Origin of the sequence: Achromobacter mucicolens (genome assembly GCF_029866465.1) — a bacterium.
In the GTDB taxonomy this organism is placed as follows: domain Bacteria; phylum Pseudomonadota; class Gammaproteobacteria; order Burkholderiales; family Burkholderiaceae_B; genus Achromobacter; species Achromobacter mucicolens.
This window is the reverse complement of record NZ_CP123364.1, coordinates 5,604,704-5,662,374: the sequence shown is the minus strand read 5'-3', so window position 1 is coordinate 5,662,374 and position 57,671 is coordinate 5,604,704. Positions and strand designations below refer to the sequence as shown.

The following is a 57,671-nucleotide window of genomic DNA, read 5'->3' as shown; positions in this document are numbered from 1 at the left end:
ACTACACATGAGCATCAGCAAGACCCTGACCCAGGCCCGGCGCCAGGCGGCGCCCAATCCCACCGGCACGTGCAGCGCGTGTGAACGTACCGGCTTACCGATCCTGCCGCTACGGCTTGCAGTCATGCCGCTCACAGACGGACTCAAGCAACATGGCGCACTGAGTCACGAATCCATTCAGACCGCATTGCGTGTATTGCGGCAGGGGTATGTCTATGTGCTGCTGGACAAAGAAATCTGGCATGCCTATCAGGTCACCCCGGAAGGCTATCTGCGCCAGTTCAATCCATTCTCCATGCCACGGGCGGCGCCCGAGCCCCTAGCCAAAGCTTGCCTGGACGCCGGACACGATCTGCGCTCGGCATTCATCAACATCGACACCGCAGCGCACAAGCAGGCCTGGATCGCGTTTTCACAGGACCCTTGGCCGAAGGCGATACTCGATGCCTACCGCACCGGCAAGCACGCTGATGGAAAGGCACTGCCCGCTGATTATCGGCAGCGGTTCAGGGTGATCAATCTGATCACGCTCAAGCAGGATCCGACTGGTGGCGACCAGGCGCTTGCCCTTGAGCACGGTGATGATCTTGCCCAGCATGTCGCCGAGTACGCCATTGGCACGCGCGACTTCGGTAGCGTTCATGACTGGCATCCCCGTCATGCCCGCCTAGAAGCCATGCATGCGCAACTGCGCATGCTCGAAAAGCAGCATGGGCTTGCGAAGGGGGTTGCAGGACTCATCCTGCCCGATCCGGTGGGCATGGCTGCAGAGCTCAACAGCCTGCGTCTTTCTGTCAACACGATGCGCCAGCGGTGGCGTGAAGAGCCAACACGGCGGTATGCCTACCTCACCTCGCAGTGCCTGCTCGGAATCAAAGCTTACATCGCCCAGCAAGTAGAGGCTGCACACCCGCCGCCGCCGCCACCTAGCGACTACTGGACGTCCAGCGAATCCGGCGTCCCGCCCGTATTCCACGACCCCGCACAACAACGTGCTGGCGTGGTCAATCGCGAGACCGGGCGTCGCATGGCCCGGCTAGAAGATCGTTACTGGGAAACCGGCCCTGCAGGGCGAAAGACTTTTCAGGATGCGTACGACAAGGAAGACGGCCGCTTTCAAAAGCAGATCGACGCTTATGCAACCGACTGGGCCGATCTGGTGGCTGGCGCCAGTTGGCGCCGGATCATGGCTTTGGACTATGCGGACGCCGATGCGCGTTCGCAGCAATGCCGCCTGAGCACCACCGCGGCTTGTCTCGCGGGCGGCATCACGGATGCCCCGCCACAGCAGACAACACCGGCGGACGAGAGCCAACCAGGCGAAAAGCCCACGCCGCAAGCGTTGGGCCCTAGCAGCAGGGCATGGAAAGACCTGCTGTCCGACGCAGGTAGTCCGGCCTACATCGCGCTCAATGGGCAATACACCGACTTGCAGCAGGCGTTCGAACCCTTGTTCTCCAACGCGATGCCCTCGGAGGCAGGCAAGAAATACTATGACGCGATAAAAATGGTCGCCACCAGCAAGGAGGGAAGCGATTGGCGCCGGACGCTCGTTGTTGAATCTGCCGATCAGTTGTTGGCGGCCATTCACGATGCGAGCAATCGCCTCGAAAACGCCCTGAGCATCGGCGCCAAGGCGGCTTTAGACGACCTCCAGTCCGGCGCCGCCTGGCTGTACGGTAAGGCCAAGTTCACCCAGGTCACCATCCAGCTCACCGTGGGGGAGTGCTTCGAGCTGCTGTCGAGCGAGATTCGCGAGCACGCCAACTCCGCCCAAAAGGCCGCCGGCAAACGGGCACGTGCGATGTTGCTGGGCAGTCTGATCACCATCCCGAATGCCAATGTCCGCAATGTGCTCATCGACGTCACGCTATGGGCGCATGGAACGGCAGAAGAGGTCAAGAAGCGCATCCTGGATTTCGGCCGCGAAGCCAAGGAGGGCGCGCAAGACATCAGGCAGGCTGCTGGCGCGCTTGGGCAAGAGATCAACAGAGAAGCCAAATCTGCGCTACGCCAGGTCAACGCCGGCCTGAAGAATCTGGAACCCGCTGCCGCCGCGGTGCTCGAGGGCCTGCAAGTTGGCGCGGCGGGGGCCCGTCGCGTCGTCAGCAGCACCTTTGCAAGCCTGAAGAGCTTGGCCGTGGGTAGCGTGGATGGTGGCTTGTCTTTCATCGGCCTGTATTTTCTGCAGGACAGCTTGAAAAGCACGTTAGCTGACCTGGATGCGAAAGTCGGAGCCCGGCATCCGGAGGCTGTGGCGGCGTTTTATAGCGTGGCGCTGGGCTTCATGGGAGCGAGTGTTGAAGCCGCCGGTCTGGCGATCAAGGTACCGGCGGACGCTGCCCGAGGGTTCGTGCTGCGCTGGGGTGTGGAGAAAACTCCCGTGCTCACGCGCGTCGTCGGGTTGGGTTCGAAGATGGTGATGGTGGGGGGAGCGATTTCGGCTTTGGCGGGGATTGCGGATGCCGGTGTTAGTTTTCGTGCGGCTGTACGCGTGTCAAAGGCTGGTGATGCATTCGTCGCAAAAACCTACATTTTCTCCGGTATTTTGTCGATTTTCGGGACAGGCTTGACTCTTTGGGGCGTTGCGGGGTCGCTCGCGCTGTTCGGAGCGTTGGGTGCAGGTATCGCCGTCGGACTAGTCGCTTTCGCGATACTGAAATTAGCGAAAAGCCTTGAGTCCGACGCATTAGAAAAATGGGCTCGGCTTTGCTACTTCGGCCGTGCTGATAGCAGTGAACGCTGGCGAGATCCGGAAGACATGGACGTCGCCACCGCTGCACTCAATGCCGCAGTCCTCGGGATGGATGTCGACCTCCAGTTCACTGTTGAAACCCGGGTTAGGCCTTTAGACGAGCTCTACATTGAAGACATAGAGATCCTAAAAAACGGAGGCTCTGTAGAGAAAAAAAGAGCGCTTTTTTACAGCGCAATTTTGCCTGGATTTGATGCCGAACAATCCCGATACCACTTCTCGCTTACAACCGAGCGTTTTGGTCTAGCACAAGGCGCCAAACGTGCCCCCCAACTGTCTTCCCATGTCATGGCGTCAGGGCAGATCAACGATACAGCCCCAGTCATGCCTGTCTTCATCTTGAATAAGCCGGATTACACACTGGACAGTGAAACTAAACCAACCACCTCTCGGCCAATCCTTAGCGGTCGGTACTGGCTGGATTCCCTCAACAATATCAAATCGGCAACTTTGGTTGTGGCGTACTGGCCAGATAAAAACGATATTTCAAGCTTCGCCGCCATCGAGATCACGGAGCAACTCTGATGGCAAAACCTCAACTGAATCCCCCCTGCGTCGGCTGGCAACGGGATCTTCCCGGCCCCAACGACCCGCTCGACGAGCCCCCAATGCTGCTATGGCAGGCACCGACGCATATGGATGGAACGTATGTCCAGTTCGCCCGGAACACGTCGAGCCTTCGCGGTGGGATCTTTTACTTCTCACTGGTTATGGCATGGGTGGGTCTCAAGCATGTAATTTTTTCCGCAGCGCATTCTTATGCGACTGCTGCGGCTTTCAGCTCCCTGGGTGAGATTGTTGGAATTGTCTTTCTAGACGTAATGACACTTGCCCTGTGCGCTTACGCAGCATGCATTTTCTATCGTGCCGACGTTTCCCCACCCCGCGATCTTCCGCTCCGCTTCAATCGCCTACGTCGCAAGGTCTACGTCTATGACTTCCAATCAGTTTGGTGGAATCCCTTCGATCGCGGATGCGTCACCACGGCGAGTTACGAGTGGGACGACTTGCGAGCAGAGAAGTGGAAAGTCCGCGGCGCGACTCCGGGCGGTGGGCTCATCATCAAGGAAGGCGTCTCCATCGCGGTGGTGGAACCAGGCACCAACAACGTCGTGACGCGCTTTCACTTAAACACCGAAGCTGCGAACACCTCCAACTTCTGGGCGTATGTGTGCGCCTATATGCAGAACGGCATCAACGGCCTCGACCCCGATCATGCCGAACCTCGTGATGCCAACGACGTCGCTCCCTACAACATCGCTTTGCGCCTAGCCCCTAGGGTCCAATGGCCAGCCGATATGGATCTTGAATCACGCACCGCACCATGAAGGCTGTCGAGGCCGAAGACTGGATTCACCTTCCAGAAGCGGCCGTTCGAAACCCCGCCGCAGCTCCACAGCCTCGGTACATTCGATTGGCGAACTCCCGTTTCGCCGCCATCGATATTTCTAAGAAACTCTGATGGCAAAACCTCAACTGAATCCCCCCTGCGTCGGCTGGCAGCGCGATCTGCCGGGTCCCAATTCCCCCCAAATCGAGCAGCCCTTGTTGCTGTGGCAAGCGCCCACGCATATGGATGAAACGTATGTCGAGTTCGCTCGGAACACGTCGAGCATTCGCGGAGTCTGCTTTTACTTTTTGCTGCTCATCGCTTGGACAATTCTTTATCACGTAGGCTTTGCCGCCAAAGACATTTATGCGACGAGTGCGAGGGCCACGAGTGTCACTCTTGAGGTTGCAGGCATCTTGCTACTGGTCGTCGGGACAATTCTGATCGGCGGCTGGACAGCGTTTGTAGTCTACCGTGCCGAGGTCTCCCCACCCCGCGATCTCCCGCTTCGCTTCAATCGCCTACGTCGCAAGGTATACGTCTATGACTTCCATTCAGTCTGGTGGAACCCCTTCGAGCGCGGGTACGTGACGACGGCGAGTTATGACTGGGACGATCTGCGCGCAGAGAAGTGGAAAGTCCGTGGCGCGACGCCTGGCGGCGGGCTCATCATCAAAGAAGGCGTCTCCATCGCGGTGGTGGAACCGGGCACCAACAACGTCGTGACGCGCTTTCACTTAAACACCGACGCTGCCAACACCTCCAACTTCTGGGCGTATGTGTGCGCCTATATGCAGAACGGCATCAACGGCCTCGACCCCGATCGTGCCGAACCTCGTGATGCCAACGACGTCGCTCCCTACAACATCGCCTTGCGTCTAGCCCCTAAGGTGCAGTGGCCCGCGGAGATGGATCTTGAATCACGAACCGCACCATGAATACTGTCGAGGCCGAAGTTTGATTCGCTGTCTGGAAGGAACCTTTCGCCTGCCAGCTGCCTCAGCTTCTCAGCCGCGATGCGTCCGGTCAATGCACTCAGGCTTCGCCGCCGCGCATATTACGAAGAAGCGCTGATGGCCAGACCTCAACTGAATCCCCCCTGCGTCGGCTGGCAACGCGATCTCCCCAGCCCTAGTGCCCCTATCGAAGAGCCCCCCACGCTGCTATGGCAGGCGCCAACGAATATGGATGAGACATATGTCGAGTTCGCTCGAAATACGTCGAGTATCCGCGGTGTCTGCTTCTTCCTTTCACTACTGCTCGGATTGATGTGCATCCTGCTTATACTTTTCGCGGTATGGGACATTTTTTCAGCAAGTTCGGCGGCAGGGAGGGGCATGCTTGAAGTTGCGGGTATTTTTCTGCTGCACGTGAGCACACTTACCGTCAACGCCTGGGTGGCTTGTGTTATCTACCGTTCCGAGGTGTCCCCACCCCGCGATCTCCCGCTTCGCTTCAACCGTCTACGCCGCAAGGTATACGTCTATGACTTCCATTCAGTCTGGTGGAACCCCTTCGAGCGCGGGTACGTGACGACAGCGAGTTATGACTGGGACGATCTGCGCGCAGAGAAATGGAAAGTCCGTGGCGCGACGCCAGGCGGAGGGCTCATCATCAAGGAAGGCGTCTCCATCGCGGTGGTGGAACCGGGCACCAACAACGTCGTGACGCGCTTTCACTTAAACACCGACGCTGCCAACACCTCCAACTTCTGGGCGTATGTGTGCGCCTATATGCAGAACGGCATCAACGGCCTCGACCCCGATCACGCCGAACCGCGTGACGCCAACGACGTCGCTCCCTACAACATCGCCTTGCGCCTGGCTCCCAGAGTCCAGTGGCCAGCGGATATGGATCTTGAATCACGAACGGCGCCGGACGTGGACTCCGTGCTAGATTCGACCGGTCAGACTGCATCTATCGCTTTTGCATCGGAAAAATGACCGGAGGCGCGTCGTAATGAATACGAATCCCACCCCTTTTCGTATCCGCGCCGCGACGCCGGCCGATGTCGCCCGCATCGAGCACATCGTCCGCGAGGCTTACTCCCCCTACATCGCACGCAACGGCGCCACGCCCGGCCCCATGCTGGACGACTATCCGGCGCGCGTCGCGCAAGGCGTGGTTCATGTGCTGGAATCGGACGCTGGCATCGAAGGCCTCATCGTGCTGATTCCAGAACCCGTCGACGGCTGCATGCTGCTGGACAACATCGCCGTGTCGCCAACCGCGCAAGGAAAAGGGCACGGCCGGACACTGCTGCAATGGGCCGAAGACGCCGCGCGCCGCGCAGGTTTTTCACGTATCCGGCTTTACACGCAGGAAGCGATGACTGAGAACATCGCCATCTACACGCGGCGCGGCTATGCGGAAACGCACCGCGCCACGGAGATCGGACTGAACCGCGTTTTCATGCAAAATCCCCTTATATAAGGGGATTTTGCAGCGCTACCCGCCGCACAAGAACGGACAAACCGAATATATGAGCTTTTACTCGTAATTTATCGGTCTACCCTTTTTTGCCATCAGGTGAGCGGAAATCCGGTTGTTCGCCAGCGATTTCGCATAGACGGACGCCGGCCGGATGCGCTGTGCAATCACGTATCCCGTCATGCATGCCAGCATCAGCGGCAACATAACCTCATAGCTCAGCGTCATCTCGAAGATCATCAAGATCGACATCAGCGGCGCATGCGTGGTGGCCGCCAACAGCGCCCCCATTCCCACGACCGCATAACTGGACACGGCCGACAGGCTGCCGGCCGGAAACAGGCCCTGCAGCGCAGTCCCGTACAACGCGCCCAGCGCCGCCCCCACGAACAAGGTCGGCGTGAAGACGCCGCCCAGGGCGCCGGACCCGACGCTGGCCGCCGTGGCCAATGTCTTGAGCAGCAGCAGGGCTGCCACCGCCTGCCATGCCCAATCCGTATGCAGCATGCTGTTCACCACGCTGTAGCCGTTGCCCCACACCGCGGGATCGATCACGGACAGCGCGCCGACAACCAGCCCGCCTGCCGCCATCCTGGCCCAGATCGGAAACGGCAACCGGCGAAACGCCGCGCGGGACAAGTCCAGGAACCGCAGGAATTGGGGTGCGGCCAGGCCGGCGATGAGGCCAAGTCCCAAGTAATTGATCACTTCCCAGCCGGACACAAACTCGAAATGCGGCATCTGAAAGACCGCGTCGTAGTGCAGCACCTGCCGCGTCACGATGTTGGCGACAACAGAAGCGACGGCCAGCGGCACCAGCGTCGCCGTTGAAATCACGCCGTACACGATTTCGGAAATGAACACCGCGCCCGCGATCGGCGCGTTGTACGCCGCGGTGATGCCTGCGGTGGCGCCGCAGGCCACCAGCAGCCTGAGATGGCGGGGCGGCAGCACCAGATAGCGGCCCGTCAACGAGGCGCACATTGCTGCCAGTTGCACCATCGGCCCCTCGCGGCCAATGGATGCGCCGGAACCGATCGAAAAAATGGAGGACAGGCTGCGCGCGACCGTCTGGCGAAAGCCGATGACGCCACGTCCGATGGAAATGGCTTCCATATAGTCGGCGGCCCCGCGCCGGGGCAGCCATCGGGTGGCGCCTGCAGGATCAGGCCGGCGATCGCGCCCCCGGCCGCTGGCATCAGAAACCGCTGCCAGGGATCCAGTCCCCGCGCCAGCGACACCATGCCGTTGGGAACCTCGCCGCCTCCCACCAACAATTGCATCCAGCCCAGCAGTTCGCGAAACACCACCGTTGACAGCGCACCCAGCGCGCCAACCAACGCGGCCGCACACAACGTCAAGGCCAGATTTTCTGCCAAAAGTCCGCGTCTCAACCGTCTGGCCCAGGCCGGTCGACGCAGTTTCAAGTCGCTATCCATGGCCGGATTCTACGGCGGATTCTGCTCACTTTTTGTTCAGTTCACCGTCAGCGGTCCGTACGCGTCTCCCCTCGAATCCCCGATTCCGAACGTCGCTTAGCGGCCCGTTTTGAGGCGCTGCAAGGGCAAAAATCAGGGTAGGCGAAGGGCGGTTTTCCGGGGTAAAAGGGCCCTTTTCAAGGCTCGGTTGCCAGAAGAGGCCTGTGGATAACTCCTAAGTAGCGCTGTTGTGCACATGTTGTGGAGGCAAGTTGAACAAGCAGGGGTTTCGGACGAGGTCCAAAATCTTGTCCAACTTCAGCTTTTTTCCCACACAGAGTTCTTGCACAGGCAAAAACGGACGCAAGGCAATGAAAGCAAAGAGGTTTTCAAGGTTAAGGTAGTTATCCACAGCCCTTATTAATCATTAGTCTTTATATAAAGAAAAAAAAAGGAAAAGCCAAACATGCTTTCCCATTCCGCCCATCCACCGCCCCCCGGACTGCGTCCATGCGTATCCTCTTGATCGAAGATGAAGCTGAACTTGCCCGCTGGCTGTCCAGAAGCCTGGCCAGACATGCCGGCTTCGTCGTGGAGTGGGCTGATGACGGACTGGTCGCCGAAAGAAGGCTGGCCATGGAAGATTTCGATGCGGTGATCCTGGATCTGGGACTTCCCGGCATGGATGGCCATGCTTTGCTGGCGAAGATTCGCGCGCGGGACGACCGTACGCCGGTGCTGGTCTTGACCGCGCGCGATTCCTTGGCCGAGCGGATCGGAACACTTCACGAAGGCGCGGACGATTTCCTGCCGAAACCCTTTGTTGTGGAAGAGTTGGAGGCGCGCCTGATTGCCCTGATTCGCCGCAGCCGCGGCCGCGAACATCCCCGCCTGACGCTGGGAAACCTGGTTTTTGAAACTTCCGCGCAAAAATTCACCGTCAGCGGACAGCCTTTGCAGTTATCCCCACGTGAACACGCGGTACTGCGGGTGTTGATCCAGAAAAGCGGTGAACCCATCAACAAACAGCAGATCCTTGACCGCATCCTCACCGACGATGCGGACGTCAACCTGGAAGCCATCGAGGTTCTGGTTCACCGGTTGCGCAAGAAATTGGCGGATACCGGTGTGCAAATCGTGACCATGCGCGGCATGGGGTATTGCCTGGAGAGCCTTGTTGACAACTAGAAGTCCGCAAAACGGCGTTGATTTTTCAGCAAAAAAACGCGCCCGGACCCTCAAGACGCAACTGCTCTGGTGGCTGATTCCGACCCTGGTGTTCGTGATGATGGGCGCGCTCTGGCTGTCCAACCACCAGTTGCGCAACCAGGTCGACATTGCCTATGACCGGTCTCTCGCCGGCGCGCTGCGCGCGATCGACCACAACATATCCACAGCCAGCGGTGGATTAGCCATGGAGCAGCCCTACCTGATGCTTGAATTTTTCGAGCTGACGGCCAATGGCAGCGTGTTCTACCGGGTGGCGACCGAAGACGGGCTGGCCGAAATCGGCCATCCCGGGCTACCCCTGCCGGACCAGCCCCTCGTGTCGGGCGAGCCGCGGTTTTTTTATGCAACCTACCAGGGGCAGCCCGTCCGGGTGGCGGCGCTGGCGCGGCCCATGGATCCGCCGCTGTACGCCAACCAGGGCGGGCGGGTCATCGTGCAGGTCGCAGAGGGCCTGGAAAGCCGCCAGGCGTTCCTTCACAAGGTTTTGGTGCGCTCGGTGGAGCGGGACCTTGCCGTGGTTCTCATCAGCGTCCTGGTGATCGTTTTAGGCGTTTTCATGGCCTTGCGTCCCCTGGAGCGTCTGCGCCAGGAAGTCAAAGGCCGGTCTGCAGACGATTTAAGCCCCGTCAGCGCGTCCGAGATGCCAGGTGAGGTCCTACCCCTGGTGGCGGCCATAAATCTCCACATGGCCCGTTTTGCGGCCTTGGGGAGGGTGCAGGCGCAGTTCCTGGACGACGCATCGCATCAGTTGCGCACGCCTTTGTCGGTTTTGCGGACCCAGATGGCCTATGCCCTGCGCGAAACAGACCCCCAGGAGGTCCGTACAGCCCTTCTGGCGATGCAAGAGGGGTTGGACAGGGCCGTACGCACCACCAACCAGATGCTCGCCCTGGCGCGCGCTAAAGACGCCTCGCTGGCCGAAGGCGGTTCGGCACCCGAACAGGTGGACCTGGTTGAGCTGGCGGACGCGGTGATCCGTACCCAATTACCCAATGCCCGCGCCCGGCAACTGGACATTGGGCTGGAAGCCGACCGCAGGCCTGTCGTGGTCAGCGGGGCCGAGTGGCTGTTGCGCGAGGCGGTCAGCAACCTGGTGGACAACGCCATCCGGTATGCGGCCGCGGGCGGCGTGGTCACTGTCCGGATCGACGCGGACGCCAGACAGGCCCGCCTTGCCGTGGAAGACGACGGTCCCGGCATGTCGGACGAGGACATTGCCCGGGCCTGCGTGCGGTTCCGGCGGGGCGCGGCGGGCAAGAACACCTCCGGCGCTGGCCTGGGCCTGGCGATCGTGGGCACGATTGCCGAAATCCTGGGGGCGCGTCTCGTGCTGGAGAACCGGAATGGGCAGCCGGGATTGCGGGCGGCGTTGGTGTTTTCCCTGGAAACGGGCCCGGATGCTGCGCCGCGTCACGAAATCGGCCGGAATTGAAAGGTTATGGAAAGGTTCGATTTTGTACGGTGGCGTCCACTGGAGCCGTGGGATGCGATCAACCGCCGCCGCGCCGCTGCCAGCGATACCTAGACCTATAAATCCTGGAGACGCAAGAATGCAGACGAGTCTGAAGCTGCGCATCGCAGCCCTGGCGGCGCTCGGCGCCATTACCCTGTCCCTCGGCGCGGCGCATGCCGCCGACGAGCCCCGCCGTCCGGAATGCATCGCCCCGGCACAGCCCGGCGGCGGCTTCGACCTGACGTGCCGCCTGGCCACCGAAGGCCTGAAGCAGAGCGGCGCGCTCAAGAGCGCGATGCGCATCGTCTACATGCCCGGCGGCATCGGCGCCGTGGCGTACAACAACATCGTCGCCCAGCATCCGAACGAGCCGGGCACCATCGTCGCGTTCTCCGGCGGCTCGCTGCTCAACCTGGCGCAGGGCAAGTTCGGCAAGTACAACGTCAACGACGTGCGCTGGCTGGCCGCGATCGGCACCGACTACGGCGTGGCCGTGGTCCGCAACGACTCGCCGTACACCGACCTGAAGGGCCTGATGGAAGCCTTCAAGCAGGATCCGACCAAGATCGTGCTGGGCGCGGGCGGCACCGTGGGCAGCCAGGACTGGATGAAGGCGGCGCTGACTGCCAAGGCGGCGGGCGTGGACTTCAAGAAGATGCGTTTTGTCGCGTTCGAAGGCGGCGGCGAAGCCGTGACGGCGCTGCGTGGCGGTCATATCCAGGCCTACATGGGCGACGCCGCCGAAGCCTTCACCATGCTTGAGGGGGGCGCCCCCATCCGCGTGCTGGCCGTCTTCAACGACCAGCGCCTGCCGGGCAAGCTGGGCTCGGTGCCCACCGCCAAGGAACAGGGCTACGACATCGTCTGGCCCATCATCCGCGGTTTCTACGTCGGTCCCAAGGTGTCGGACAGCGACTACCAGTTCTGGGTCGACGCATTCAACAAGACCACGGCCGCGCCCGAGTTCGACAAGCTGCGCCAGCAGCAGGGTCTGTTCCCCTTCAACAAGACCGGCCCCGAACTGGACGCCTACGTGAAGAACCAGGTCAAGCAGTACGGCGAACTCGCCGACACCTTTGGCCTGATCAAAAAGTAAGCCAGCCCCCAGGCTGATTCCCGACCGCGCCCGCAAGGGGCACACCTGCCGCCCGCCTTGGGCGGCGGCAGGGCCCGCTGCGCCGCGCAATCCGATTTGAACGGAAACCTGGACCATGAATGATCGAATCCTGGGCATTGCCGCCCTGGCGCTGGCCGTCTTCATGACGGCTGCCGGCTGGAGCATCGAGGCGCCCTTCGCCTACGAACCCGTCGGCCCGCGCGCCTTTCCCCTGCTTGTGGCGCTGATCATCGGCCTGTGCGGGTTGCGCCTCGTCTACAAGGGCGGCCATGCGGTCGAGCACAATTCCGCCGGCGCCAATGGACGCATCGCGCTGATGGTTGTGTTCGCGACCGCCTATGCCTTTCTCTTCCAGTGGCTGGGCTTCGTGATCGCAACGTCGCTCATGACGATCTTCGTGGGACGCCTCTTTGGCGGCAGCTGGATCAAGTGCGCGATCGGCGGTGTGGTGATGAGTCTTTTCTTTTTCGTGCTGTTCGACAAGGTGCTGGACGTCGTCCTGCCCGGCGGACTGCTGGAGAACCTGATATGAGCGGCATTCTCGATCATCTGTCGATAGGCTTTGGCGTCGCCTTTTCCCTGACGAACCTGCTGGTCGCCGCCATCGGCTCCTTCATCGGAACCATGGTGGGCGTGCTGCCAGGGCTGGGGCCGGTCAACGGCGTGGCCATGCTGATCCCCATCGCCTTCGCCATGAATCTGCCGCCGGAAACGGCGCTGATCCTGCTTGCCGCGGTGTATGTGGGCGCCGAGTATGGCGGCCGTATCACGGCGATCCTGCTGAACGTGCCGGGCGAAGCCAGCGCCATCATGACGACGCTGGACGGCTACCCGCTGGCGCGGCAGGGTTTGGCCAACGTGGCGTTGACGCTTTCCGCGTGGTCGGCTTTCTTTGGGGCGATCGTGTCGGTGGTGGGCATCATCCTGCTTGCGCCGATGCTGGCGAAATGGGCGCTCGCGTTTGGCCCCGCCGAATACTTCGTGCTGATGATTTTCGCGTTCTGCTGCCTGACCAGTCTGCTCGGCAAGCAACCGGTCAAGGGCGTGCTGGCCGCGATGATCGGCCTGTCCATTTCAGTGGTGGGCGTGGACGCGAACTCGGGCGTGTATCGCTATACCTTCGAGTCCGTCCACTTGGCCGACGGCATCGATTTCGTCGTGGTGGTGATTGCGCTGTTCGCGGTCAGCGAGATGCTGGAAATGCTTGAAAAGGTAGTGGCCGGCCACAGCGTCGAGGTCAAGCCCAGCGGGCGCAAGCTGTTCAACCTGAAAGAGATGGCATTCACGTGGTGGAGCGTCGTGCGCAGCGCGCTGGTCGGCTTCGGCGTGGGCGTGCTGCCTGGCGCTGGCGCCAGCGTGGCCGCGGCCGTCGCCTATTCGCAGGAAAAGCGCATCATCGAGGCCAAGGATCCCGATGCCAAATTTGGCAAGGGCGACATGCGCGGCCTGGTCGCGCCGGAAGCGGCCGCGACGTCCTCGGCCATCGGCTCGTTCGTGCCGATGCTGACGCTGGGCGTGCCCGGCTCTGGCACCACTGCCGTGATGATGGGGGCGCTGACGCTCTACAACATCACGCCGGGTCCGGTGCTGTTCGACACCAAGCCTGAATTGGTGTGGGGCCTGATCGCCTCGCTGTTCGTGGCGAACGTATTGCTTTTCGTGATGAATGTGCCGCTGGTCCGCTTGTTCTCCAAAGTGCTGTCGGTGCCGGGTTGGCTGATGGTGCCGGGCATTCTGTGCATCAGCTACATCGGCGTGTATGCAATCAACGCCGGCACGTTTGATCTGCTGCTGGTGGCGGGCATTGGCACGCTTGGGTACTTCCTGCGTAAGTTCGGCGTGCCGATGGCGCCGCTGGTGCTGGGCGTCGTGCTGGGCAACATGATGGAGCAGAACCTGCGCCGCGCCTTGTCGATGACGGATGGCGACGTGGGTGTGCTGTTCGCCAGCCCGGTCTCGATTGCGCTGTGGACGGGCGCGGCGGCGGTCGTGATCGTGCCGCAGGTCCTGCGTCGTGTGCGGGCCGCAAGAAAGGTTGCCGCTGGGCCGGTCTGATGGCGCGGTGATGCGCCCCTGACGGTGCGCACACCGGCTCAAATCCAGGCCGGCAAACGTTGAGGGGCGCCTTTCGGCGCCCCTTTTTTTTTTAGGCGTGCCGCACAAGGTGGTACGCCCGTTCATATATGAGCTTTTGCTCATATATTGAATGTCAGACCTGCTTCAAGCGCTCCAGGGCCGCATCCAGCGTCGTGTCCTTCTTGGCAAAGCAGAAGCGCACGATCCGATGATTGGATTCGGGCGCATCGGGGTGGCGGTAGAACGCCGACACGGGAATCACGGTCACGCCATGATTGACGGTCAGGTCGCGCGCGAAGTCGGCTTCGTTCTGCTTCGAGATTTGGCTGTAGTCAGCCAGCAGGAAGAACGTGCCGGGGCTGGGCAGCGGCCGGAAGCGCGTCTTGGCCAGGCCTTGCGAAAGACGGTCGCGCTTGGCTTGGTAGAACGCCGGCAGATCGAGGTAGGGCTTGGGATCGCGCATGAACTCGGCCAGCGCAAACTGCATGGGCGAGGGCACGGTGAACACCATGAACTGATGCACCTTGCGCAGTTCGGCGCTCAGGTGCCGCGGCGCGCAGCAATAACCGATCTTCCATCCGGTGGTGTGATACGTCTTGCCAAACGAAGAGATCACGAACGCATGTTCGGCAAGCAGCGGGCGCCGCGCCACGCTGGCATGCGGCTTGCCGTCGAACACAATGTGTTCGTAAACCTCGTCCGACACCAGCAGCACACCCGTGTCGCGGACGATGCCTTCCAGCGAATCCAGGTCGCTGTCGTCCAGCACCGCACCTGTGGGATTGTGCGGAAAGTTCAGCATCAACAGACGGGTCTTGGACGTGATGGCGTCGCGCACGCGCTGCCAGTCGATGCGGTAGTACGGATCGGCTTCGGTGGGCGCGCGCAACGGCACGGGAACCGCGGTGCCGCCAGCCAGGCGAATCGCCGGCAGGTACGAGTCATAACAAGGTTCGATCACCACGACTTCGTCGCCGCTGCCCACCGCCGCCAGCACCGTGGCCATCAGCGCTTCGGTTGCACCGCTGGTCACGGTGATCTCGGTTTCGGGATCGTAGGCATGGCCGTACAGATCCCGCGTCTTGGCGGCGATGGCCTCGCGCAGCGGCGCGACGCCAGGCATGTACGGGTACTGGTTGTGCCCGTCGGCCATTGCCTTGGTGACAAGCGCGCAGAGCGCGGGATCCGGATCGAAGTCAGGAAAGCCCTGGCCCAGGTTGATGGCCTTGTGCTCGATGGCCAGGCGGCTCATCACGGTGAAGATGGTGGTGCCGACGTCGGGGAGTTTGGAGCGGATCATGTTGGACGCGAAGTGAACACGGGTAGCCGAGGAAATTTCTCGTAAGTATCCCACTAACTCATAATTCCATTTTCAAGAGTTCCAATGCGGACGGGATTGTGGTTCAGAACAGGATGGCCCGAGTGCTGGCCGGATTTTGTATTGCGCTGATCGGCGCGTTGTTGGCGGTGTGGGCGCACATGCCGCTTCCGTGGATGTTGGGCGCGCTGCTATTGACCGCGGCTACCCGGATCGCCGGATTGCGAACGGCGTGCCCGAGGCCAGCTCGCAATGCGGGCCAGTGGGTCATCGGCGCCTCGCTGGGGCTGTACTTCACGCCGCAGGTTATCGGGCATATCGGCAGCAACGCCGGCCCCATCATTGCCGGCATGTTGTTTGCGCTGGCGCTCGCATTTCTGGGCACCGCGATTCTGCGTCGTTATACCGATGTGGACTTCAAGACCGCGTGGTTTTCATCGGCCATCGGCGGTGCAAGCGAAATGGCCAACCTGGCCGAGCGTCACGGCGCGAGGATCGATCGCGTGGCCACCGCGCACAGCGTGCGCGTCTTGCTGGTGGTGGTCACCGTGCCTTTCATCTTTCAGTGGTGGGGCGTGGCGGGGCTGGATCCGACCGTGCCGGGGCCGCGCGATGTGCATGCGCTGGGGCTTGCGGCACTGGTGGCCCTGACCATCGTGGGTGGCGCTGCCTTCACGAAATTTCGGCTGCCCAATCCCTGGGTGCTGGGGCCCATGCTTGTCGCCATGATTCTCACCGCGTCGAGCATAGAGCTATCCGCGTTGCCGGACTTTGTGCCCAAGGCGGGGCAACTCCTTATCGGCTGGTCGCTGGGCGATCGTTATCGCCCCGACTTCTTTCGTGCCGCACCGCGATTCATGGCGGCGGTGGCGGGCTTCACGATCCTTGCGCTGGCGCTTGCATTTGGCGTGGGCGCCTTGCTTTCGCTATGGTCCGCCGCACCAATTCCCACGCTGATTCTGGGCACGACACCCGGCGGCATTGCAGAGATGGCCATCACCGCCAAAGTGCTGCAATTGGGCGTTCCGGTGGTGACCGCTTTTCACGTCACGCGCATGGTTTTCGTGGTGATCGTGACCGGTCCCATTTACGCGATTCTGGCGCGTCGGCAAGGCTAATTCCGCCAGGCGGTATTGCCGTTCCAGTGAAAAAAAAGCGACATTGGGGTAAACAACTATATGACTCGGTAATGCCGGATGAGTATGCTGATTCCGCAGTTGATTCAAGCAGCGCGCGGACTCGGTCTGCCGCTCTGGCGACAAGCGGGAACACTGGTTTTGCACCGATCGTTCAGTTCGCACGGCGTCCTTGATTCATTGCATTTCGATTTAATTACAGGACGCTAGAGAAAATGGCTCAGAAGGGCAAAGTCAAGTGGTTCAACGCTGACAAGGGTTTCGGTTTCATCACGCCGGACGTGGGCGGCACCGATGTGTTCGCACACTTTTCCGCCATCCAGGGTCGCGGCTATCGCAGCCTGAACGAAGGCCAGGAAGTCGAATACGAAGTTAAGGATGGTCCGAAAGGACCTCAAGCGGCCGACATTCGCCCGCTCTAAATCGGGAAATCCCAATTTCCCGTCCGCCAGGCCCGGCCTGGCTACAACGCCCCAAGACCTCCCGGTCTGGGGCGTTGTTTCATTTGGCCTTCCGTTTTGCGGCGCCTTGCAGTCCGGTCCTGCCCACTAAAAACACGCGGTGTTAGTGTTTACTAACATATTCTCGACCACTGGATAACTCTGTGGATAATTATTTCCGGGGCCGTTGATTTTGATGCTCAGTAATGAAGCATTCGGGTCATGGTCAATCCGGTTTTGCACAGATATCTGCATCAATCACGGCGACCCGATTGGGTTTCCCGTGAATAATCATTTTGCCTGCGTCCGAGCGCTGCAGAGAGGGTTTAATCCGCGTTCTCATAGGGAAACTCGGGGATTTGCGCATTATTTTCCGCTGGCCTGCCGGCGCTTTCTTGCGCTGACAGGCGCGATTTTCGGGTTGTAATTGGCGCGTCCGGGCCTGAATCCTGTCTGTTGTTCACAAAGATATCCCCATCCCGGTTATGCACAGAATTACGCCTTCTGGAGTCCAAATTGGCCGTCTGCGCCTGTGGATAGAAGTGGGGATATCGCCGAAAGGGTTAGGGTCCGGGAACGGAAATTGCGGAATCATCCCGACGCCTGGCGTAAGCACGACGAGCTTCATCAAGCGGTTGGCGCGCCACGTTGCATCGCTGATTCCAGAGGGTCAGACAAGAGCCGGGCACTGGATTATCCCAACGATGCCTGCGCGCACTAGTCGCGCGGAGAATTGCTCATAGAACTTCTTCCGCCGACTTTTCCACAGCGTTTCACATGAAGTGTTGTCGTCTCGGCCATATGGATGATGGCGCCGGTGGCAGAGACCGAGCAAGATGATTGTCGGGTCAATGAAGATCGATGCCCTGGGCATGTGCGTTTCAGTGGATTTCTGGGGTGGGGATAATTTTGTGAATAACGTGCCCCCCAGTAATCTGCGCGGCGAGTTTGCTCAAGGCGGCCGGCAGCAACATGCCGATGTACGCCGCCGATTTTGATCAGCGTAGCCGCAGTCCGCGCTGGCATGAGCATGCCCATCAACGTTCTGTGGGTATGAGGCCGACGTCAGTAGAACGTGCTGCTGGTGCTGTGGATAAGACAGCCGTGTCTGCTGGGGTTTCGGGAACCCGCTGGAGTTTGGCCTTCGGTGGCTTTTGCTGTTGTCGATGGTACGCACGGGTCTTCAATGCAATGGCGTGTACTGGCTTGCACCCTTGACGGCCTGTTGATAAGAATGTGCGTAACCCGAGTCTGGCGTTGAGCAATTCGAACCTTTTCATAGTGCGCTGCGGTTAACCGTTGTCTGTGGATAAGCCCTGGGTTTTACGCGGGGATCGCATGCTTCATGGTTCCCGCTTGCCGTTCGCTTTGCATCTACCCGTGTTTGCGCTTCATGCTGCCGGCCGTCGGAACGGAACGTGAGAACCGTTTCGCTTGCCGCAATTAGCTGCCTGGTTGGCTACCCCGGGGAACTTTAATGCGGCTTTCGAATCAACCGCTGAGGTTTTGTCCAACCGCTGTGGTCCGAAAAATTCGTTTTTTTGGGCTAGGGGTAGGGTAGGGTGTCATAAATCGATTTTTTTCCGCTTTCTTACTTTTCCTAGGTCACACGCTGCTGGTCGATGCGCTGCGTATTGTTGTGGCCCTCCCGCGGAAAGTGAGATGTTGCGGCGGGATAGACGCCGGCTGCTTTGGGTATTTCACGTGGAACATAGCTGCCGGCCAGCTGCAGAATCTATGTCTGGGATGTTCCACGTGAAACATCGGCCGTCTTTGCGGGGCACGAGTGGCGATAGATTCGGCAGGCTTTCGAGACCACGACTTCAGGTTGTGGGGCGCCGGGCGGTTTGTGCCCTAAAGAATGCCACGCGTCCACGCTAGCTCAGCCGTGCTGTTATTGGGAGCGAGCATCGTCGAATACCGCAGCCATATCAATCACCGACAGAACACCGAATGTTGGTTGGGTCGACCGAAGGCTAGTTCAAACAATCGACGGCGGGTGGCATCGTGTACATCGACGTTAACCACGACGGTCTTGGTGACCAGTGTTCCACGTGAAACATTGGATCGAGTTGAACAACAGTGGTGAGCATCGGACTTTAGCTGGTGAAGGCGTTTATGGACTTCCGTACTGAAGGTATATCTCGGTACCCATCTCACCTAACCATTTCGCATCGATTGGCCCGTATGGCTTCCTCATAGCGATGTACCCCATCGGCAACCGCCTGGAGCTAAGCGCTTGTTTCACGTGAAACACCCGTTAGTCCCCAGCCCGGATAGGCGCACGGTGAAGCGAGGATTTATTGCCTCAATTCCGAACGCACGGGCGGTTGGTGGACTTACCTGAGCTCTACATAGCTGACGGTAGTCTCTGCTGTCTAAAGCGTGACGTCATCGTGTGGTGCAAAGAATGAAGCCCCGCGCGCCTTGGGCGGTCTCAAGTCTGGCTACTCGTCCTATGCGCGACGATGCTGGCCGTGGGCGAGGGGAGAGAAGTATGGAGCCAGCCGTAGGGTCCAACGGTGGACGAATCGTGGCTCGCTGGCGAGTCGATGATGCCCCGCGTAATGTTCCACGTGAAACACTCCGGTGCCCATTGCCCAGTTCTTCCAAGACTCGCCTGCTGGCCTCGACCAACAGGTCCTCGGCCTTCACCTGGGGGATGTGGCTGGGCAGGCGCTATAGGTGCGGACTTCAGTTTTCGCGCGGATGCATCTGGCCACCTACACGAACCACCAAGTCCTTAATAAATGAATGTTCCACGTGAAACAACACAAGAGCCTTGCTGCGGCATACTCGGTCGACAAGCGACGGGAATGTTTCACGTGGAACATCAGCCCATAACACCGGCAGATGCCGATACTTTCAGAACTGTGGGTCCGTCACCCACGAGCTGTCGCGCTACCTGATAAAGGCCCTTTGGCGCAAAACACACTCCCCAAAATGTTTCACGTGAAACATGCAACCCCTGCCTCTATAATGAGCGCCGAACGCTCTCTTCTTTACCTTCCCCCCATCATGGACTATCCCCGCGAATTCGATGTCATCGTCGTCGGTGGCGGCCACGCCGGCACCGAAGCGGCCCTGGCTGCAGCCCGTACTGGTGCGCAGACGCTGCTGCTCACGCACAACATCGAGACCCTTGGCCAAATGTCTTGCAATCCGTCCATCGGCGGAATCGGCAAGGGCCACCTCGTCAAAGAGGTGGACGCCCTCGGCGGGGCCATGGCACTGGCCACGGATGAGTCCGGCATCCAGTTCCGAATCCTGAACGGCTCGAAGGGGCCGGCTGTCCGTGCCACGCGCGCGCAGGCAGATCGCGTGCTGTATCGCAAGGCCATCCGCGGTCGCCTCGAGAACCAGCCGAACTTGTGGCTGTTTCAACAGGCGGTTGAGGACCTGATGGTGGAGGGCGATCGCGTGGTCGGCGCCGTGACGCAGGTTGGCCTGAAGTTCCGGGCCAAGACGGTGGTGCTGACCGCCGGCACATTCCTGAACGGCCTGATCCACGTTGGCCTGCAGAACTATTCGGGCGGACGCGCCGGCGACCCGCCGGCTATTTCGCTGGGTCAGCGCCTGAAGGAACTGAAGCTTCCCCAAGGCCGCCTCAAGACCGGTACGCCGCCGCGCATTGACGGGCGCACCATTAACTACACCATCCTGGAAGAGCAGCCCGGCGACCTGGACCCGATTCCCGTGTTTTCGTACATGGGCAACGTGGCCATGCATCCGCGCCAGCTGCCGTGCTGGATCACCCACACCAACGCGCGCACGCACGACATCATTCGCGCCGGTCTGGATCGCTCGCCGATGTACAGCGGCGTCATCGAAGGGGTGGGTCCGCGGTATTGCCCGTCCATCGAAGACAAGATCCACCGGTTCGCCGACAAGCAGTCCCACCAGGTGTTTCTTGAACCGGAAGGGCTGGACACGCACGAGGTGTATCCCAACGGCGTCTCCACCAGCTTGCCGTTCGACGTGCAGCTTGATCTGATCCACTCGCTGCCCGGGCTGGAGAATGCGCACATCATGCGGCCCGGCTACGCCATCGAGTACGACTACTTCGATCCACGTGGACTCAAGAGCACGCTCGAGACCAAGGCCATCGAAGGTCTGTACTTCGCCGGCCAGATCAACGGCACCACCGGCTACGAAGAAGCCGCCGCGCAGGGATTGCTGGCTGGCGTGAATGCGGCCCTTAAGGCGCAGGAACGCGAGCAGTGGATCCCGCGCCGCGATGAGGCTTACCTCGGCGTGCTGGTCGATGACCTGGTCACCCGCGGCGTAACCGAACCCTATCGCATGTTCACTTCGCGCGCCGAATATCGTCTTAGCCTGCGCGAAGACAATGCCGATCTACGCCTGACCGAAATCGGCCGGCAGCTCGGAATTGTCGACAATGCGCGTTGGGATGCCTTCAACCGTAAGCGCGACGCGGTGGCGGCCGAAGTCGAGCGCTTGAAGTCGTCATGGGTGAATCCGCGCCTGCTGCCGGCCGAGGTCGCCGAACCGCTGCTTGGCAAGGCAATTGAACGTGAGTACTCACTCGCTGACCTGCTGAAACGGCCTAACGTTTCCTACGAAGCCTTGATGGGCGCCCAAAACGCCGATGGCACGTTGCTCGCTGGCCCGGGGGTCGTTGAAAACGACGTGCTGTCGGAACAGGTCGAGATCCAGGTCAAGTACGCCGGCTACATCGCGCGCCAGCAGGACGAAGTGCAAAAGCACATCGCCCATGAACAACAGCCGATCCCGGCGGACGTGGATTACGACGCTGTGACCAGCCTGTCCTTTGAAGTGCGCCAGAAGCTCAAGACGCATCGTCCGGAAACGATCGGCCAGGCCGCGCGCATTTCCGGCGTCACGCCGGCCGCCATCTCGCTCCTGCTCATTCATCTGAAGCGCCTGCATTACGGCTCGCGCAAGCAAGCGGCATGAGCGCGCCCGCCAATCAGGCCGGCATCGACATGGCCGGCCGACTCACTCGTGCATGCGAGCAGCTTGGCCTGCGCCCCGATGATGACGCCATCGCCAAACTGCTCAATTACCTGGCGCAGATGCAGCGCTGGAATCGCACCTACAACCTGACCGCGATTCGCGATCCGCAGCAGATGCTCGTGCAGCATCTGTTCGACAGTCTCGCGGCCGTAAAGCCCTTCAGCGAGGCGCTGGCCGCGCCCGACGCGCCAGCCAAGGTGTTCGACGTCGGATCGGGCGGCGGCCTGCCTGGCGTCGTCCTGGCGATCATGCAGCCCCATTGGTCCGTGACGTGCGTCGACGCCGTCGAAAAGAAGACCGCGTTCGTGCGCCAGATGAGCGGCGCGCTCGGTTTACCCAACCTGCAATCGCGGCACGCGCGCATTGAAACGCTGGATCCCGCCGAGTGCGACATCGTCACCTCGCGAGCGTTTGCATCATTGGATGATTTTGCGCAACTCGCGGGTCGCCATGTAGCCAAGAATGGTACCCTCGTCGCCATGAAGGGCAAGGTCCCCGAAGAAGAAATCCAGGCGCTGCACGCGCGCGGGGAATGGCAAGTCGACCATATTCAGCCGCTCCAGGTGCCGGAGCTGCAAGCAGAACGCTGCCTGATCTGGATGCGCCGCAGTCAAGGAACCCTATGAAGAACATACCCCCCAGCACATCCGCCCGCGTTTTCTGCATTGCCAATCAGAAGGGCGGCGTGGGCAAGACGACGACCGCCATCAACCTGGCGGCGGGTCTTGCCACGCACAATCAGCGCGTGCTGCTGGTGGATCTGGACCCGCAGGGCAATGCCACGATGGGCAGCGGCATCGACAAGAACTCGCTGGAGTCCAATCTGTACCAGGTGCTGATCGGCGAGACCTCCATCGAGCAGGCGCGCGTGAAGTCCGAGTCCGGCGGTTACGACGTGCTGCCGGCCAACCGCGAACTGTCCGGCGCCGAAATCGATCTGGTGCAAATGGAACAGCGTGAGCGCCAACTGAAGGCCGCCATCGACACCGTCGCGACCCAGTACGACTTCGTGCTCATCGACTGCCCGCCCACGCTGTCCCTGCTTACCTTGAACGGCCTGGCAGCCGCGCATGGCGTCATCATTCCCATGCAGTGCGAATATTTCGCGCTCGAAGGCCTGTCGGACCTCGTCAACACCATCAAGCGCGTGCATCGCAACATCAACGACGACCTGCGCGTCATCGGTTTGCTGCGCGTCATGTTCGATCCGCGCATGACGCTGCAACAGCAGGTGTCCGCGCAGCTGGAATCGCACTTCGGCGACAAGGTCTTCAAGACCGTCGTGCCGCGCAACGTGCGCCTGGCCGAAGCACCCAGTTACGGGATGCCGGGTGTTGTGTATGACCGCGCGTCACGCGGCGCGCAGGCGTATATCTCGTTCGGCGCCGAAATGATCGAACGCGTCAGGAAAGACCTGAACTAGCCGTCCCCGATGCCCGACGCCGCGCTCTTTTTTCCGCCACAGCCAACCCTCTCCACGCCGCCCGCCGACGTGCGCGATGCGCTGCGCGTGCGGCTGGAAGACGCGGCGCTGAACGCCACTGCCGTGGGCGCGCAGGTGATCTATGATGGCTGGCTCGTGCGTTTTGCCCAATCGCCGACCAAGCGGGTCCGAAGCGTCAATGTGCTGGGGTTATCCACACGTCCTTTGGATGAGCGGCTGGCGTATTGTTCATCGTTGTATGCGCGCCAGGGTTTGCCCATGGTGCTGCGCATCACCTCCATCGGCCCCGATTTTTCGCTCGACGCCGAGCTGGAGGCCCGCGGTTATCTCTACACCGGTGAGACTCGCGTCATGAGCACGCCGCTCGCTCCCCGCGCAAGCGTCAGGAGCGATCTGCATTTCAGCATGGTCGATGCCGATCCCTTTGCGGCGGCGGTCGGGGCGCTGCGCGGCTCATCGGCCGCGCACATCGCCGAACACCACGCGCGTCTTGCCGGTCTGGCTGTGGATAAGCAGCCGGTGCTCGCCACCGACGCGGCAGGGCAGTTGGTCGCTGCGGGAATGGCCGTGCGTGAAGGCGACCTGCTTGGCCTGTTCGACATCGTTACCCACCCGGGACATCGGCGCAAAGGTTACGCCGCTGTCCTGGTGGAGCATTTGCTGGCCGAAGGGGCTGCCGGCGGCGCCAGGACGGCCTATCTGCAGGTCGAGCCGGAAAACGTCGCGGCGCGGACCCTGTATGACCGCTACGGATTCAAAGACTGTTACGCGTATTGGTACCGCCTGCCCGCCGAGCAGGCGGACGCCTGAGCCCGGCGCTCAGGATACAAAGACAGAAGGAAAGAGGATTTAATTATGGCCACCAAGAAACCCAAGGGATTGGGTCGCGGACTGGACGCCTTGCTGGGCGCCGATGCGCCCGCAATCGACAACATCGGCAAGGCTGTCGCCAAGCCCGAGGGTCCGCCGTCCACCCTGCCCATCTCGAAGATGCGCGCCGGCAAGTACCAGCCGCGCACGCGCATGGACGAGGGGGCCCTGGGCGAGCTGGCCGAATCGATTCGCATGCAAGGGATCATGCAGCCGATTCTCGTGCGTGCGTTGGGCGATGCGCCCGGCCACTACGAAATCATTGCTGGCGAACGCCGCTTTCGCGCCGCGCAGCTTGCTGGCCTGAAAGAAGTGCCGGTCCTGGTGCGCGAGGTCGCCGATGAAAACGCCGCCGTCATGGCGCTCATCGAAAACATCCAGCGCGAAGACCTGAATCCGCTCGAAGAAGCGCACGGCGTGCGCCGCCTGCTCGATGAGTTCGGCCTGACGCACGAACAGGCTGCGCAGGCTATCGGCCGTTCACGGTCCGCCACCAGCAACTTGCTGCGCCTCTTGAACCTGGCCGCGCCCGTGCAGACCATGCTGCTGGCCGGCGACGTCGACATGGGCCACGCCCGCGCGCTGCTCGCCGTCGATGCGGCCACGCAGATCCAGCTTGCCAATCTCATCATCGCGCGCCGTCTGTCGGTGCGCGAGGCCGAAAAGCTCGTTGCCAAGACGGCCAAGGAAGCCGAAGCCTCGGCGTCGCCCAAGAAAAAGACCAACGGCGTGTCGCGCGACCTGACGCGTCTGGAAGAAGCGCTGTCCGATCATCTGGGCACGCGCGTGGCGCTGAAAGTGGGCGCCAAGGAAAAGGGTCAGATCGTCATCGACTTCCACGGCTGGGAGCACCTGAATTCGCTCCTCGAGCGCCAGGGCCTTTCCGGAGCGGTGGATGCCTGAAAACGCATTGCCCGTCATCGCGGTGCTGGCGACGGGGGGCACGATTGCGGGGGCCCAGGCTGACGCCACGTCCGCCGGCTACAAGTCGGGCACCTTTTCCGTGAATGACCTGCTCGCGGCGGTGCCGCAGCTGGCCGGCATCGCAGAGATCCGCGCCGAGCAGGTAGCCAACGTCGGCAGCCAGAACATGACGCACGACGTCTGGCGCGCGCTGGCGCAGCGCGTGGACACGCTTTGCCAGGACGCCTCGGTGGCAGGCATCGTGATTACCCACGGGACGGACACGCTCGAGGAAACCGCGTATTTCCTCAGCCTGGTGAACCGTCATGACAAGGCCGTCGTGCTGGTTGGCGCCATGCGCCCGGCCACGGCGCTGGGCGCGGAAGGTCCGGCCAATCTGTACAACGCGGTGGCGCTGGCGCGCCATCCCGATGCGCGGGGCCGCGGCCCGCTCGTCGTCATGAACGAAGACATCCATTACGCCCGCGAGATCCAGAAGATCGCCAGCGCCGGCCTGTGCGCGTTTGCATCGCCCAATCGCGGCCGCGCCGGCGTCATGCACGGCGGCGTGCCTTGCTTTTACTCGCGCAATGCCACCACCTGTGGCGCACAAAGCGAGTTTTCACTCGCATTGTTGGAAAAGGCTGGCTGGCCGCGTGTGGACATCGTCTATGCGTATGCCAACCTGCAGGCCGACGTGATCGATTTCCTGGCCAGCGCCGCCGACGGCATCGTGCTGGCGGGCGTGGGCGACGGCAACGCCACCGACCTGGCCATCGAAGGCCTGCGGCGTGCAGCCGACGACGGCGTGGCCGTTGTTCGGTCCAGCCGCACGGGCAGCGGTTTCGTGGCGCGCGATGTCGAAGTCGACGATGCCAGCTTGGGCTTTGTCGCCGCGCGGGACCTGAATCCGCAGAAGGCGCGCATCCTTTTGATGCTCGCGCTGACGATCACTCGCGATCCGGATGCGTTGCAGCAGGTGTTCGACCGTTATTGAACCGTGGGCGGCGGCTCCGTCGCCGCGCCTTGCTGCGCAAGACCCAGGTTGGTCCGCAGCATGTCGTACACCTGCCGCGTCAGCGGATTGATGAGATCACGCCTTATCCACAGGAAGTAGGTCACGTCCGGCAGGGGCGGCAGCCCTTCCTTTTCTCCCAGCACCCGCATCTCCGGCCCCAGCAGTTCCACGCTGCGCGCCGTCACGCCCAGGCCCGCGCGCAGCGCGGCCTTGATCCCCACCAGATTTGGCGCCACGTAGTTCGTGTGCCAGCGCACCTGCGCCTGCTCCAGCGCATTGAGCGCCAGGCGGCGAAAGATGCTGGGTTCGTCCGCCAGCACAAGCGGCACGGGCGCATGGGAATCGTGCATGTAATCGGCGGATGCCAGCCAGACCGTCGGCGACGTGCGCAACGCCACGCCCTCGAAGTCCTGGTCAAAGCGCGTGGAGATCGTCAGGTCGATCTCGCCCGCGCGCAGGGCATCCATCAGGAAAGGACTGCGATCGACCCGGATCTCCAGCTTCACGCGGGGCGCCACGCGTGCGATGTGCGTGAGCAGGGTGGGCAGGATCGTGTCCGCCACGTCCAGGGGCGCACCCAGCCGCAGATCGCCTTCCAGCGGCCCGTCCTGCAACGCCCGCAGCGCTTCATCGTTGATGGCCAGCATGTGCCGGGCGTATTCGACCAGCCGCCGGCCATGCGAGGACAGCACCTTGTTGCGGCCCTGCTTTTCAAACAGCGGCAAACCGATCATCGCCTCGAGCCGCTGCATCTGCTGCGTGATGGCGGACTGCGTCTTGTGCAGCCGGTTGGCGGCCTCGGAAAACGTTTCATGCTGCGCGATGGCCGTCAGCGTGCGAAGCAGGTCCAGGTCTAGATTGCGCATTCGTTCAGCGGGAAATGGTTTCAGGGATAACCCGACACATTAGCAGTCCTAATGGAATGTTCAAGCAATTTAAATTGTTGGCATTCACACCCGGCGATACAGTAAGTGCAATAACTCATGAAACAAGAGGGAACAACGACGTGAGCACCGCACATCCCCAACAGGCCGGCATCGACAGCGCGGTCGAAAATATTAAAAAAACTGTAGGAAATAAGGGCCTGAACCGCGACAGCCTTCAGATCGTCCTGGATGAGCTGGTGGCGTTGGCCGGCAATACCGCCTGGTGGGGCGCCGACCGCTACCCGCCGCCCGAGGGCGACGAACGCCAGGCCCGCTATCTGATCGCCGAAGACGCCGACAAGAGCTATGCGCTGTACCTGAACGTCATGCGCCCGGGCAAGAAGATCGTGCCGCACAACCACACCACCTGGGCGTGTATCGCGGCGGTCGAGGGCGTCGAATACAACTATGTGTACGACCGCCTGGACGACGGTTCGCAGCCGGGCGTTGGCAAGCTGGCGCAGATCGATACCGTGGTGGTGGGCCCCGGCACCGGCATCGCGCTGATGCCCGACGATATCCACGCGGTGGAAATCCAGGGCGACAGCGTCATCCGCCATCTGCACATGTACGGACGCGCGCTGGAAACGCTGGACCAACGCCTGGGCTTCGACCTGGAGACCGGCACCTGCAAGATCATGCCGATCGGCGTGCAGACGCGGCGCTGATCATGAGCAAGCCCTTCCGGTCCGCAACGCGCCTGCTGCGCGCAGGACGTCCTCATCAAGGCTGGGTCAACACGCCGGTCACGCGCGCCAGCACGTATGTCTTTGAGAGCGTAGAAGCGTGGCGCGACACGCGGGCGCGCCGCGAACAGGAGCGTCTGCCCTCCTATGGCGCGCGGGGCACCGACAGCACGCACGCCCTGGAAGACGCGCTCGTCGAACTGGAAGCGGGCTATCGCGCCAAGCTTTATCCCACGGGCCAGGCCGCAATCGCCACCGTGCTGCTTGCCTATCTGCGCGCCGGCGATCATGTGCTAGTGACAGACGCCGTGTATGAGCCGGTGCGCCGGTTCTGCGCCGAACACCTGACGCGCCTGGGGATCGAATTCACGTACTACCGGCCGGATGCCGCTGGCATCGAGGCGCTGATCCGGCCCAATACCCGCATGATCTACGCGGAGTCGCCGGGGTCGCTGACCTACGAAATGCCGGGCCTCACCGAGTTATCCACAACCGCGAGAAAACACGATTGCTGGCTGGCTGTGGACAACACGTGGGCGTCCGGTCTGGTGCAAAAACCGCTCGCATTGGGCGCCGACATGTCCATTCTGGCCGCGACGAAGTATCTGGGCGGCCATGCCGACGTGATGATGGGCGCCGTCGTCACGAACGAGCGCGCATGGCGGGCGCTGGAACGCGCAACCATCGATTTCGGCCAGACGGTCGGCGCCGACGACGCCTTCCTGGTGTTGCGCGGCATGCGCACGCTGCCCCTGCGCATGGCGCAGCACGCCCGCAGCGCGCTCCGGATCTCCCAGTGGCTCAAGGCGCGTCCGGAAGTCGCGCGCGTTTTGAATCCTGCTCTGCCTGGCGATCCCTCCCATGCAATCTGGCGGCGCGATTGCACCGGCGCCAACGGCCTGCTGACGCTGGAACTGTCTGACACCTATACCGAGGCCGACGCCGAGCGCTTCATCGACAGCCTGCAGCTATTCGGCATCGGCGCCTCGTGGGGCGGCTTTGAAAGCCTGGTGATTCCGGTGAACTTGCGGGCTGCGCGCTCGCTGCCGGGCCTTGAGGCGCGCGGTCCCATGCTGCGCCTGCACATCGGCCTGGAAGATCCTGACGACCTGATCGCCGACCTTGACCGCGGCCTGGCCGCACTGACTCAACCCATCCGTTCCCTCCGAATCTCATGATGCAGCCGTATAACGACCCCACCTTCGCCGACGTCGATTCGCACACGCTCAAGCAGTGGTTGCACGACGGCCGCGAGATCGCGCTTCTGGACGTGCGCGAGCATGGCCAGTATGGCGAGTCGCATCTGTTCTACGCCGCGCCGGTCCCGTACAGCCGCCTTGAAGTCGACATCGTCCGCCTCGCGCCTCGCCGCAGCGTGCGCGTCGTGGTCTACGACGAGGGGGGCGAGGACGACACCGCGGCCCGCGCCGCGCGCGCCCTTGGCGTGCTGGGCTACACGGATGTGCACCGCCTGGCCGGCGGCATCGCGCAATGGCAGCGCGACGGTTATGCCGCATTCGCAGGCGTGAACGTTCCCAGCAAAACGTTTGGCGAACTCGCCGAAGAGGTTTTCCACACCCCGCGCATCGGCGCCCGCGAACTGGCCGAACGCCAGCGCCGGGGCGACGACCTTATCGTGCTGGACGGCCGGCCCTTCGCCGAATACCAGAAGATGAGCATTCCCGGCGGCATCTGCTGCCCCAACGGCGAACTGGCGCTGCGCGCCCACACGCTGGCTGCGCGGCCGGACACCACCATCGTGGTGAACTGCGCGGGCCGCACGCGCAGCATCATCGGCGCGCAGACGCTCATCAACCTGGGTGTGCCCAATCCGGTCTACGCCCTGGAGAACGGCACGCAGGGCTGGTATCTGGAAGACCTGCAGCTCGAGCACGGCGCGCGCCGCCGGTATCCGGATGACGTCACGCCTGAAGACGTGCCGGCGCTGGCGCAGCGTTCCGCGCAGCTCGCCCAGCGTCACGGCGTGCCGTCGGCCAACGCCGCGCAGGTGCAGGACTGGCTGCGCGACCCGCAGCGCACCACGTTCCTGTGCGATGTGCGCAGCGCCGAAGAGTTCGCGAAGGGATCGTTGCCCGGCGCGCAGCATGCGCCTGGCGGGCAACTCATTCAGGCGACGGACCAGTACATCGCCGTGCGCGGCGCCCGCATCGTCATGTTCGATGGCGAAGGCGTGCGCGCGCCGGTCGTCGCCAGCTGGCTCCGGCAGATGGGATGGGACGCCTGCACGCTCGAAGAAGGCACCGGCGCCGTCCTGGCCCACGCGCCGGCCCAGCCCGAGGCGCCCGCGCTTGCACTGCTGTCCGATGTGGCCTTGGCCGAAGTCCTGAAGCAGGGTGCCCAGATTGTCGACATTCGGCCCAGCATGCGGTATCGCGCGAGCCACGTGGCCGGCGCCCGCTGGTCCATCCGTCCGCGGCTGCATCGTCTGGCGCTCGATCCCGCGCGTCCTGTCGTGCTGCTGGCCGAAGATGTCGCCTTGGCGGCCTGGGCGGCACGCGATCTGGCGGCCTTGGGCATCGATGACGTCAAGGCCAATACGGGCACGCCGAACAGCTGGTCCGCTCAAGGCATTTCGCTGGAGACGACGCCCGCCGATCCGCCCGACAGCGATTGCATCGACTACCTGTTTTTTGTGCACGACCGCCACGACGGGAACAAGGCCGCCGCGCGGCAGTACCTCGCCTGGGAAACCAATCTCGTCAAGCAGATCGACGACCGGGAACGCGCCGCGTACCGGTTCCCGGCCAGCTGACACCGCCGCCGCGCGTTTGCGCGGCGCCACCCGCTTCAACCTGATCAGGACGCCCCGGCGGCAATCGCCGCCGGGGTGCGGACGGTTCGTGGAGAACCGGAATGCAAAGGACGGCCGAGTATCCGGCCGCCATCTCAAGGGGAAATCCAGATGAAGCATCACGCATTGCAAGCTTGCAAGACGGCCGCGGTGGCAGCGGCAGCCCTCGCGTGGGGGTTCGCCGCCCATGCCCAGACGCCGGCGCCGCTGGCGGACTATCCGAAGCAGGCCATCACCGTTGTCTCGCCGTTCCCGCCGGGCGGCGGCAACGACGGCGTCGCACGCTTGATCGCGCAGGAGCTGGGCGCCATCACGGGTCAAAGCGTGGTTGTCGAAAACCGCTCGGGGGCGGGCGGCAACGTCGGCACGGCGCAGGTGTCCCGCGCCAAGCCTGACGGCTACACCCTCGTGATGTCGCAGACCAGCGTCATGGCCGTCAATCCGCGCCTGTACAAGAACGTGGGCTTCGATCCGCTGAAGGACTTCGTGCCCATTTCGCAGATCACCTCGGCGCCGCTGGTGCTCGTCTCGCGCGCGGACGGCCCGTACAAGACGCTGGACGATTATCTTGCGGCCGCACGCAAGCAGCCTGGGGTCATCACCTACGCGACGCCGGGCAACGGCACGATGAGCCATCTGATGGGCGCGCTGGTTTCCCAGAAGGCCAACGTCAAGCTGGTGCATGTGCCGTATCGCGGCGCGGCGCCGGCGGTCACGGACCTGCTGGGCGGCACCGTCGACATGCTGATCACCTCGCCAGCATCGGCCGAACCCATGGTGGCGGCCGGAAAACTGCAGATTCTCGCGATGAGTCACGGCGATGGCGTGGGCATCTTCAAGCGCGCGCCCACGTTGAAGCAGGCCGGTCTGGAAGGCATCACCGCGGATGACTGGTACGGCTTGTTCGCGCCCGCGGGAACGCCGCCCGAGCGCATCGCTTATCTGGCTCAGGCCGTGGAGCAGGCCATGAAGTCGCCCGCCGTGATCGCCAAGATCAACAGCGGCGGCAGCCAACCCGTGGGCAGCGCGCCCGCGGCCTTCAAGAGCCGGCTGCAGCAGGACACCACGTATTGGGCCGACATGGTGAAGACGGCGGGCGTGTCGCTCGATTGAACGGCATGTTTGCCAACGCGGAGCAAGGTGTCTAGACTGGAAACGCCTGCGTGCAGGCGTTCCGTCGGCGCACTGATCCTCCGCGCGCCCCTCCTGGAGGGCATCGATGCAGACTTCCTCGGCCTTGTCGGCGCCGCAGCTCGCGGCGTATGCCGCGTTCGCGCAGTCGCTGGCGGATCGCGCCCGGCCCCTGTCGCGCAAGTGGTTCCGGCATCCGCTTGATGTCGACACCAAGGCCGATGACAGTCCCGTCACGCAGGCGGACAGGCAGGTCGAGGCGGCGCTGCGCGAAGCCATCGCCGCGCATCATCCCGGACACGGCATATTCGGTGAAGAATTCGGCGCCTCTCATGCCGATGCCGAATTCGTATGGTCGCTCGACCCCATCGACGGCACCCGCGCCTTCATCTCGGGCAATCCGCTGTGGGGCACGCTGCTTGCGCTGCTGCACCGCGGCAGGCCGGTGTTGGGGCTGATCGACATTCCCATGCTCGACGAACGCTGGATCGGCGTGGCGCACGCGCCATCGCAATTGAACGGCGAGCCGTGCGCGACGCGCGCATGCACCGACCTCGACAGCGCCATCCTGTATGCCACCGCGCCCGACATCTTCACGGGCGCCGAGCTGGCCGCTTTCGACCACTTGGCAGCCAAGACACGCATGCGCCGCTATGGCGGCGACTGCTATAGCTATGGGCTTCTCGCCAGCGGTCACGTCGACCTCGTCGTGGAGGCGGGGCTGCAACCCTACGATTACCTTGCCCTTGCGCCCGTGATCGAAGGCGCTGGCGGCGTCATGACGGATTGGGCAGGGCAGCCGCTCGGTTTCGCTTCAAAGGGCCGCGTGATCGCGGCCGCCACGCCTGCGCTGCATCGCCAGGCGATGCAGGTGCTGGGGGCGGCCATGGCCTGACCGGCGCGCCGCCCGCCCGCAGTTCCACGCAACGCTTCAGCCATAAGGTGAACGAGCATGCATGCACTAGGGGTAGCAACGGTGGAAGACGCAGAGCGGCTGGTGCAGGCCAGCCCGCTCTCGCATATCAAGATCGGCCTGTCCGATGTGGACGGCGTCATGCTGGGCAAGTACCTGAGGCGCGACAAATTCCTGGGCGCGCTGCGTTCCGGGCTCGCGTTCTGCGACGTGGTGCTGGGGTGGGACCTGGACGATCAGCTCTACGACAACACCCGGTACACCGGCTGGCACACCGCATACCCCGACGCAAAAATGCGCATCGTGCCGCAAAGCGCGCGCCGTCTTACGCTGGAACAAGGCCCCGGCGGCGAAGACATGCTGCTATTCCTGGCGGAATTCGAGGGCGATGCCGCCGCCATCTGTCCGCGCCGCCTGCTGCACCGCGTGATCGATCGCGCGGCGGACATGGGATTCGATGCCTATGCCGCGCTGGAGTACGAATTCTTCATGTTCCGCGAGACGCCGCACTCCGTGCGCGCCAAGCACTACCGCAACATGGAGAACTGGACGCCGGGCAATTTCGGGTATTCGGTTCTGCGCAGCACGGTCGAGGGCGACTTCTATCGCAAGCTGCTCGACATGTGCGAGCGCATGGACATGCCCATCGAAGGCCTGCACACCGAGACCGGGCCGGGCGTGCTGGAGGCCGCGCTTGCCGTGGACCATGCGGCCGCGGCCGGCGACAAGGCGTTTCTGTTCAAGACGTTCGCCAAGGCGCTTGCGCAACAGAACGGCCTGATGGCCACCTTCATGGCGAAATGGTCGCACGACCACCCGGGTCAAAGCGGCCATATTCACCTGTCTCTGCGCGACCGCAAGACGGGGCGTTCGGCCTTCTACGACGAGTCGCAGCCACATGGCGTCGGCAACCTGCAGGCCGCCTTCATGGCGGGCGTGCAGCGGTACCTTCCCGAATTCATGGCCTTGTACGCGCAAACCATCAACAGCTATTCGCGCCTGGTGCCCGGCTATTGGGCGCCGCTGGACGCCACGTGGGGGATGGAAAACAGGACGACGGCACTGCGCCTCATCCCGGGCAGCGACAAATCGCAGCGTGTCGAAGTGCGCATCGGATCGGCCGACGCCAATCCCTATCTGGCGCTGGCCGCGGCGCTCGCCTCCGGGTTGTACGGCATCGAGCAAGGGCTGTCGCCCGAGCCCATGGTGCAGGGCAATGCCTATACGCAGGAGTTTCCCGCGCATCTGCATCTGCCCACGACCTTGTGGGAAGCCGCGCAGCGTCTTCGCGGCTCCGACGCCGCGCGGCTGCTGTTCGGCGACGCCTTCGTCGAGCACTACGCCGCGACGCGCGAATGGGAAGAGCGGCAGTTCCGGCGTCATGTGACCGACTGGGAGCTTGCGCGCTACTTCGAAATCATCTGAACCCGTCCATTGCCATCAGGGTAGCCATGACCCACGAACTCATCACCATCAGCCCCGTCGACGGACGTCCGGTCGTGCGCCGCGCGTACGCCAGCGAAGCGCAGATCTCGCAGGCGCTGGCCAACGCGCAGGGCGCGCAGCCGGCGTGGCATGCGCTCGGCATCCAGGCGCGGGGGCGCATCGTGGCGGCTGCGGTGGACCATGTCGTGGCGGCCAAGGATGAAATTGCGCGTGCGATCACCATTCAGATGGGCCGTCCGCTGCGCGACGCACCCGGCGAAGTCGACGGCTTCGCCGCCCGCGCGCGCCACATGATCGCCATCGCCGACGATGCCCTCGCGCCCATTGCCGCGCCCGCGCAGCCAGGCTTTACGCGCTTCATCAGCCGCGAGCCCATCGGCGTGGTGCTCACCATCGCACCGTGGAACTATCCGCTGCTGACCGCGGTGAACAGCATCGTGCCCGCACTGATGGCGGGCAACACCGTCATTCTCAAGCATTCAGACCAGACGCCGCTGTGCGCCGAGCTCATCGATCGCGCATTCCGAGACGCGGGGGCGCCAAGAGGCGTTTTTCAATACCTGCACGCCAGCCACGACATCACGCAACGGCTGATCCGCGCGCCGGAGATCGGCTATGTGTCCTTCACGGGCTCGGTCCGGGGAGGGCGCATCGTCGAGGAAAGCGCGGTGGGCCGCTTTATCGGCGTCGGACTGGAACTGGGCGGCAACGACCCAGCCTACGTGCGCGAGGACGCCAATTTGGACGCCGCGGCAGAGACGCTCGTCGATGGCGCGTTCTTCAACGCGGGCCAGTCGTGTTGCGGCATTCAGCGCATCTACGTGGCGCGTGGCGTGCACGACGCCTTCGTCGAGCGCGCCGCTGCGTTAACGCAGCGCTACGTGCTGGGCAATCCGTTGCAGCTGGACACGACGCTTGGCCCTGTCGTGCGCGCCCGCGCTGCGGCCGAGATCCGGGAAGTGATCGCGCAAGCCGTCGGCGCCGGCGCTGTAAACGTGATCGATAACTCGCATTTCAAAAAAGCGAGTGAAAGCTCACCTAATGCGAGTGAAAGCTCTTGTTATGTCGCGCCCGCGTTGCTGACGCAGGTCGACCACCGCATGCGCATCATGAGCGAGGAGTGTTTCGGTCCGGTTGCCGGCATCATGCCGGTCGACAGCGACGAACAGGCCATCGCGCTGATGAACGACAGTCCGTACGGATTGACGGCTGCCGTCTTCACGCAGGACGAAGCGGCCGCATTGCGTATCGGCGGGCAGGTGCGCGCGGGCACGTTCTTCATGAACCGATGCGACTACCTCGACCCGGCACTCGCGTGGACGGGCGTCAAGGAGTCGGGCCGCGGCGTGTCCTTGTCCAAGCTCGGCTACGAACCGCTCACCCAGGCCAAATCCTTCCATTTGCGCAACCTCTAAAGGCGGCGCCACCAGGAACCGAATCATGACCGTCCCCCACGTCAACTGGAACTATCCCACCGCCATCAAGGTGGGTCCCGGACGCATCAAGGAACTGCCCGCGTGCTGCCGTGAGCTGGGCATGTCCCGGCCCTTGCTCGTGACCGATCCCGGACTGGCCGCGTTGCCCATGGGCCGCGATGCGGTGGGCATGTGCCACGATGATGGCGTCGATTGCGCGGTCTTTCACGACATCAAGGGCAATCCAACCGGGCGCAACGTCGACGACGGTGTCGCGGCGTTCAAGCGCGGCCGCCATGACGGTGTCATTGCGTTCGGCGGCGGTTCGGCGCTCGATGCGGCGAAGGCCATCGCATTGATGGCGGGGCAGAGCCGGCCGCTGTGGGACTTCGAAGACATCGGCGACAACTACCTGCGCGTCAATGCCGCCGGCATGGCTCCCGTCGTGGCCGTACCCACGACCGCAGGCACCGGCTCCGAAGTCGGGCGCGCATCCGTCATCACCGACGAGGCCGCGCAGGTAAAACGCATCATCTTTCATGCCCGCATGCTGCCGTCCATCGTGATCCTGGACGCCGAGCTCACCGTGGGTCTGCCGCCCAAGATTACCGCCGCCACGGGCATGGACGCGCTGTCGCACAACCTGGAAGCCTACTGTTCGCCGTTCTTTCATCCCATGGCGGCTGGCATTGCGCTGGAGGGCATGCGCCTTATCAAGACGTATCTGCCGCAGGCGGTTGCCGATGGCGCCGATCTGCAGGCGCGCCAGCAGATGCTGACGGCATCGTGCATGGGCGCCACCGCCTTCCAGCGCGGCCTGGGCGCCATGCACGCGCTGGCGCATCCGCTCGGCGCGCTCTATGACGCGCATCACGGTCTGCTCAACGCGATCTTGATGCCATACGTGCTCAAGGCCAACGAAGAAGCGGTGGCGCCCCGGCTTGAAGCGCTTGCGCGTTATCTCGGGTTGCCGCGGCAAAGCCCGGGCGCGGTGCTCGACTGGGTGCTGGCGCTGCGCGAGGCCGTGGGCATCCCGCATACGCTCGCCGAGATCGGCCTGGATGACGGCCAGGCCGAGCGGGTGGGGCGCATGGCCAGCCAGGATCCTTCCGCCGGCACGAACCCCGTCAATTTCTCCGCCGAAAAATATTCTCAGCTTTTTCGTGCAGCAATTCGCGGAAACCTGTAAGCTTCGCCCCCTCTGCGCGGAAACGCGGCGGAGGTGGAACTGAAATTGTGAATTTTTCATCCGAATGGTTTGACAGCGGATTTGAAAGTGTTCATAATCTCAAGTTCTCCGCTGGAGGGGTGCCCGAGTGGTTAAAGGGGGCAGACTGTAAATCTGTTGGCCTTGCGCCTACGTTGGTTCGAATCCAACCTCCTCCACCAGAGACCCATACCTAAATCCAGGCGCGGTTGGCCTGGATTTGCAATGTAAGGCCCGGTGGCCTTGCGCAGCCTTCGCAAAGAAGGTGGCAAGAATCCTCCGGCCTTCATTTCGAAGGGTTGGGATGAGAGAAGGTGAAAGGGTTTGCCGCGGGTGTAGCTCAATGGTAGAGCAGAAGCCTTCCAAGCTTACGACGAGGGTTCGATTCCCTTCACCCGCTCCAAGATTTTTAAATGCCCATGTGGCTCAGTGGTAGAGCACTCCCTTGGTAAGGGAGAGGTCGCGCGTTCGATCCGCGCCATGGGCACCACAAATTCCAAATTCTTTTCTTCAGTCAGAAGCGCAATCCAGGTCAGGAGTCAGCCATGGCAAAAGGCAAGTTTGAACGTACCAAGCCGCACGTGAACGTGGGTACGATTGGTCACGTTGACCACGGCAAAACGACGTTGACGGCGGCGATCACGACCGTTCTGTCGACCAAGTTCGGCGGCGAAGCCAAGGGCTACGACCAGATCGATGCAGCTCCTGAAGAAAAGGCACGCGGCATTACCATCAACACGGCTCACGTCGAGTACGAAACGGAAACGCGTCACTACGCGCACGTTGACTGCCCGGGCCACGCCGACTACGTCAAGAACATGATCACGGGCGCTGCCCAGATGGACGGCGCGATCCTGGTCGTGTCGGCCGCTGACGGCCCCATGCCGCAAACGCGCGAGCACATCCTGCTGAGCCGCCAGGTTGGCGTGCCGTACATCATCGTCTTCCTGAACAAGGCTGACATGGTTGACGACGCCGAGCTGCTCGAGCTGGTGGAAATGGAAGTTCGCGAACTGCTGTCCAAGTACGACTTCCCGGGCGACGACACCCCGATCGTCAAGGGTTCGGCCAAGCTGGCGCTGGAAGGCGACAAGGGCGAACTGGGCGAACAGGCCATCCTGGCCCTGGCTGCCGCGCTGGATTCGTACATCCCGACGCCTGAGCGTGCCATCGACGGCGCGTTCCTGATGCCGGTTGAAGACGTGTTCTCGATCTCGGGTCGCGGCACCGTGGTGACCGGCCGTATCGAACGCGGCATCATCAAGGTCGGCGAAGAAATCGAAATCGTCGGTATCGTTCCGACGGTCAAGACGACCTGCACGGGCGTGGAAATGTTCCGCAAGCTGCTGGACCAAGGTCAAGCTGGCGACAACGTGGGCATCCTGCTGCGCGGCACCAAGCGTGAAGACGTCCAGCGCGGCCAAGTTCTGGCCAAGCCGGGCTCGATCACCCCGCACACGGACTTCACGTCCGAGGTGTACATCCTGTCCAAGGAAGAAGGCGGCCGCCACACCCCGTTCTTCAACGGCTATCGTCCCCAGTTCTACTTCCGCACGACGGACGTGACGGGCACGATCGACCTGCCGGCCGACAAGGAAATGGTTCTGCCGGGCGACAACGTGACGATGACCGTCAAGCTGCTGGCCCCGATCGCCATGGAAGAAGGTCTGCGTTTCGCCATCCGTGAAGGCGGTCGTACCGTCGGCGCCGGCGTCGTCGCCAAGATCCTGAAGTAAGCAATACCCGGATGGGTAGGGTGGGCATTCATGCCCCTCTATCCATCTTTGCTGTAAAAGTAGTACTATGTATGGTTCCGCGAGCCGATGCAGGGCGGAACAAGATTTTGATGTGTTTAGGGGCATAGCTCAATTGGCAGAGCGTCGGTCTCCAAAACCGAAGGTTGTAGGTTCGATTCCTACTGCCCCTGCCACCGCCAGGATAAACCCGCGGGAGATCATCGCGAGTTACGCATTCACGGCGGCTCGCGTCGCAATATGTCTAATACCAGCGTAGAAACCGTTACCAGTACCGCCGACCGGGTCAAGCTCGGGCTGGCGGTTCTCGTCGTTATTGCTGGCATCGTCGGGTTCTCCGTGCTTAGCGCGCAGCCGATGCCCGCTCGGATCGGTGTGTTCGTCGGCGGCCTCTTGATCGCAGCCGCGATCGCCTGGTTCAGCGAACCCGGTCGCCGTACCCTGAGCTTTGCCAGCGAGTCCTACAACGAAGTCAAGCGTGTCGCATGGCCCACCCGCAAGGAAACGACCCAGATGACGGGTATCGTTTTTGCCTTCGTGGCGGTCATGGGCATTTTCATGTGGGTGCTCGACAAGGGCATCGAATGGATTCTCTACGGCCTGCTGCTGGGCTGGAAATAAGGACGGCAAATGAGTAAGCGTTGGTATGTCGTCCATGTGTACTCCGGCATGGAAAAAAGCGTACACAAGGCCCTGAATGAGCGCATCGAGCGCGCGGGCCTGCAAACGTCTTTTGGCCGCATCCTTGTGCCCTCCGAAGAAGTCGTCGAGGTCAAGGGTGGTCAGAAGTCGATCACCGAGCGCCGCATTTTCCCCGGTTATGTCCTGGTTGAAATGGACCTGACCGACGAAACGTGGCACCTGGTCAAGAACACCAACCGAGTCACCGGCTTTTTGGGCGGCTCGGGCAATCGTCCGACCCCGATTTCCGAAAAGGAAGTCGAAAAGATCCTCTCCCAGATGGAAGAGGGCGTCGAGAAACCCCGCCCCAAGATCCTGTTCGAAGTGGGCGAGATGGTTCGGGTCAAGGAAGGTCCGTTTGCGGACTTCAACGGCAACGTCGAAGAAGTCAACTACGAAAAGAGCAAGGTGCGTGTGTCCGTCACCATTTTTGGTCGCGCCACGCCCGTCGAGCTCGATTTCAGCCAGGTCGAAAAGACCTGAATCTAACCCCCGGGGAGCCCTGTCCTTATCGGCCAGGGCGATATCACCCGCAAGGAGCAAAGCATGGCGAAGAAGATCGTCGGCTTTATCAAGCTGCAAGTACCGGCTGGTAAGGCTAACCCCTCCCCCCCGATTGGCCCGGCCCTGGGTCAGCGTGGCCTGAACATCATGGAATTCTGCAAGGCGTTCAACGCCAAGACCCAAGGCATGGAGCCTGGTCTGCCGATTCCGGTGGTGATCACCGCTTTCGCCGACAAGAGCTTCACCTTCATCATGAAGACCCCGCCCGCGACGGTCCTCATCAAGAAGGCCGCCGGCGTGCAAAAGGGTTCGGCCAAGCCGCATACCGACAAGGTCGGCACGCTGACCCGCGCGCAAGCTGAAGAAATCGCCAAGGCCAAGGGTCCCGACCTGACCGCCGCCGATCTGGAAGCCGCAGTGCGCACGATCGCTGGCAGCGCCCGCAGCATGGGCATCACGGTTGAGGGGATCTAATCATGGCTAAGTTGTCCAAGCGCGCCGCCGCTATTGCACAAAAGATCGACCGCACCAAGCTGTACCCGGTCGCTGAAGCCCTGACCCTGGTCAAGGAAACCGCCGTCGCCAAGTTCAATGAATCCATTGACGTGGCCGTGCAACTCGGCATCGACCCGAAGAAGTCGGACCAACTGGTCCGCGGTTCGGTCGTGCTGCCCGCCGGCACCGGCAAGTCGGTCCGCGTCGCCGTGTTCGCCCAAGGCGACAAGGCTGAAGCCGCCAAGGCCGCCGGCGCCGACATCGTTGGTCTGGACGACCTGGCCGACAGCATCAAGGCCGGTCAAATGGACTTTGACGTTGTCATCGCCTCGCCCGACACGATGCGTGTCGTCGGCGCCCTGGGTCAGATCCTGGGCCCGCGCGGCCTGATGCCGAACCCGAAGGTCGGCACCGTGACCCCCGACGTCGCAACCGCTGTGAAGAACGCCAAGGCCGGTCAGGTTCAGTACCGTACCGACAAGGCCGGCATCATCCACGCAACGATCGGCCGCGCGTCGTTCGGCGTGGAACAGCTGCAAACCAACCTGGCCGCTCTGGTCGACGCCCTGCAAAAGGCTCGTCCCGCAGCTGCCAAGGGCATTTACCTGCGCAAGCTCGCCGTTTCGTCCACGATGGGCGGCGGAGCGCGTGTGGAAATTGCCTCGCTGTCGGCTTCCAACTAAGCCAACAGCAGTAAACGTACTTTGGGCTGCATCCGGACCCCTCCGGATGTTGCTGTCAAAGACCGCTGGAGCAGGGCAGTGGAAGGAATCTACCTTCCGCAAGGAAAGCAGCATCGCCGCTGCCCCGCTTAATCCCGGAGCTCACCTAGTCCGGATCCAGCGTAGACGGCGTCCCCAGGAAGAATTCTTTACCCGAAGAACTCGTCCAGGCGCCGCATTCGGTTGACGCGCAAGGCTCCGGCCCCAGGCGTCTTTTGATGGAGTGTTCAAACCGTGAGTCTCAATCGTCAAGAGAAAGCGGTGGTAATCGAGGAAGTCTCGGCGGAAGTCGCCAAGGCCCAATCGATTGTTATCGCTGAGTACCGTGGTCTGGACGTCGCCTCTGTCACCGTACTGCGCAAAACTGCGCGTGAATCGGGCGTGTATCTGCGTGTTCTGAAGAACTCGCTGGCCCGTCGTGCTGTTGCTGGCACGGCTTTCGAGCCGTTGGCTGAGCAACTGACCGGTCCGCTGATCTATGGCATCAGCACTGATCCGGTAGCGGCGGCCAAGGTCATTGCTGGTTTCGCGAAGAGCAACGATAAGCTGGTCATCAAGGCGGGCGCTCTGCCCAACAACTTGCTGAACCAAGAAGGCGTGAAGGCCCTGGCCACCATGCCCTCGCGCGAAGAGTTGCTGTCGAAACTGCTTGGCACCATGCAAGCCCCCATCGCGCAATTCGTGCGTACGCTCAACGAAGTTCCGACCAAGTTCGCCCGTGGCCTCGCTGCCGTGCGCGACCAGAAGGCAGCGGCCTAATCGCCCTGTTGTCCGGAATTCGCTGAACGACGAAGCGACACCCAAACCCTGGCATTACCAAAATATTTGGAGTTCTGAAAAATGGCACTTAACAAAGCTGAAATCCTTGACGCCATCGCTGGCATGACCGTGCTCGAGCTGTCCGAGCTGATCAAGGAAATGGAAGAGAAGTTCGGCGTGTCGGCTGCTGCCGCTGCCGTCGCTGTCGCTGCTCCCGCCGCTGGTGGCGCTGCTGCCGCTGCTGAAGAGCAAACCGAGTTCACCGTCGTCCTGCAAGAAGCCGGCGCGAACAAGGTCAGCGTCATCAAGGCCGTGCGCGAGCTGACCGGTCTGGGTCTGAAGGAAGCCAAGGACCTGGTCGACGGCGCTCCGAAGCCCGTCAAGGAAGCTGTGGCCAAGGCTGACGCCGAAGCCGCCAAGAAGAAGCTGGAAGAAGCTGGCGCCAAGGTCGAAGTCAAGTAAGACCTGCGTCAACTGCCCGGGGACAGCACAGTTTGCAGTCCCCGGGCTTTTGCGTTTCCAGGAAACCCCTACTGGGGGTATGCCCATTCAGTGGGGTTTCCTGGAGTCGTATCACCTGGGGCCGTGGTTGACGGCCCATGCAACCTCGAGTCGGAGTGCTCATGCCTTACTCGTACACCGAAAAAAAGCGCATCCGCAAAAGCTTCGCCAAGCGTGAAGACGTTCAAAACGTTCCTTTCCTTTTGGCGACACAGCTTCAATCCTACCTAACTTTCCTGCAGGCGGATACCGCCCCGTCCGAACGCGTAGCCGACGGTTTGCAGGCGGCGTTTTCGTCGATTTTCCCGATCGTTAGTCACAACGGTATGGCGCGCTTGGAGTTCGTGAGCTATGTGCTCGGCGAACCGGTGTTCGATGTCAAGGAATGTCAGCAACGTGGCCTGACCTATGCCTCGCCCCTGCGAGCCAAGGTCCGCCTGGTGCTGCTTGACCGCGAAGTCAGCAAGCCCACCGTGAAGGAAGTGAAGGAACAGGAAGTCTACATGGGCGAAATTCCGCTCATGACGGGCACGGGCTCCTTCGTCATCAACGGCACGGAGCGTGTCATCGTTTCGCAGCTGCACCGCTCGCCTGGCGTGTTCTTCGAACACGACCGCGGCAAGACGCACAGCTCCGGCAAGCTCCTGTTCTCGGCCCGCGTGATTCCTTACCGCGGCTCGTGGCTGGACTTTGAATTCGACCCGAAGGACGTCCTGTTCTTCCGCGTCGACCGCCGCCGCAAGATGCCTGTCACGATCCTGTGCAAGGCCATCGGCATGACGCCGGAAACCATCTTGGCCAACTTCTTCGACTTCGACAACTTCGAACTGAAGAGCGAAGGCGCGATGATGGAATTCGTGCCTGAGCGTTGGAAGGGCGAAATGGCCCGTTTCGACATCGCCGACCGTTCGGGCAAGGTGATCGTCGAGAAGGACAAGCGCATCAACGCCAAGCACCTGCGCGACCTGGCTGCCGGCGGCATCCAGCGCATCTCCGTGCCGGAAGATTTCCTGTACGGCCGTGTGCTGGCCAAGAACATCGTTGACGAAGATACCGGCGAAGTCATCGCCAACGCCAACGACGAGATCACGGAAAGCGTGCTCGGCGCCCTGCGCGCCGCCAACGTGCACGAGTTCCAGGCGCTCTACACGAACGACCTGGACCGCGGTCCGTACATCTCGCAAACGCTGCGCACCGATGAAACCGCCGACCAGATGGCCGCGCGCGTTGCCATCTACCGCATGATGCGTCCTGGCGAGCCGCCCACCGAAGAAGCGGTGGAAGCGCTGTTCCAGCGTCTGTTCTACAGCGAAGAGACGTACGACCTGTCGCGCGTCGGCCGCATGAAGGTCAACAGCCGTCTGGGCCGTGGTGAGGACATCACCGGCCCGATGACGCTGACCAACGAAGACATCCTTGAAACCATCAAGGTGCTGGTTGAGCTGCGTAACGGCCGTGGCCAGATCGACGACATCGATCACTTGGGCAACCGCCGCGTGCGTTGCGTGGGCGAACTGGCCGAAAACCAGTTCCGCGCCGGCCTCGTGCGCGTCGAGCGCGCCGTCAAGGAACGTCTGGGCCAGGCCGAGACCGAAAACCTGATGCCGCACGACCTGATCAACTCCAAGCCGATCTCGGCTGCCATCAAGGAGTTCTTCGGTTCGAGCCAGCTCTCGCAGTTCATGGACCAGACCAACCCGCTGTCGGAAATCACGCACAAGCGTCGTGTTTCCGCACTGGGCCCGGGCGGTCTGACCCGCGAGCGCGCCGGCTTTGAAGTCCGCGACGTGCACCCGACCCACTACGGCCGTGTCTGCCCGATCGAAACGCCGGAAGGCCCGAACATCGGTCTGATCAACTCCATGGCGCTGTACGCTCGCTTGAACGAGTACGGTTTCCTGGAAACGCCTTACCGCAAGATCATCGACGGCCGCGTCAGCGAGCAGATCGATTACCTGTCGGCCATCGAAGAAAGCCACTACGTCATCGCGCAGGCCAACGCCGCGCTCGACGAAGAAGGCCGTTTCGTGGACGACCTGGTCGCTTGCCGTGAAGCTGGCGAAACGATGCTGACCGCCCCGGCCAACGTGCACTACATGGACGTTGCCCCGTCGCAGATCGTGTCGGTTGCTGCCTCGCTGATTCCGTTCCTGGAACACGACGACGCGAACCGCGCACTGATGGGCGCCAACATGCAACGTCAGGCCGTGCCTTGCCTGCGTCCGGAAAAGCCGGTCGTGGGTACGGGTATCGAGCGCACCGTGGCCGTTGACTCGGGTACCACCGTGCAGGCGCTGCGTGGCGGTCTGGTCGACCACGTCGACGCCGAGCGCGTCGTGATTCGCGTGAACGACGAAGAAAACGTCGCCGGCGAAGTGGGCGTCGACATCTACAACCTGATCAAGTACACGCGTTCCAACCAGAACACGAACATCAACCAGCGTCCGATCGTCAAGCGTGGCGACCGCGTTGCCAAGGGCGACGTGCTGGCTGACGGCGCATCGACCGACCTGGGCGAACTCGCCCTGGGTCAGAACATGCTGATCGCGTTCATGCCCTGGAACGGCTACAACTTCGAAGACTCGATCCTGATCTCCGAAAAGGTCGTGGCGGATGACCGCTACACCTCGGTGCACATCGAGGAACTGACCGTTGTCGCCCGCGATACGAAGCTCGGACCGGAAGAAATCACCCGCGACATCAGCAACCTGGCTGAAACGCAGTTGAACCGTCTGGACGATTCCGGCATCACCTACATCGGCGCCGAAGTCAGCGCCGACGACGTGCTGGTCGGCAAGGTCACGCCCAAGGGCGAAACCCAGCTGACGCCGGAAGAAAAGCTGCTGCGCGCCATCTTCGGTGAAAAGGCGTCCGACGTTAAGGACACCTCGCTGCGCGTGCCCTCGGGCATGACCGGCACCGTGATCGACGTGCAGGTGTTCACGCGTGAAGGCATCGTGCGCGACAAGCGCGCCCAGTCCATCATCGACGATGAACTGCGCCGCTATCGCCAGGACCTGAACGACCAGCTGCGCATCGTTGAAAACGACCAGTTCGATCGTATCGAGAAGATGCTGATCAACAAGACCGTCAACGGCGGCCCGCGCAAGCTGGCCAAGGGCGCGACGATCACCAAGGCCTACCTGGCCGATCTGGATCGCTGGCAGTGGTTCGACATCCGTCTGGCTGACGAGCCGCACGCCGTCGTGCTGGAACAGGCCAAGGAATCGCTCGAGCAGAAGCGTCACCAGTTCGATCTGGCCTTCGAAGAGAAGCGCAAGAAGCTGACGCAGGGCGACGAGCTGCCCCCGGGCGTGCTGAAGATGATCAAGGTCTACCTGGCCGTGAAGCGTCGTCTGCAGCCTGGCGACAAGATGGCAGGCCGTCACGGCAACAAGGGCGTCGTGTCGCGCATCACCCCGGTGGAAGACATGCCCCACATGGCTGACGGCACGCCGGCCGACATCGTTCTGAACCCGCTGGGCGTGCCCTCGCGGATGAACGTCGGCCAGGTGCTGGAAGTTCACTTGGGCTGGGCTGCCAAGGGTGTTGGCCATCGCATCGCCGACATGCTGCGTGACGAGCGCACGGCGCAGGTCAAGAACGTCCGCGCCTACCTGGACAAGGTCTACAACACGACCGGCACCGGCGCGCGCATCGACGAGCTGACCGATGACGAAGTCATGGAAATGGCCCAGAACCTCAAGAACGGCGTGCCGTTCGCGACGCCCGTGTTCGACGGCGCGACCGAAGAGGAAATCACCAAGATGCTGGAACTGGCCTATCCGGACGACGTCGCCGAACGCATGGCGCTGACGCCTTCGCGTACGCAGGCATGGCTGTTCGACGGCCGCACGGGCGAGCAGTTCGAACGCCCGGTGACGGTCGGCTACATGCACTACCTGAAGCTGCACCACTTGGTCGACGACAAGATGCACGCCCGTTCCACCGGCCCGTACTCGCTGGTCACGCAGCAGCCGCTGGGCGGCAAGGCGCAGTTCGGCGGCCAGCGTTTCGGGGAAATGGAAGTGTGGGCGCTGGAAGCATACGGCGCCGCCTACACCCTGCAGGAAATGCTGACGGTGAAGTCGGACGACATCAACGGTCGTACCAAGGTTTACGAGAACATCGTCAAGGGCGACCACGTGATCGATGCCGGCATGCCGGAATCGTTCAACGTTCTGGTCAAGGAAATCCGCTCGTTGGCCCTGGACATGGATTTGGAGCGTAACTAATGAAAGCGCTACTCGACCTCTTTAAGCAAGTCTCGCAAGACGAGCAGTTCGATGCCATCAAGATCGGCATCGCCTCGCCCGAGAAGATCCGTTCGTGGTCCTACGGCGAAGTTCGCAAGCCCGAGACCATCAACTACCGCACGTTCAAGCCTGAGCGTGACGGTCTGTTCTGCTCCAAGATCTTTGGCCCGATCAAGGACTACGAGTGCCTGTGCGGCAAGTACAAGCGCCTGAAGCACCGTGGCGTGATCTGCGAAAAGTGCGGCGTTGAAGTCACCGTCGCCAAGGTTCGCCGTGAACGCATGGGCCACATCGAGCTGGCCAGCCCCGTCGCGCACATCTGGTTCCTGAAGAGCCTGCCGTCGCGTCTGGGCATGGTGCTCGACATGACCCTGCGCGACATCGAACGCGTGCTGTACTTCGAAGCCTGGTGCGTGATCGAACCCGGCATGACGCCGCTCAAGCGCGGCCAGATCATGTCGGACGACGATTTCCTGGCCAAGACCGAGGAATACGGCGACGACTTCCGTGCCCTGATGGGCGCTGAAGCCGTGCGTGAACTGCTGCGCACCATCGACATCGATCGCGAAGTGGAAACGCTGCGCGGCGAACTGAAGGCCACCAGCTCGGAAGCCAAGATCAAGAAGATCTCCAAGCGCCTGAAGGTGCTGGAAGGCTTCCAGAAGTCCGGCATCAAGGCCGAGTGGATGGTCATGGAAGTGCTGCCCGTGCTGCCGCCGGACCTGCGTCCGCTGGTGCCGCTGGACGGCGGCCGCTTCGCGACCTCCGACCTGAACGACCTGTACCGCCGCGTCATCAACCGCAACAACCGCCTGAAGCGTCTCTTGGAGCTCAAGGCGCCTGAGATCATCCTGCGCAACGAAAAGCGCATGCTGCAGGAAGCTGTCGACTCGCTGCTGGACAACGGCCGCCGTGGCAAGGCCATGACGGGCGCCAACAAGCGCCAGTTGAAGTCGCTGGCCGACATGATCAAGGGCAAGAGCGGTCGTTTCCGTCAGAACCTTCTGGGCAAGCGCGTCGACTACTCGGGCCGTTCGGTCATCGTGGTGGGTCCGCAGCTCAAGCTGCATCAGTGCGGCCTGCCCAAGCTGATGGCCCTGGAACTGTTCAAGCCGTTCATCTTCAATCGTCTGGAGATGATGGGCCTGGCCACGACCATCAAGGCTGCCAAGAAACTGGTCGAAAGCCAGGAACCGGTGGTCTGGGACATCCTGGAAGAAGTCATCCGCGAACACCCGGTCATGCTGAACCGTGCGCCGACGCTGCACCGTCTGGGCATCCAGGCGTTCGAGCCGGTGCTGATCGAAGGCAAGGCGATCCAGCTGCACCCGCTGGTTTGCGCGGCGTTCAACGCCGACTTCGACGGTGACCAGATGGCTGTTCACGTGCCGCTGTCGCTGGAAGCCCAGCTGGAAGCGCGTACGCTGATGCTGGCCTCGAACAACGTGCTGTTCCCCGCCAACGGCGAACCATCGATCGTGCCGTCGCAGGACATCGTGCTGGGTCTGTACTACACGACTCGCGAGCGCATCAACGGCCGTGGCGAAGGCATCTTCTTCATGGACGTCGCTGAAGTCCAGCGCGCCTACGACAACAACGAAGTCGAGCTGCAAAGCCGTATCACCGTGCGCCTGAAGGAACACGAGCGCGACGAGAACGGCGAATGGCAACCGGTCATCCGCCGTCACGAGACGACGGTCGGCCGCGCGCTGCTGTCCGAGATCCTGCCCAAGGGCCTGCCCTTCACCGTCCTGAACAAGGCGCTGAAGAAGAAGGAAATCTCGCGTCTGATCAACCAGTCGTTCCGCCGCTGCGGCCTGCGCGACACGGTGATCTTCGCCGACAAGCTGATGCAGTCGGGCTTCCGCCTGGCCACGCGCGGCGGTATCTCGATCGCCATGGGCGACATGCTGATCCCGACCGCCAAGGAAGGCATCCTGGCCGAAGCCAGCCGCGAAGTGAAGGAAATCGACAAGCAGTACTCGTCGGGTCTGGTCACGTCCCAAGAGCGCTACAACAACGTTGTGGACATCTGGGGCAAGGCTGGCGACAAGGTCGGCAAGGCGATGATGGAACAACTGGCCACCGAGCCCGTGACCAACCGTCACGGCGAGGAAGTGCGCCAGGAATCGTTCAACTCCATCTACATGATGGCTGACTCGGGCGCCCGCGGTTCGGCCGCCCAGATCCGCCAGCTGGCCGGCATGCGCGGCCTGATGGCCAAGCCGGACGGCTCGATTATCGAAACGCCCATTACCGCTAACTTCCGTGAAGGCCTGAACGTACTGCAGTACTTCATCTCCACTCACGGTGCGCGTAAGGGTCTGGCCGACACGGCACTGAAGACCGCGAACTCGGGTTACCTGACCCGCCGTCTGGTCGACGTGACGCAGGATCTGGTCATTACGGAAGACGACTGCGGCACTTCGCAGGGCTACAACATGAAGGCCCTGGTCGAAGGCGGTGAAGTCATCGAACCGTTGCGCGACCGTATCCTGGGCCGCGTGGCTGCCGTGGACATCGTCAATCCGGACACGCAGGAAACGGCCATCGTCGCCGGCACCCTGCTGGACGAAGACCTGGTCGACACCATCGACCGCATCGGCGTGGACGAAGTCAAGGTCCGCACGCCGCTGACCTGCGAAACGCGTCATGGTCTGTGCGCGCATTGCTATGGCCGTGACCTGGGCCGCGGTTCGTCCGTCAACCAGGGCGAGGCCGTCGGCGTCATCGCGGCTCAGTCCATCGGTGAACCGGGCACGCAGCTCACGATGCGTACGTTCCACATCGGTGGTGCGGCGTCGCGTTCGGCGCTGGCCAGCGCGGTGGAAACGAAGTCGACCGGTACGGTCGGCTTTGCCAGCACGATGCGTTACGTCACGAACGCCAAGGGCGAACGTGTCGCGATCTCGCGCTCGGGCGAACTGGCGATCTTCGACGACAACGGCCGCGAACGCGAACGCCACAAGATCCCGTACGGCGCGACCCTGCTGGTGGGCGATGGCGAGGCCGTGAAGGCCGGCGCGCGCCTGGCGACGTGGGATCCGCTGACCCGTCCGATCGTGTCGGAATACGGCGGCGCCGTCCGCTTCGAGAACATCGAAGAAGGCGTGACCGTTGCCAAGCAGGTGGACGAAGTCACCGGCCTGTCGACGCTCGTCGTCATCACGCCCAAGACCCGTGGCGGCAAGATCGTCATGCGTCCGCAGATCAAGCTGGTCAACGAGAACGGCGAAGACGTCAAGATCGCCGGCACCGATCACTCGGTGAACATCTCGTTCCCGGTGGGCGCGCTGATCACGGTGCGCGACGGCCAGCAGGTTGCCGTGGGTGAAGTTCTGGCGCGTATTCCGCAAGAATCGCAAAAGACCCGCGACATTACCGGCGGTCTGCCGCGTGTGGCCGAACTGTTCGAAGCCCGTTCGCCGAAGGACGCCGGCATGCTCGCCGACGTCACCGGTACGGTTTCGTTCGGCAAGGACACCAAGGGCAAGCAGCGTCTGGTCATCACCGACCTGGAAGGCGTGAGCCACGAGTTCCTGATTCCGAAGGAAAAGCAGGTTCTGGTGCACGACGGCCAGGTGGTGAACAAGGGCGAAATGATCGTGGACGGCCCGGCCGATCCCCACGACATCCTGCGCCTGCAAGGCATCGAGAAACTGGCGACGTACATCGTCGACGAAGTGCAGGACGTTTACCGTCTGCAGGGCGTGAAGATCAACGACAAGCACATCGAAGTGATTGTTCGTCAGATGCTGCGCCGTGTGAACATCGTCGATGCGGGCGATACCGAGTTCATCCCGGGCGAGCAGGTCGAGCGCTCCGAGCTGCTGAACGAAAACGACCGCGTCACGGCTGCCGACCTGCGTCCAGCCACGTACGACAACGTGCTGCTGGGTATCACGAAGGCCTCGCTGTCGACCGACTCGTTCATCTCGGCCGCCTCGTTCCAGGAAACCACCCGGGTCCTGACCGAAGCTGCCATCATGGGCAAGCGCGACGACCTGCGCGGCTTGAAGGAAAACGTCATCGTCGGCCGCCTCATCCCGGCGGGTACCGGCCTGGCTTACCACCACGCACGCCGCGACAAGGAACAGCTGGAGGCCGCGGAACGCGAAGCCGCCCGCCAGCAGGCCAACCCGTTCGAGGACGCGCCGGTCACGGTGGGTTCGGACGCCGAGACGCCTGCTTCCGACGTGGGTACCGAGGATTCCGCCGAATAAGCGGAAGTCTCTGGCAGGCTTGTCCCGCGAGGTTCGCGGGCAAGCCTGAAAATCAAAAGGCCGCTGATGAGAATCAGCGGCCTTTTTACTTGCGAAAGAAAGGGTGCGGCAGGACTATTTGGCCGTCTGGGCGCGGGCGCGCTGGAAGGCCGGTCCCCAGACGGGATGGCCAGCTTCGTTGGGCGCCAGTTCGAAGGCCGGATCCAGAACCAGGATGCGCGCGAAGCTGTCCTCGCAGAGCTGCGTATATTGCGTGACGCAGTAGCTGAACGCCTGAAGCTTGTAGGCCTCGATGCGTACCGCTTTGGATGAGGTGGCCAGGGTGTCGGAACGGGCGACGCCGCGGATGACTTCTCCGTAGCGCCCGGCGCTGTACTGGTCGCGCACCTGCTGCAGCTCGGCCAGGGCTTCGGCCGTTGGAGGGCTCTCGGGTTGCAATTTGGAGATGCCCGTGCAACCGGCCAACAGGGCCGATACGCCAAGCAGACTGCTCAGGATGCGAATTTTCATGGCTTCCAAAGATGTAGGATGGTGACGCGGTACGCTATCGTGCCACAGCCTGATGCGCTCGGACATTTTCGGCAATGTCCTGCCGTTGCGGATTGGATAATATTCCGCCTAAATAGCCCCTGAACCTGTTATTGGCGCGTCTGCGCAGCTTCGATGATGTCTACACCCGCCGGCTTGTTGACGCCGCGTGGCCCCTTTTCAGGCGCTGCGCCGTTGGCGCTTCGCCCATTGAGCGCCATTGCTGCCAGCGCGGCGGGCGGGGTGCCGGAATCGCGCATCAAGCGGCTCCTGTCCGACCTTCTGCCTTCGCTTATCGCTTTGCATGCGCAAGGGGAAATCTGCGGCGACATCTCGCTCGAAACCGTGGGCATGGATGAAGGCGCGCGGGCGCATCTGCTGCCCGAACTGGTGGTGGCGCGCTCGCGCCGGGCCAGCAGGACGCCGGCAGCGGGCTTCGCGCCGTTCGAGCTGTACACGGATTCCGTGGAATGGCCGCGCGGACCATGGACCGACATCTATTCCTTGTGCGCCGTGGCGTACGCGCTCGTGATTGGCAGCCGGCCGCCGCCGGCGCCCGAGCGCCGTGCCCACGACGAATACGAAGCGCTGGCCGACATGGGACTGCCCAAGTACGGACAGGACTTCCTGCGGGTCATCGATGCCGGCCTGGCGATGGACACCAGGGCGCGCCCGCAGTCGTTGGCGGAGCTGGCCAGCCTGCTCGGCGTGGCTGCCTACGACGAACCGGCCGAGCCGGAAGACCAATCGGTCGAGACGGCCAAGCCCCCGCCCGTGGCCGGTTTCGCGCAACGGCGCGAGCCCGCCCGCCGGCGCGGTCCGCTGCTGTTCTGGCTGCTGATCCTCGCGCTGATCGGCGCGGGCATCTATGCGTGGTTCCATTGGGGCAAGGGCAGTCCCAATGCGCTGATTACCCGCTCGGAAGTCGTACAGCCTAATCCGCCCGTCGTGCATCCCTTGCCGCAGCCTGCCGCGCCAGTGTCCGCGCCCATGCCCACGCCTAAACCCGCGCCGGCGGCATCGCAAGCGCCCGCCGACCTGCCGCCCTTGACGGCCGGCGCCGCCGCTGGGGGCCAAGCAACCGCGACGGGCCCGGCCGCCGGGCCGGGTTCGCCGTCTGCGCGCACGCAGGCGGATTCGCCAAGTGCCGCCGAGCCGCCGCCCGCGCCCACGGCGCAGGAAACCGCGCCGGCAGCGTCGGTTGCCGAAGAGGCGCCCAAGCCCAAACCGGTGCCGGTCACCGTGCGGGTGGACATCCGCCCCTGGGGCGAAGTCTGGATCAACGGCGTGGCGCGGGGAATCAGTCCGCCCGTGAAGGAGCTCAAGCTGATTCCGGGCAAGTATCAGGTGGTCGTGCGCAACGCAGACCTGCCGCCCTTTCGCATGACGCTCGAGGTCAGGCCGGGCAAGCCCGCGGTCATCTCGCACACCTTCCAATAGGATCGCGACCTACGCCTTGGGCAGGTGCAGGATGAATTCGGAGCCTGCGCCGAGCTCGCTCTGCACTTCGATTCGCCCGCCGTGCCGTCCGGCCACGGTATGCACGAAAGCCAGTCCCAGCCCCGCCCCGCCAACGTCGTCGCGATTGTCGGTGCCGACACGGGCAAAGGGCTCGAACAGCCGGGCCACGTCCTGCGCCGCGATGCCCTGGCCCTGGTCCTTGATGCGCACGCACCAGAAGCCGTGCTGCTCATCGATGCTGCAATCGACACGCGTGCCGCTCGCGCTGTATTTGATGGCGTTGTCGACCAGATTGCACAGCGCTCGCATCAGCAGCGTCTGCTCGCCGCGCGTGTAGGCAACCGGTAGCGGCGTGCTGGCTTCCAATGCGATGCCGCGCTTGCTGGCGGACGGCCAGAGATCGTCGACGGCGTCCTGCAGCAACCCGCCCAGATCCAGTTCGATGGTGCTGATCGGCATCGATTCGGCGCGGGTCAGATGCACGAAGTCGTCGACCAGCCTGAGCGTGCGGTTGGCCAGCAGCGCAATGCGCGCGAGCGTGTCTTGCCGAACTTCCTGCTGCCCGCCTTCCTGCGCCATTTCCACCAATGCGAGGATCGAGCTTTGCGGCGCGCGCATGTCATGCGAGATGAAGCGCAACGTCTCTTCGCGCTGCCGCTCGGCCTGACGGATGTTGGAAATGTCGGTCAGCGTGGCCACCGTGCCCGCGAACTGGCCCTCGGCCGTGTGGATGGGGGCGCATTTCAGGATCAGGTCGCGGCCTGCCCGGTCGCGCACTTCCAGGTCCGCGCTCCAGGGCGAAGCCGCATCGGCCGGGTGACGGCCGCTCAGCGCGTCGGCCACGCGCGCCCGCGTAGCGTCGTCGGCAAGGGTGTGTTCAAGCAGATGCGCCGCAGGCCGGCCGATGCGCGGCGGACGAATGCCAAGTTGCTGGAAGAACATGATGGCGGCCTGGTTGCGAAATCGCACGCGGCCTTCCTGGTCGAACACCAGCGTCGCATCGGGCATGCCGTCGAGCCCGTCAGCCAGGAACCGCCGCAGGTTGCGGACCCGCGCCAGCGCGCGCCGAAGTTCGCCCACCCGGCTCTCCAGCGAGGCGCTGGGATTGGCAAGCTGCACGCGGGCTTCGTTCAGGATCGGCGGGTACTCGCGCTGCAAACGCTGCAACTCCGTGTCCATATAGCGCAGCGCGGCTTCCTGGTTGCGCCAGCTCCAGAGCGGATAGCACAGCGCCACGCCCGCTAGCGCCGCGGTGGGCGCGAACCACAGATAGGCATGGGCCAGTAATAGCCAAGCTGCCGCGGGGATGACGGCAAGCAGCGCAAGGGTGACGAGCAGCGCCTTCTTGGGCGCCAGGCGCCACAAGGCCAGGCAGGCCAGCAACACCGGCAACGCCGCAAACAGCGCGCTCCACGAAGCCGGCGGCCGCTGGAATGCGATGTCGTCGCGCGCGGCCTGCAGGACGTTGGCGACAATCTCCACGCCTGATATACCGTTGGCGTCGTGCGACACCGGCGTCGGGTAATCGTCGCCCAGGCCGGTGGCCCACGCACCCACGAGCACATACTTGCCGCGCAGGTCTTCCGGCCGCAGGTCGCCGCGCAGCACCGAAAGGTACGACACCGTCCGCACATGGCCGGGAGGACCCGCATACGGAATCAGGATGCGGCCGTCGGCATCGGCGCGCTTGAGCAGACGTTGCGCCTCGCCGGCTTGGCCGCCAACTTCCAGCATCGAGATGGCCAGGTGGTTGCGGCGGTCTCCGGCAAACTGCGCGGTGAGGGCGGCTTCGCGCACGACGCCGTCCGGGTCGATGACCGCATTGATGAAGCCTGTGGAGGCGGACGCTTGCGCCAGTTCCGCAATGGGCAATCCGATGGCCGTCGGGTTCTTCAGGCGGTCCAGTACCACCGGCAGCACGGTATGCCCATTGCGACGGATGCTGTCTGCAAGGATTGCATCGTCGTCGGCATTGATCTTGTCGGGTTCCGCAAAGATGAGATCCAATCCCACGGCGCGCGCGCCGGTCAGCCGGTCGAGCAGGGCGGCGTGGATGGCGCGCCGCCACGGCCAGCGGCCCAGCGCGTCGATGCTGGCGTCGTCGATCGCCACGATCAGGATATCCGGGTCGGCGGGCCTGCCCGTCAGCATGACCGCGCGGTCATAGAAGACCTGGTCCAGACGGCCCAGGCCGTTGAACGCGCCAAGAAACGCCGCCAACGCCGCCAGCGCCAATGTCAACCACAGGCCGGACCGCCAGGACCGGTCGAGCGAGTCGGCGGCGTCGGGCATGATGGTTGCCTTAGTACGCGGTCAGCGTCACAAGGCCGCCAGAGCCGCTCGCCACGCCAAGCCCGTACGACGTCATCAGCATGTTCGCGCCCTCGAACGACTGGACCGAATCCGTTCCGTGAAGGCCGATGGCATCGACGGCGCGCACCGACACGTAGAACGTGCCGGGTCCGGGGGCGGAAAAGCGGATGTCGGGGGTCGGAAAGCTGGCGGAAGAAACGGGCAGCAGGCCTTCGGCATCGCGCGAGACGCGCACCAGATAGCTTTGCGCGCCTTCGACGGGGGCGAAAGGAATCGACCACGTGCCGCCTGCGCGAACCGGCTCGCCCAATTGCGGCGCAGCCAGCAGCGGACGTACGCCGGACATGGCGCCGTCGGCGCCCACTGCGGCGCCGAACCCTTGCGCCACCGCGACCGGTTTGGCGGGCGCGTCGCCGGGCGCCTGCGCCTGCAGGCGCACACTGCCTTGCAAAACTTCGCTATGCACGCCCTGCGCGCTGCGCTGCACGCGAAAGCGCGTTCCGCGCACACCCGTCACCGCAACCGGCGTGCGGATCTCGAAACGGCCCACGCCCTGACCCGCGGGCGCGACGCTGGATTCCACGCTGCCGCGGCGCACGTTGATCACCGAATCCGTCAGCGCGGTGCCTTCGAACTGCCGCAGGCGGGTAAGGTCCACGGCGCCGCTGGACGGCAGCGTGAGGCGGGATCCGTCGGCAAGTTGCAGCGTGACGAAGCCGTCGGGGGCGGTCTCCAGCGTGCTGCCTTCGGTCACGGGCGCGCCGGGTTGCACGGGCTTGCCATTCAGGACTGCGCGGCCGCTCACGTGCACCACCTGCGCCTGCGCGTCGCGCACTGGAATCATGGCCAGCGGGATATGCAACTCCAACCCGATGGGCAGCGTTTCGGGCGTGAGGATCTTGTTCAGCGTCTGCAGCCGGTTCCAGTTGGCCGGGCTGCGCGTGTACCGCGAGGCCAAATCAATCAGCGTGTCGCCGGGACGGACCCGGTGGATGAAGTCGTCGCCCAATGCGCCCGCCGGCTGGCTGCGCGCGGGGGCGGCGAGCGTGATGCAGGAAACCAGGACAAGCAAACAAAGCGCGCGGAAGCGGCTCATGGCAAACGATTCTCCAGGGAGTCGGGCAACGCAGCTACAGCGAAAGGGTCTGGCCGTCGTCGGTCGGGCTGACCAGTTCAAGCCGGTAGCCAAGTGCATAAGAGGAAGTCAGCCGCACACCGTGCTGCGGACGAAGCTGGAGCTTTTGCCGGATGTTCGACAGGTGGGTATCCAGCGTGCGCGAGGTGGCGGGAATTTCTCGGTTCCAGACGCACTCGGCCAGCACATCGCGCGACATCAGCCGCCCAATGTTGCGAAAGAACAGCAGCGCCAGTTCGAATTCCTTCGGCGCCAGCGTAATGGCAACGTCGTCCAGCGTAATGACGCGTGCGGCGGGATCGACACGGTATCGCGCGACTTCGATGGTCTCGTCCACGGGCTCGGCGATCTGGCTGCGGCGCAGCAGCGCCGCGACCCGGGCCAGCAGTTCCAGGGGACGCATCGGTTTGACGATGTAGTCGTCCGCGCCCGCGCGCAGGCCCTCGACCAGGTCATCTTCGGCCGATCGGTTGGTCAGGAAAATCACAGGGATGCGCGCGCCGATATGGGTGCGCAACCAGCGGACCACGTCGTCGCCGTCGATATCGGGCAGGTGCCAGTCCAGCAGCACGAGGTCGAACGCTTCGGTACGCAAAGCCGCGAGCAGATCGCGGCTTTGGTGGTAACTGGTGCAAGCATAGCCGGCGGCGGTCAGAACCTGCTGGATGCGCCGAGCCTGATCCAGGTCGTCTTCCAGCGACGCGATTTTCATTAGACGAGTTCTCGCGAAAGTTGGCTGCGCAGGCGCGCGTGTGGCGACCTAGCAAAACGAAGGGGGCGGATTTATGTAAACGAATGATAACTCGGGAAAACCCTCCCGCGGCTACGTTATGGCAAGAACTGTCAAACATTGCAAAGTTGACGAATCTTGACTGGAGTTGTTGCGTGAACGAGCGCCACACTGTTCCAACGATGTCACCAGCCGCGACACAGCAGGCGGTGCAAGGGGAGGGAACGCAGATCGGGACAGATATGAATCAATTGCGCATACTTGTGATGTCTCCGGACGAAGCCGTACGGGGTTCGTCCGTATCCACACTGCTGCAGGCCGGCATCTCGGCCCGCGGCTGCTCCACTACGCTGGAATTGTTTGGCCTGCTCAGCGGCGGGCACTTCGACACCGTGGTCCTGGATATCGGCGCATCCGGTGAAATCGGCTATGCCCTTGTCGCCCGCTTGCATGGCTCCGCGCCGCTAGGCATCGTGGTCGTCGGCAAGAACATGTCCGTGGATAACCGCCTGCGCTGTCTTCAGAGCGGCGCCGATGCGTGTCTGCCAGACCCCCAGGATCCGCGCGAACTCGTCTGCATCCTTCTCGCCCTCGCGCGCCGGCTGCCCGCCAACGCTGAGCCGGCCGACGCGCGCGAGACGGGCAGCGGCCGATGGGAGCTGCGCGACCAGGGGTGGACGCTGGTGGCGCCGACTGGTGTGACGCTATCCCTGTCTGCCAACGAACGTCTCATCGTTCGGGCCTTGCTGAACGTGGCCGGCAAGGCCGTGGGCCGCGACGTGCTGGGCAGCGAATTGCAGGCGGAAGGGGGCGGAGCGCGCGCCAGCAGCGCGCGCAGCATCGACGTCATCGTCAGCCGATTGCGGCGCAAGGCCGACCAAGCAGGCGTGGTGTTGCCGATTCGCACCGTCTACGGCAGCGGCTATCTATTTACTGATCGCTGAGCGCGCAAGGGGGTACACTCCTCCAATCCAGAACGTGGGGCAGGGATTGCTCGCAGCTCGCGCCGCGAGCGCTGCGGTATCAAGCACCGGATTTGGCCGCTGGGTCTGCCGCCGGGTTCGTCCGCCGGGTTTGTCCCCGGGGTTTGCCCCTTACATGGCCCCATTTTTCGTCAGCCGCAGCCAACTGCCCGGC

General features: G+C 62.9%; 45 protein-coding genes, 4 tRNA genes and 1 pseudogene (1 of these 50 cut by a window edge). 43 read left to right on the top strand and 7 right to left on the bottom strand.

Going from position 1 to position 57,671, the window contains the following annotated elements; genetic code table 11:
* The 6 genes from QEP15_RS25870 to QEP15_RS25845 form a co-directional block, all read left to right on the top strand.
* Positions 1-11: the 3' portion of a hypothetical protein gene (locus QEP15_RS25870; RefSeq protein ID WP_280148257.1), read on the top strand. The gene continues 937 nt to the left of window position 1, outside the view; only the last 11 of its 948 coding nucleotides appear in the window; its start codon lies beyond the left edge, outside the window; its stop codon occupies positions 9-11.
* A complete protein-coding gene (locus QEP15_RS25865; RefSeq protein WP_280148256.1) occupies positions 8-3,280 on the top strand; it encodes a T6SS effector BTH_I2691 family protein in 3,273 nt (1,090 codons plus the stop codon). Before QEP15_RS25870 ends, QEP15_RS25865 begins: the two co-directional genes overlap by 4 nt.
* Complete coding sequence (locus QEP15_RS25860) at positions 3,280-4,083, top strand: DUF6708 domain-containing protein (RefSeq protein ID WP_280148255.1); 804 nt, start codon at positions 3,280-3,282, stop codon at positions 4,081-4,083. Before QEP15_RS25865 ends, QEP15_RS25860 begins: the two co-directional genes overlap by 1 nt.
* A 133-nt stretch (positions 4,084-4,216) precedes the next feature.
* The gene (locus QEP15_RS25855; RefSeq protein WP_280148254.1) at positions 4,217-5,023 is read left to right on the top strand and encodes a DUF6708 domain-containing protein; all 807 of its coding nucleotides are present in this window, start codon (positions 4,217-4,219) and stop codon (positions 5,021-5,023) included.
* Between the two features lie 246 nt (positions 5,024-5,269).
* Positions 5,270-6,028: a DUF6708 domain-containing protein gene (locus QEP15_RS25850; protein WP_280148253.1), complete on the top strand. Its 759-nt coding sequence runs from the start codon at positions 5,270-5,272 to the stop codon at positions 6,026-6,028.
* A gap of 16 nt (positions 6,029-6,044) precedes the next feature.
* Complete coding sequence (locus QEP15_RS25845; protein ID WP_280148252.1) at positions 6,045-6,518, top strand: GNAT family N-acetyltransferase; 474 nt, start codon at positions 6,045-6,047, stop codon at positions 6,516-6,518.
* 57 nt (positions 6,519-6,575) lie between these two features.
* Here the strand turns inward: QEP15_RS25845 and QEP15_RS25840 are convergent.
* Positions 6,576-7,954: pseudogene (locus QEP15_RS25840) on the bottom strand (ClcB-like voltage-gated chloride channel protein).
* A 489-nt stretch (positions 7,955-8,443) separates the two neighbouring features.
* Here QEP15_RS25840 and QEP15_RS25835 point away from each other — a divergent pair.
* From QEP15_RS25835 to QEP15_RS25815, 5 genes are all read left to right on the top strand, one after another.
* Entirely contained in the window at positions 8,444-9,121 is a 678-nt protein-coding gene (locus QEP15_RS25835) for a response regulator (RefSeq protein WP_280148251.1), read from the top strand.
* Positions 9,111-10,595 carry a sensor histidine kinase gene (locus tag QEP15_RS25830; RefSeq protein WP_425285973.1) on the top strand — a complete coding sequence of 495 codons (1,485 nt, stop codon included), beginning with the start codon at positions 9,111-9,113 and terminating at the stop codon, positions 10,593-10,595. Before QEP15_RS25835 ends, QEP15_RS25830 begins: the two co-directional genes overlap by 11 nt.
* 118 nt (positions 10,596-10,713) lie before the next feature.
* Positions 10,714-11,712 (top strand): Bug family tripartite tricarboxylate transporter substrate binding protein, encoded by a 999-nt coding sequence (locus tag QEP15_RS25825; RefSeq protein WP_280148250.1) that lies wholly within the window; start codon positions 10,714-10,716, stop codon positions 11,710-11,712.
* Positions 11,713-11,827: 115 nt separating this feature from the next.
* Entirely contained in the window at positions 11,828-12,265 is a 438-nt protein-coding gene (locus QEP15_RS25820) for a tripartite tricarboxylate transporter TctB family protein (RefSeq protein ID WP_056320598.1), read from the top strand.
* Positions 12,262-13,788 (top strand): tripartite tricarboxylate transporter permease, encoded by a 1,527-nt coding sequence (locus tag QEP15_RS25815; RefSeq protein ID WP_128829665.1) that lies wholly within the window; start codon positions 12,262-12,264, stop codon positions 13,786-13,788. The genes QEP15_RS25820 and QEP15_RS25815 overlap by 4 nt, the downstream gene beginning before the upstream one ends.
* A 154-nt stretch (positions 13,789-13,942) precedes the next feature.
* Here QEP15_RS25815 and QEP15_RS25810 read toward each other — a convergent pair whose 3' ends face one another.
* Complete coding sequence (locus QEP15_RS25810; RefSeq protein ID WP_280148249.1) at positions 13,943-15,109, bottom strand: pyridoxal phosphate-dependent aminotransferase; 1,167 nt, start codon at positions 15,107-15,109, stop codon at positions 13,943-13,945.
* A gap of 113 nt (positions 15,110-15,222) precedes the next feature.
* Between QEP15_RS25810 and QEP15_RS25805 the strand changes: the two genes are divergently transcribed.
* From QEP15_RS25805 to QEP15_RS25765, 9 genes are all read left to right on the top strand, one after another.
* A complete protein-coding gene (locus tag QEP15_RS25805; protein ID WP_152383029.1) occupies positions 15,223-16,245 on the top strand; it encodes an AbrB family transcriptional regulator in 1,023 nt (340 codons plus the stop codon).
* A 233-nt stretch (positions 16,246-16,478) separates the two neighbouring features.
* Positions 16,479-16,685 carry a cold-shock protein gene (locus QEP15_RS25800; RefSeq protein WP_056320589.1) on the top strand — a complete coding sequence of 69 codons (207 nt, stop codon included), beginning with the start codon at positions 16,479-16,481 and terminating at the stop codon, positions 16,683-16,685.
* Positions 16,686-17,554: 869 nt separating this feature from the next.
* The gene (locus QEP15_RS25795) at positions 17,555-17,701 is read left to right on the top strand and encodes a hypothetical protein (RefSeq protein ID WP_175156988.1); all 147 of its coding nucleotides are present in this window, start codon (positions 17,555-17,557) and stop codon (positions 17,699-17,701) included.
* Between the two features lie 2,020 nt (positions 17,702-19,721).
* Complete coding sequence (mnmG, locus tag QEP15_RS25790) at positions 19,722-21,641, top strand: tRNA uridine-5-carboxymethylaminomethyl(34) synthesis enzyme MnmG (RefSeq protein WP_280148956.1); 1,920 nt, start codon at positions 19,722-19,724, stop codon at positions 21,639-21,641.
* Positions 21,638-22,327, top strand: a complete 690-nt coding sequence (rsmG, locus tag QEP15_RS25785; protein ID WP_056320584.1) for a 16S rRNA (guanine(527)-N(7))-methyltransferase RsmG — start codon at positions 21,638-21,640, stop codon at positions 22,325-22,327. The genes mnmG and rsmG overlap by 4 nt, the downstream gene beginning before the upstream one ends.
* On the top strand, positions 22,324-23,124 hold the full coding sequence (locus tag QEP15_RS25780) for a ParA family protein (protein ID WP_056320583.1): 801 nt from the start codon (positions 22,324-22,326) through the stop codon (positions 23,122-23,124). The genes rsmG and QEP15_RS25780 overlap by 4 nt, the downstream gene beginning before the upstream one ends.
* A gap of 9 nt (positions 23,125-23,133) precedes the next feature.
* Positions 23,134-23,955 carry a GNAT family N-acetyltransferase gene (locus QEP15_RS25775; protein ID WP_280148248.1) on the top strand — a complete coding sequence of 274 codons (822 nt, stop codon included), beginning with the start codon at positions 23,134-23,136 and terminating at the stop codon, positions 23,953-23,955.
* Between the two features lie 45 nt (positions 23,956-24,000).
* Entirely contained in the window at positions 24,001-24,918 is a 918-nt protein-coding gene (locus QEP15_RS25770) for a ParB/RepB/Spo0J family partition protein (RefSeq protein ID WP_056320576.1), read from the top strand.
* Entirely contained in the window at positions 24,911-25,915 is a 1,005-nt protein-coding gene (locus QEP15_RS25765) for an asparaginase (protein WP_180097021.1), read from the top strand. Before QEP15_RS25770 ends, QEP15_RS25765 begins: the two co-directional genes overlap by 8 nt.
* Here QEP15_RS25765 and QEP15_RS25760 read toward each other — a convergent pair.
* Positions 25,909-26,802 (bottom strand): LysR substrate-binding domain-containing protein, encoded by an 894-nt coding sequence (locus tag QEP15_RS25760; RefSeq protein ID WP_226847613.1) that lies wholly within the window; start codon positions 26,800-26,802, stop codon positions 25,909-25,911. The genes QEP15_RS25765 and QEP15_RS25760 overlap by 7 nt on opposite strands.
* A 140-nt stretch (positions 26,803-26,942) precedes the next feature.
* Here QEP15_RS25760 and QEP15_RS25755 point away from each other — a divergent pair, with 140 nt between their 5' ends.
* From QEP15_RS25755 to rpoC, 21 genes are all read left to right on the top strand, one after another.
* Entirely contained in the window at positions 26,943-27,530 is a 588-nt protein-coding gene (locus tag QEP15_RS25755; protein ID WP_152383023.1) for a cysteine dioxygenase family protein, read from the top strand.
* Positions 27,531-27,532: 2 nt separating this feature from the next.
* Complete coding sequence (metC, locus tag QEP15_RS25750) at positions 27,533-28,726, top strand: cystathionine beta-lyase (RefSeq protein ID WP_280148247.1); 1,194 nt, start codon at positions 27,533-27,535, stop codon at positions 28,724-28,726.
* Complete coding sequence (locus QEP15_RS25745; RefSeq protein WP_280148955.1) at positions 28,726-30,321, top strand: rhodanese-like domain-containing protein; 1,596 nt, start codon at positions 28,726-28,728, stop codon at positions 30,319-30,321. The genes metC and QEP15_RS25745 overlap by 1 nt, the downstream gene beginning before the upstream one ends.
* A gap of 150 nt (positions 30,322-30,471) precedes the next feature.
* Entirely contained in the window at positions 30,472-31,473 is a 1,002-nt protein-coding gene (locus tag QEP15_RS25740) for a Bug family tripartite tricarboxylate transporter substrate binding protein (RefSeq protein WP_180097025.1), read from the top strand.
* A 106-nt stretch (positions 31,474-31,579) separates the two neighbouring features.
* A complete protein-coding gene (gene hisN / locus QEP15_RS25735) occupies positions 31,580-32,386 on the top strand; it encodes a histidinol-phosphatase (RefSeq protein ID WP_280148246.1) in 807 nt (268 codons plus the stop codon).
* Between the two features lie 57 nt (positions 32,387-32,443).
* Positions 32,444-33,829 (top strand): glutamine synthetase family protein, encoded by a 1,386-nt coding sequence (locus tag QEP15_RS25730; protein ID WP_180097029.1) that lies wholly within the window; start codon positions 32,444-32,446, stop codon positions 33,827-33,829.
* A 26-nt stretch (positions 33,830-33,855) separates the two neighbouring features.
* Positions 33,856-35,265, top strand: a complete 1,410-nt coding sequence (locus QEP15_RS25725) for an aldehyde dehydrogenase family protein (RefSeq protein ID WP_280148245.1) — start codon at positions 33,856-33,858, stop codon at positions 35,263-35,265.
* 25 nt (positions 35,266-35,290) lie between these two features.
* Entirely contained in the window at positions 35,291-36,454 is a 1,164-nt protein-coding gene (locus tag QEP15_RS25720; protein WP_280148244.1) for an iron-containing alcohol dehydrogenase, read from the top strand.
* Between the two features lie 113 nt (positions 36,455-36,567).
* Positions 36,568-36,654, top strand: a tRNA-Tyr gene (locus QEP15_RS25715).
* 147 nt (positions 36,655-36,801) lie between these two features.
* Positions 36,802-36,875 (top strand) — tRNA-Gly (locus QEP15_RS25710).
* Between the two features lie 12 nt (positions 36,876-36,887).
* A tRNA-Thr gene (locus QEP15_RS25705) sits at positions 36,888-36,962 on the top strand.
* Between the two features lie 55 nt (positions 36,963-37,017).
* Positions 37,018-38,208 (top strand): elongation factor Tu, encoded by a 1,191-nt coding sequence (gene tuf / locus QEP15_RS25700; RefSeq protein ID WP_062839263.1) that lies wholly within the window; start codon positions 37,018-37,020, stop codon positions 38,206-38,208.
* Positions 38,209-38,326: 118 nt separating this feature from the next.
* A tRNA-Trp gene (locus tag QEP15_RS25695) sits at positions 38,327-38,402 on the top strand.
* Positions 38,403-38,466: 64 nt separating this feature from the next.
* A complete protein-coding gene (gene secE, locus QEP15_RS25690) occupies positions 38,467-38,847 on the top strand; it encodes a preprotein translocase subunit SecE (RefSeq protein WP_280148243.1) in 381 nt (126 codons plus the stop codon).
* 9 nt (positions 38,848-38,856) lie between these two features.
* Positions 38,857-39,390: a transcription termination/antitermination protein NusG gene (gene nusG, locus QEP15_RS25685; RefSeq protein ID WP_006389586.1), complete on the top strand. Its 534-nt coding sequence runs from the start codon at positions 38,857-38,859 to the stop codon at positions 39,388-39,390.
* Positions 39,391-39,453: 63 nt separating this feature from the next.
* Positions 39,454-39,885: a 50S ribosomal protein L11 gene (gene rplK / locus QEP15_RS25680; RefSeq protein ID WP_043542688.1), complete on the top strand. Its 432-nt coding sequence runs from the start codon at positions 39,454-39,456 to the stop codon at positions 39,883-39,885.
* Positions 39,886-39,887: 2 nt separating this feature from the next.
* Positions 39,888-40,589, top strand: coding sequence for a 50S ribosomal protein L1 (rplA, locus tag QEP15_RS25675; RefSeq protein ID WP_056320726.1), 702 nt, complete (start codon positions 39,888-39,890; stop codon positions 40,587-40,589).
* A 273-nt stretch (positions 40,590-40,862) separates the two neighbouring features.
* Positions 40,863-41,387 (top strand): 50S ribosomal protein L10, encoded by a 525-nt coding sequence (gene rplJ, locus QEP15_RS25670; protein WP_056320723.1) that lies wholly within the window; start codon positions 40,863-40,865, stop codon positions 41,385-41,387.
* A gap of 81 nt (positions 41,388-41,468) precedes the next feature.
* Positions 41,469-41,849 carry a 50S ribosomal protein L7/L12 gene (gene rplL, locus QEP15_RS25665; RefSeq protein ID WP_008157777.1) on the top strand — a complete coding sequence of 127 codons (381 nt, stop codon included), beginning with the start codon at positions 41,469-41,471 and terminating at the stop codon, positions 41,847-41,849.
* Positions 41,850-42,010: 161 nt separating this feature from the next.
* Positions 42,011-46,123 (top strand): DNA-directed RNA polymerase subunit beta, encoded by a 4,113-nt coding sequence (rpoB, locus tag QEP15_RS25660; protein WP_142052175.1) that lies wholly within the window; start codon positions 42,011-42,013, stop codon positions 46,121-46,123.
* The gene (gene rpoC / locus QEP15_RS25655) at positions 46,123-50,367 is read left to right on the top strand and encodes a DNA-directed RNA polymerase subunit beta' (RefSeq protein WP_280148242.1); all 4,245 of its coding nucleotides are present in this window, start codon (positions 46,123-46,125) and stop codon (positions 50,365-50,367) included. The genes rpoB and rpoC overlap by 1 nt, the downstream gene beginning before the upstream one ends.
* A gap of 114 nt (positions 50,368-50,481) precedes the next feature.
* On the opposite strand, the gene QEP15_RS25650 is transcribed toward rpoC, so the two are convergent.
* The gene (locus tag QEP15_RS25650; protein ID WP_056320715.1) at positions 50,482-50,877 is read right to left on the bottom strand and encodes a TssQ family T6SS-associated lipoprotein; all 396 of its coding nucleotides are present in this window, start codon (positions 50,875-50,877) and stop codon (positions 50,482-50,484) included.
* A gap of 156 nt (positions 50,878-51,033) precedes the next feature.
* Here QEP15_RS25650 and QEP15_RS25645 point away from each other — a divergent pair, with 156 nt between their 5' ends.
* Positions 51,034-52,335, top strand: a complete 1,302-nt coding sequence (locus tag QEP15_RS25645; protein WP_152385390.1) for a serine/threonine-protein kinase — start codon at positions 51,034-51,036, stop codon at positions 52,333-52,335.
* Positions 52,336-52,344: 9 nt separating this feature from the next.
* Here the strand turns inward: QEP15_RS25645 and QEP15_RS25640 are convergent, their stop codons facing one another.
* From QEP15_RS25640 to QEP15_RS25630, 3 genes are read right to left on the bottom strand one after another with little or no spacing between them, the layout of a single operon-like run.
* Complete coding sequence (locus QEP15_RS25640) at positions 52,345-54,648, bottom strand: CHASE2 domain-containing protein (protein ID WP_175156980.1); 2,304 nt, start codon at positions 54,646-54,648, stop codon at positions 52,345-52,347.
* 10 nt (positions 54,649-54,658) lie between these two features.
* A complete protein-coding gene (locus QEP15_RS25635; protein ID WP_152383014.1) occupies positions 54,659-55,765 on the bottom strand; it encodes a FecR domain-containing protein in 1,107 nt (368 codons plus the stop codon).
* Positions 55,766-55,799: 34 nt separating this feature from the next.
* Positions 55,800-56,516: a response regulator transcription factor gene (locus QEP15_RS25630; RefSeq protein ID WP_152383013.1), complete on the bottom strand. Its 717-nt coding sequence runs from the start codon at positions 56,514-56,516 to the stop codon at positions 55,800-55,802.
* 284 nt (positions 56,517-56,800) lie between these two features.
* Here QEP15_RS25630 and QEP15_RS25625 point away from each other — a divergent pair, with 284 nt between their 5' ends.
* On the top strand, positions 56,801-57,478 hold the full coding sequence (locus tag QEP15_RS25625; protein ID WP_425285972.1) for a response regulator transcription factor: 678 nt from the start codon (positions 56,801-56,803) through the stop codon (positions 57,476-57,478).
* Positions 57,479-57,671 lie beyond the last annotated feature (193 nt).

What these genes read in the sequence shown, in the direction of transcription:
- metC (WP_280148247.1), top strand. Translation starts at nt 27,533, where the DNA reads ATGAGCAAGCCCTTCCGGTCCGCAACGCGCCTGCTGCGCGCAGGACGT.
- rplK (WP_043542688.1), top strand. Translation starts at nt 39,454, where the DNA reads ATGGCGAAGAAGATCGTCGGCTTTATCAAGCTGCAAGTACCGGCTGGT.
- QEP15_RS25860 (WP_280148255.1), top strand. Translation starts at nt 3,280, where the DNA reads ATGGCAAAACCTCAACTGAATCCCCCCTGCGTCGGCTGGCAACGGGAT.
- rsmG (WP_056320584.1), top strand. Translation starts at nt 21,638, where the DNA reads ATGAGCGCGCCCGCCAATCAGGCCGGCATCGACATGGCCGGCCGACTC.
- QEP15_RS25650 (WP_056320715.1), bottom strand. Translation starts at nt 50,877, where the DNA reads ATGAAAATTCGCATCCTGAGCAGTCTGCTTGGCGTATCGGCCCTGTTG.
- QEP15_RS25760 (WP_226847613.1), bottom strand. Translation starts at nt 26,802, where the DNA reads ATGCGCAATCTAGACCTGGACCTGCTTCGCACGCTGACGGCCATCGCG.
- QEP15_RS25630 (WP_152383013.1), bottom strand. Translation starts at nt 56,516, where the DNA reads ATGAAAATCGCGTCGCTGGAAGACGACCTGGATCAGGCTCGGCGCATC.
- QEP15_RS25775 (WP_280148248.1), top strand. Translation starts at nt 23,134, where the DNA reads ATGCCCGACGCCGCGCTCTTTTTTCCGCCACAGCCAACCCTCTCCACG.
- QEP15_RS25720 (WP_280148244.1), top strand. Translation starts at nt 35,291, where the DNA reads ATGACCGTCCCCCACGTCAACTGGAACTATCCCACCGCCATCAAGGTG.
- QEP15_RS25845 (WP_280148252.1), top strand. Translation starts at nt 6,045, where the DNA reads ATGAATACGAATCCCACCCCTTTTCGTATCCGCGCCGCGACGCCGGCC.
- hisN (WP_280148246.1), top strand. Translation starts at nt 31,580, where the DNA reads ATGCAGACTTCCTCGGCCTTGTCGGCGCCGCAGCTCGCGGCGTATGCC.
- QEP15_RS25850 (WP_280148253.1), top strand. Translation starts at nt 5,270, where the DNA reads ATGGATGAGACATATGTCGAGTTCGCTCGAAATACGTCGAGTATCCGC.
- QEP15_RS25640 (WP_175156980.1), bottom strand. Translation starts at nt 54,648, where the DNA reads ATGCCCGACGCCGCCGACTCGCTCGACCGGTCCTGGCGGTCCGGCCTG.
- QEP15_RS25740 (WP_180097025.1), top strand. Translation starts at nt 30,472, where the DNA reads ATGAAGCATCACGCATTGCAAGCTTGCAAGACGGCCGCGGTGGCAGCG.
- QEP15_RS25805 (WP_152383029.1), top strand. Translation starts at nt 15,223, where the DNA reads ATGGCCCGAGTGCTGGCCGGATTTTGTATTGCGCTGATCGGCGCGTTG.
- mnmG (WP_280148956.1), top strand. Translation starts at nt 19,722, where the DNA reads ATGGACTATCCCCGCGAATTCGATGTCATCGTCGTCGGTGGCGGCCAC.
- QEP15_RS25725 (WP_280148245.1), top strand. Translation starts at nt 33,856, where the DNA reads ATGACCCACGAACTCATCACCATCAGCCCCGTCGACGGACGTCCGGTC.
- QEP15_RS25800 (WP_056320589.1), top strand. Translation starts at nt 16,479, where the DNA reads ATGGCTCAGAAGGGCAAAGTCAAGTGGTTCAACGCTGACAAGGGTTTC.
- QEP15_RS25825 (WP_280148250.1), top strand. Translation starts at nt 10,714, where the DNA reads ATGCAGACGAGTCTGAAGCTGCGCATCGCAGCCCTGGCGGCGCTCGGC.
- rpoC (WP_280148242.1), top strand. Translation starts at nt 46,123, where the DNA reads ATGAAAGCGCTACTCGACCTCTTTAAGCAAGTCTCGCAAGACGAGCAG.
- QEP15_RS25635 (WP_152383014.1), bottom strand. Translation starts at nt 55,765, where the DNA reads ATGAGCCGCTTCCGCGCGCTTTGTTTGCTTGTCCTGGTTTCCTGCATC.
- QEP15_RS25795 (WP_175156988.1), top strand. Translation starts at nt 17,555, where the DNA reads ATGAAGATCGATGCCCTGGGCATGTGCGTTTCAGTGGATTTCTGGGGT.
- secE (WP_280148243.1), top strand. Translation starts at nt 38,467, where the DNA reads ATGTCTAATACCAGCGTAGAAACCGTTACCAGTACCGCCGACCGGGTC.
- rpoB (WP_142052175.1), top strand. Translation starts at nt 42,011, where the DNA reads ATGCCTTACTCGTACACCGAAAAAAAGCGCATCCGCAAAAGCTTCGCC.
- rplL (WP_008157777.1), top strand. Translation starts at nt 41,469, where the DNA reads ATGGCACTTAACAAAGCTGAAATCCTTGACGCCATCGCTGGCATGACC.
- QEP15_RS25820 (WP_056320598.1), top strand. Translation starts at nt 11,828, where the DNA reads ATGAATGATCGAATCCTGGGCATTGCCGCCCTGGCGCTGGCCGTCTTC.
- QEP15_RS25765 (WP_180097021.1), top strand. Translation starts at nt 24,911, where the DNA reads ATGCCTGAAAACGCATTGCCCGTCATCGCGGTGCTGGCGACGGGGGGC.
- QEP15_RS25625 (WP_425285972.1), top strand. Translation starts at nt 56,801, where the DNA reads ATGTCTCCGGACGAAGCCGTACGGGGTTCGTCCGTATCCACACTGCTG.
- nusG (WP_006389586.1), top strand. Translation starts at nt 38,857, where the DNA reads ATGAGTAAGCGTTGGTATGTCGTCCATGTGTACTCCGGCATGGAAAAA.
- tuf (WP_062839263.1), top strand. Translation starts at nt 37,018, where the DNA reads ATGGCAAAAGGCAAGTTTGAACGTACCAAGCCGCACGTGAACGTGGGT.
- QEP15_RS25745 (WP_280148955.1), top strand. Translation starts at nt 28,726, where the DNA reads ATGCAGCCGTATAACGACCCCACCTTCGCCGACGTCGATTCGCACACG.
- QEP15_RS25810 (WP_280148249.1), bottom strand. Translation starts at nt 15,109, where the DNA reads ATGATCCGCTCCAAACTCCCCGACGTCGGCACCACCATCTTCACCGTG.
- QEP15_RS25865 (WP_280148256.1), top strand. Translation starts at nt 8, where the DNA reads ATGAGCATCAGCAAGACCCTGACCCAGGCCCGGCGCCAGGCGGCGCCC.
- QEP15_RS25835 (WP_280148251.1), top strand. Translation starts at nt 8,444, where the DNA reads ATGCGTATCCTCTTGATCGAAGATGAAGCTGAACTTGCCCGCTGGCTG.
- QEP15_RS25855 (WP_280148254.1), top strand. Translation starts at nt 4,217, where the DNA reads ATGGCAAAACCTCAACTGAATCCCCCCTGCGTCGGCTGGCAGCGCGAT.
- QEP15_RS25645 (WP_152385390.1), top strand. Translation starts at nt 51,034, where the DNA reads ATGTCTACACCCGCCGGCTTGTTGACGCCGCGTGGCCCCTTTTCAGGC.
- QEP15_RS25730 (WP_180097029.1), top strand. Translation starts at nt 32,444, where the DNA reads ATGCATGCACTAGGGGTAGCAACGGTGGAAGACGCAGAGCGGCTGGTG.
- QEP15_RS25780 (WP_056320583.1), top strand. Translation starts at nt 22,324, where the DNA reads ATGAAGAACATACCCCCCAGCACATCCGCCCGCGTTTTCTGCATTGCC.
- QEP15_RS25770 (WP_056320576.1), top strand. Translation starts at nt 24,001, where the DNA reads ATGGCCACCAAGAAACCCAAGGGATTGGGTCGCGGACTGGACGCCTTG.
- QEP15_RS25815 (WP_128829665.1), top strand. Translation starts at nt 12,262, where the DNA reads ATGAGCGGCATTCTCGATCATCTGTCGATAGGCTTTGGCGTCGCCTTT.
- rplA (WP_056320726.1), top strand. Translation starts at nt 39,888, where the DNA reads ATGGCTAAGTTGTCCAAGCGCGCCGCCGCTATTGCACAAAAGATCGAC.